The 57671-nt window shown below is 36.2% G+C and carries 50 protein-coding genes (1 of these 50 running past the window's edge); 44 read left to right on the top strand and 6 right to left on the bottom strand.

All coding sequences use genetic code 11. The features are described 5' to 3' along the window. The 7 genes from GKP30_RS12790 to GKP30_RS12760 form a co-directional block, all read left to right on the top strand. A protein-coding gene (locus GKP30_RS12790) for an ABC transporter ATP-binding protein (protein WP_216829842.1) crosses the window boundary here: on the top strand, positions 1-86 show its end. It extends 616 nt beyond the left edge of the window; only the last 86 of its 702 coding nucleotides appear in the window; its start codon lies off the left edge, out of view; it ends in the stop codon at positions 84-86. 116 nt (positions 87-202) lie between these two features. Continuing rightward, positions 203-634: a MaoC/PaaZ C-terminal domain-containing protein gene (locus tag GKP30_RS12785; RefSeq protein WP_216829841.1), complete on the top strand. Its 432-nt coding sequence runs from the start codon at positions 203-205 to the stop codon at positions 632-634. A gap of 343 nt (positions 635-977) precedes the next feature. Continuing rightward, positions 978-2264 carry an ABC transporter substrate-binding protein gene (locus GKP30_RS12780; protein WP_216829840.1) on the top strand — a complete coding sequence of 429 codons (1287 nt, stop codon included), beginning with the start codon at positions 978-980 and terminating at the stop codon, positions 2262-2264. A 52-nt stretch (positions 2265-2316) separates the two neighbouring features. Then, positions 2317-3600 carry an ABC transporter substrate-binding protein gene (locus tag GKP30_RS12775; protein WP_216829839.1) on the top strand — a complete coding sequence of 428 codons (1284 nt, stop codon included), beginning with the start codon at positions 2317-2319 and terminating at the stop codon, positions 3598-3600. A 206-nt stretch (positions 3601-3806) separates the two neighbouring features. Next, positions 3807-5432 (top strand): acyl-CoA synthetase, encoded by a 1626-nt coding sequence (locus GKP30_RS12770; protein WP_216829838.1) that lies wholly within the window; start codon positions 3807-3809, stop codon positions 5430-5432. Between the two features lie 180 nt (positions 5433-5612). Next, positions 5613-6668: a zinc-dependent alcohol dehydrogenase gene (locus GKP30_RS12765; protein WP_216829837.1), complete on the top strand. Its 1056-nt coding sequence runs from the start codon at positions 5613-5615 to the stop codon at positions 6666-6668. Between the two features lie 58 nt (positions 6669-6726). Then, on the top strand, positions 6727-7485 hold the full coding sequence (locus GKP30_RS12760; RefSeq protein WP_216829836.1) for an SDR family NAD(P)-dependent oxidoreductase: 759 nt from the start codon (positions 6727-6729) through the stop codon (positions 7483-7485). A gap of 339 nt (positions 7486-7824) precedes the next feature. On the opposite strand, the gene GKP30_RS12755 is transcribed toward GKP30_RS12760, so the two are convergent. Together GKP30_RS12755 and GKP30_RS12750 are read right to left on the bottom strand one after the other, a co-directional pair. After that, entirely contained in the window at positions 7825-9306 is a 1482-nt protein-coding gene (locus tag GKP30_RS12755; RefSeq protein ID WP_216829835.1) for a S8 family serine peptidase, read from the bottom strand. Between the two features lie 746 nt (positions 9307-10052). Continuing rightward, positions 10053-10793, bottom strand: a complete 741-nt coding sequence (locus tag GKP30_RS12750) for a hypothetical protein (protein WP_216829834.1) — start codon at positions 10791-10793, stop codon at positions 10053-10055. Between the two features lie 362 nt (positions 10794-11155). Here GKP30_RS12750 and GKP30_RS12745 point away from each other — a divergent pair, with 362 nt between their 5' ends. The 3 genes from GKP30_RS12745 to GKP30_RS12735 all read left to right on the top strand — a co-directional run bounded on the left by GKP30_RS12745 (position 11156) and on the right by GKP30_RS12735 (position 14676). Next, on the top strand, positions 11156-13192 hold the full coding sequence (locus GKP30_RS12745) for a molybdopterin oxidoreductase family protein (protein WP_236035075.1): 2037 nt from the start codon (positions 11156-11158) through the stop codon (positions 13190-13192). 163 nt (positions 13193-13355) lie between these two features. Next, positions 13356-13610: a hypothetical protein gene (locus tag GKP30_RS12740; protein WP_216829833.1), complete on the top strand. Its 255-nt coding sequence runs from the start codon at positions 13356-13358 to the stop codon at positions 13608-13610. A gap of 136 nt (positions 13611-13746) precedes the next feature. Continuing rightward, positions 13747-14676, top strand: coding sequence for a glycerophosphodiester phosphodiesterase (locus GKP30_RS12735; protein ID WP_216829832.1), 930 nt, complete (start codon positions 13747-13749; stop codon positions 14674-14676). A gap of 100 nt (positions 14677-14776) precedes the next feature. Here the strand turns inward: GKP30_RS12735 and GKP30_RS12730 are convergent, their stop codons facing one another. Beyond that, positions 14777-15352 carry a GNAT family N-acetyltransferase gene (locus tag GKP30_RS12730; protein WP_328703155.1) on the bottom strand — a complete coding sequence of 192 codons (576 nt, stop codon included), beginning with the start codon at positions 15350-15352 and terminating at the stop codon, positions 14777-14779. Positions 15353-15584: 232 nt separating this feature from the next. Between GKP30_RS12730 and GKP30_RS12725 the strand changes: the two genes are divergently transcribed. Continuing rightward, a complete protein-coding gene (locus GKP30_RS12725) occupies positions 15585-16739 on the top strand; it encodes an acyl-CoA dehydrogenase family protein (RefSeq protein WP_216829830.1) in 1155 nt (384 codons plus the stop codon). 48 nt (positions 16740-16787) lie between these two features. After that, positions 16788-17219: a PaaI family thioesterase gene (locus GKP30_RS12720; protein WP_216829829.1), complete on the top strand. Its 432-nt coding sequence runs from the start codon at positions 16788-16790 to the stop codon at positions 17217-17219. A gap of 84 nt (positions 17220-17303) precedes the next feature. On the opposite strand, the gene GKP30_RS12715 is transcribed toward GKP30_RS12720, so the two are convergent. Beyond that, positions 17304-18233, bottom strand: a complete 930-nt coding sequence (locus GKP30_RS12715; protein WP_216829828.1) for an alpha/beta hydrolase — start codon at positions 18231-18233, stop codon at positions 17304-17306. Between the two features lie 263 nt (positions 18234-18496). Here GKP30_RS12715 and GKP30_RS12710 point away from each other — a divergent pair, with 263 nt between their 5' ends. From GKP30_RS12710 to GKP30_RS12700, 3 genes are all read left to right on the top strand, one after another. Beyond that, on the top strand, positions 18497-19504 hold the full coding sequence (locus tag GKP30_RS12710; protein WP_216829827.1) for an NADP-dependent oxidoreductase: 1008 nt from the start codon (positions 18497-18499) through the stop codon (positions 19502-19504). Positions 19505-19582: 78 nt separating this feature from the next. Beyond that, positions 19583-20572 carry an NAD(P)H-dependent flavin oxidoreductase gene (locus GKP30_RS12705; protein WP_216829826.1) on the top strand — a complete coding sequence of 330 codons (990 nt, stop codon included), beginning with the start codon at positions 19583-19585 and terminating at the stop codon, positions 20570-20572. Between the two features lie 423 nt (positions 20573-20995). Next, positions 20996-22570 (top strand): class I adenylate-forming enzyme family protein, encoded by a 1575-nt coding sequence (locus GKP30_RS12700; RefSeq protein ID WP_216829825.1) that lies wholly within the window; start codon positions 20996-20998, stop codon positions 22568-22570. A 135-nt stretch (positions 22571-22705) separates the two neighbouring features. Here the strand turns inward: GKP30_RS12700 and GKP30_RS12695 are convergent, their stop codons facing one another. Further along, positions 22706-24853, bottom strand: a complete 2148-nt coding sequence (locus GKP30_RS12695; RefSeq protein ID WP_216829824.1) for a sigma 54-interacting transcriptional regulator — start codon at positions 24851-24853, stop codon at positions 22706-22708. Between the two features lie 248 nt (positions 24854-25101). Between GKP30_RS12695 and GKP30_RS12690 the strand changes: the two genes are divergently transcribed. The 16 genes from GKP30_RS12690 to tatC all read left to right on the top strand — a co-directional run bounded on the left by GKP30_RS12690 (position 25102) and on the right by tatC (position 41002). Further along, positions 25102-25887, top strand: a complete 786-nt coding sequence (locus tag GKP30_RS12690; RefSeq protein ID WP_216829823.1) for an enoyl-CoA hydratase/isomerase family protein — start codon at positions 25102-25104, stop codon at positions 25885-25887. A 41-nt stretch (positions 25888-25928) separates the two neighbouring features. Further along, a complete protein-coding gene (locus GKP30_RS12685) occupies positions 25929-26147 on the top strand; it encodes a biotin/lipoyl-binding carrier protein (RefSeq protein ID WP_216829822.1) in 219 nt (72 codons plus the stop codon). Positions 26148-26168: 21 nt separating this feature from the next. Continuing rightward, entirely contained in the window at positions 26169-27533 is a 1365-nt protein-coding gene (locus tag GKP30_RS12680; RefSeq protein WP_216829821.1) for an acyclic terpene utilization AtuA family protein, read from the top strand. Between the two features lie 3 nt (positions 27534-27536). Further along, on the top strand, positions 27537-27881 hold the full coding sequence (locus GKP30_RS12675) for an AtuA-related protein (protein WP_216829820.1): 345 nt from the start codon (positions 27537-27539) through the stop codon (positions 27879-27881). A 10-nt stretch (positions 27882-27891) separates the two neighbouring features. Beyond that, a complete protein-coding gene (locus tag GKP30_RS12670; RefSeq protein ID WP_216829819.1) occupies positions 27892-29040 on the top strand; it encodes an acyl-CoA dehydrogenase family protein in 1149 nt (382 codons plus the stop codon). A 17-nt stretch (positions 29041-29057) separates the two neighbouring features. Continuing rightward, positions 29058-30209 (top strand): acyl-CoA dehydrogenase family protein, encoded by a 1152-nt coding sequence (locus GKP30_RS12665; RefSeq protein ID WP_216829818.1) that lies wholly within the window; start codon positions 29058-29060, stop codon positions 30207-30209. A 68-nt stretch (positions 30210-30277) separates the two neighbouring features. Further along, complete coding sequence (locus GKP30_RS12660; RefSeq protein WP_328703154.1) at positions 30278-31807, top strand: acyl-CoA carboxylase subunit beta; 1530 nt, start codon at positions 30278-30280, stop codon at positions 31805-31807. A gap of 145 nt (positions 31808-31952) precedes the next feature. Continuing rightward, positions 31953-33470, top strand: coding sequence for an acyl-CoA synthetase (locus GKP30_RS12655; protein WP_216829816.1), 1518 nt, complete (start codon positions 31953-31955; stop codon positions 33468-33470). Positions 33471-33500: 30 nt separating this feature from the next. Then, complete coding sequence (locus GKP30_RS12650; protein WP_216829815.1) at positions 33501-33938, top strand: MaoC/PaaZ C-terminal domain-containing protein; 438 nt, start codon at positions 33501-33503, stop codon at positions 33936-33938. A 14-nt stretch (positions 33939-33952) separates the two neighbouring features. After that, positions 33953-35500, top strand: coding sequence for an AMP-binding protein (locus GKP30_RS12645; RefSeq protein ID WP_216829814.1), 1548 nt, complete (start codon positions 33953-33955; stop codon positions 35498-35500). A gap of 220 nt (positions 35501-35720) precedes the next feature. Further along, positions 35721-36503 carry a DUF169 domain-containing protein gene (locus GKP30_RS12640; RefSeq protein WP_216829813.1) on the top strand — a complete coding sequence of 261 codons (783 nt, stop codon included), beginning with the start codon at positions 35721-35723 and terminating at the stop codon, positions 36501-36503. Positions 36504-36835: 332 nt separating this feature from the next. Then, on the top strand, positions 36836-37147 hold the full coding sequence (locus GKP30_RS12635) for a TIGR04104 family putative zinc finger protein (RefSeq protein ID WP_216829812.1): 312 nt from the start codon (positions 36836-36838) through the stop codon (positions 37145-37147). 389 nt (positions 37148-37536) lie between these two features. Then, a complete protein-coding gene (locus GKP30_RS12630; RefSeq protein ID WP_328703153.1) occupies positions 37537-39174 on the top strand; it encodes a flavin monoamine oxidase family protein in 1638 nt (545 codons plus the stop codon). Positions 39175-39237: 63 nt separating this feature from the next. Then, positions 39238-39810, top strand: a complete 573-nt coding sequence (locus GKP30_RS12625; protein ID WP_236035071.1) for a RidA family protein — start codon at positions 39238-39240, stop codon at positions 39808-39810. A 27-nt stretch (positions 39811-39837) separates the two neighbouring features. Then, positions 39838-40029, top strand: coding sequence for a twin-arginine translocase TatA/TatE family subunit (locus GKP30_RS12620; RefSeq protein ID WP_216829811.1), 192 nt, complete (start codon positions 39838-39840; stop codon positions 40027-40029). Positions 40030-40291: 262 nt separating this feature from the next. Next, positions 40292-41002, top strand: coding sequence for a twin-arginine translocase subunit TatC (gene tatC, locus GKP30_RS12615; RefSeq protein WP_236035070.1), 711 nt, complete (start codon positions 40292-40294; stop codon positions 41000-41002). An 82-nt stretch (positions 41003-41084) separates the two neighbouring features. Here tatC and GKP30_RS12610 read toward each other — a convergent pair whose 3' ends face one another. Continuing rightward, the gene (locus tag GKP30_RS12610; RefSeq protein ID WP_216829810.1) at positions 41085-41519 is read right to left on the bottom strand and encodes an Rrf2 family transcriptional regulator; all 435 of its coding nucleotides are present in this window, start codon (positions 41517-41519) and stop codon (positions 41085-41087) included. A 190-nt stretch (positions 41520-41709) separates the two neighbouring features. On the opposite strand from GKP30_RS12610, the gene hmpA reads away from it, so the two are divergent. The 13 genes from hmpA to GKP30_RS12545 all read left to right on the top strand — a co-directional run bounded on the left by hmpA (position 41710) and on the right by GKP30_RS12545 (position 57511). Continuing rightward, positions 41710-42942 carry an NO-inducible flavohemoprotein gene (gene hmpA, locus GKP30_RS12605; protein WP_216829809.1) on the top strand — a complete coding sequence of 411 codons (1233 nt, stop codon included), beginning with the start codon at positions 41710-41712 and terminating at the stop codon, positions 42940-42942. A gap of 98 nt (positions 42943-43040) precedes the next feature. Continuing rightward, on the top strand, positions 43041-44183 hold the full coding sequence (locus GKP30_RS12600) for an MFS transporter (protein ID WP_216829808.1): 1143 nt from the start codon (positions 43041-43043) through the stop codon (positions 44181-44183). A gap of 118 nt (positions 44184-44301) precedes the next feature. Then, positions 44302-45510, top strand: coding sequence for an L-2-hydroxyglutarate oxidase (lhgO, locus tag GKP30_RS12595; protein ID WP_216829888.1), 1209 nt, complete (start codon positions 44302-44304; stop codon positions 45508-45510). 163 nt (positions 45511-45673) lie between these two features. After that, the gene (locus GKP30_RS12590) at positions 45674-46450 is read left to right on the top strand and encodes a VOC family protein (protein WP_216829807.1); all 777 of its coding nucleotides are present in this window, start codon (positions 45674-45676) and stop codon (positions 46448-46450) included. Positions 46451-46901: 451 nt separating this feature from the next. Further along, positions 46902-47360 carry an effector binding domain-containing protein gene (locus tag GKP30_RS12585; RefSeq protein WP_216829806.1) on the top strand — a complete coding sequence of 153 codons (459 nt, stop codon included), beginning with the start codon at positions 46902-46904 and terminating at the stop codon, positions 47358-47360. 429 nt (positions 47361-47789) lie between these two features. Continuing rightward, positions 47790-48911, top strand: coding sequence for an amidohydrolase (locus GKP30_RS12580; RefSeq protein WP_216829805.1), 1122 nt, complete (start codon positions 47790-47792; stop codon positions 48909-48911). A gap of 292 nt (positions 48912-49203) precedes the next feature. Next, positions 49204-49767: a GNAT family N-acetyltransferase gene (locus GKP30_RS12575; protein WP_216829804.1), complete on the top strand. Its 564-nt coding sequence runs from the start codon at positions 49204-49206 to the stop codon at positions 49765-49767. A gap of 261 nt (positions 49768-50028) precedes the next feature. Continuing rightward, positions 50029-52755 carry a cytochrome P450 gene (locus tag GKP30_RS12570; RefSeq protein ID WP_216829803.1) on the top strand — a complete coding sequence of 909 codons (2727 nt, stop codon included), beginning with the start codon at positions 50029-50031 and terminating at the stop codon, positions 52753-52755. 258 nt (positions 52756-53013) lie between these two features. After that, positions 53014-53490, top strand: coding sequence for a glutathione peroxidase (locus tag GKP30_RS12565; protein WP_216829802.1), 477 nt, complete (start codon positions 53014-53016; stop codon positions 53488-53490). A gap of 50 nt (positions 53491-53540) precedes the next feature. Then, positions 53541-53975, top strand: a complete 435-nt coding sequence (locus GKP30_RS12560) for a MarR family winged helix-turn-helix transcriptional regulator (protein ID WP_216829801.1) — start codon at positions 53541-53543, stop codon at positions 53973-53975. 277 nt (positions 53976-54252) lie between these two features. Continuing rightward, a complete protein-coding gene (locus tag GKP30_RS12555; RefSeq protein WP_216829800.1) occupies positions 54253-55446 on the top strand; it encodes a DUF418 domain-containing protein in 1194 nt (397 codons plus the stop codon). Between the two features lie 271 nt (positions 55447-55717). Beyond that, positions 55718-56803 carry a hypothetical protein gene (locus GKP30_RS12550; protein ID WP_216829799.1) on the top strand — a complete coding sequence of 362 codons (1086 nt, stop codon included), beginning with the start codon at positions 55718-55720 and terminating at the stop codon, positions 56801-56803. A gap of 276 nt (positions 56804-57079) precedes the next feature. Beyond that, the gene (locus GKP30_RS12545) at positions 57080-57511 is read left to right on the top strand and encodes a DUF5392 family protein (RefSeq protein WP_216829798.1); all 432 of its coding nucleotides are present in this window, start codon (positions 57080-57082) and stop codon (positions 57509-57511) included. Positions 57512-57671 lie beyond the last annotated feature (160 nt).

The raw sequence follows: 57671 nt of genomic DNA, 5'->3' as shown, positions 1-57671 counted from the left end.
TGGAAAATGGACACGTCGCATTAGAAGGTGATTCGAAGGAATTAAAAACTAATGACGAAGTTCGGAAGTTGTATCTGGGTGGTTAAAAAAATTCATACTAGTAAACATCGATTAACTATAGAAAATTAACAAAACTATCATGTTTAGTTAATTTTCTATTAGATCTTATTAGAAGGAAACTATTGTAAAAGGAATGAGCTTGATGAAATTTGATGAAATTGAAAATGGGATAACATATCAAACAGCCTCTTATGAAGTTACAAAAGAAGATGTTTTTACGTTTGCCTCTCAATATGATCCGCAGTTTATGCATGTTGACGAAGAAAAAGCAAAACAAAGTATGTTTGGTGGAATTATAGCATCTGGTTTACATACTTTGAGTATCACCTGGAAACTGTGGGTGGATATGGATATCATCGGTGACGATATTATAGGTGGTGCGGGAATGAATTATGTTAAATTTGCAAAACCCGTATATCCTGAAGACCACCTATCAGTTGAAGTAAAGATGATTGATAAAAAAGAGCATCCTAAATATTCAGATCGAGGTTTTGTTACAACGTTGTTAAGGACTTTTAATCAAGACGAAGAACTCGTGTTGGAAATTGAAATGGTTGGTTTAGTAAAAAGATAACCAACTGTATGAAAAAATGCAAATTTCACTAATGAACTGTTAATATCTCATACACTTTCTTTGACTTTCTAACTAGTAGTAATAACCTTATATTCGTAATCGGCTAAAGAACTGTAGCCCAAAGGACGAATTATATATTGGCACATTTTTTGCAATAGAAGTTATTGTAGGTTGTTAGAAAAATAGCTGTTTAATTCTGATTATACTAGCAGTTTACTTTTTGAATTGTTTAGTAAACGCTTACAAAGTGTTTATTGAAAAGGAGGGGGAGCAAATTCACAAATCACAATGTTGCTAGAGAAGGTTTGAAAAAAATTGTGAACGTAAATAAGGAGGGTTAACTTTGAAAAAAATTATTATTTTTTGTGTTGGCATGTTTTTTTTCTTATTACTAGCAGCGTGTTCAGAGTCATCTAGTTCACCTGCACCATCAAATTCAGACCAAAATGAAGAAGCGAATGAGTCTCAAGACGAACAAGGTGAATTAAATCTCTCACAAGGGGTGACGGATGATGAAATTTTAATTGGACATCTCGGTCCACAGACAGGGCCAGCAGGATTTTATGATTATGTACGACAAGGAATTGATTTGTACTTTAATTACATTAATGAAAATGGCGGAGTTGATGGTCGTCAGTTAAAGTTAGTTGCCTATGATGACCAGTATCAACCAGCAAAAACAGTACAAATGGCTAGTAGGATCGTCGAGCAAGATCAAGTATTTGCAATACTAGGCCAAATTTGTTCCCCGTGTATTGCAGCTGTAAAAGATTACTATGAAGAAGTAGGTGTCCCAGTTCTATTAATGCAAGCAGGTGCGAAGGAATTTGTTGAGCCTCCAATTGCTAACTTTTTTGGAGCGGGTTTAGTAAACTACCGGTATGAAGCAAAAGTGTTATTAGATTACGCAATCAATGAATTAGATGCAGAAAAAATTGCAGTTGTATATCAAAATGATGATTTTGGAAAAGAAGGATTAGCAGGTGTATTAGAAGGTATTGAAAATTATAGTAATGCTGAAATCGTTACTGAAATTACTTATGTAAGTGGTGATTCAGATCTTAGTTCTCAAGCACAGAAGTTAAAGGAATCAGGGGCAGATGCAGTAATTGTTTATGGACTATCTAATCCTCTTGCTAGTTTAAAACGAGAAATGCACCGAATCGGTTTAACGGACATGGCTTTTCTTACTTCTGCTGTCTCAAATTCACCTGAACAGTTTAAACTTGCAGGAGAGGATGTTTGGAATGGTACGTATGGTGCTCAATTCTTACCATTACCAGATTTCAATTCTGATGATGAGCAAATGAAACTTTTTCTAGAAAGATATTCAGCTAAGTATTCCGATAACTCACCATTGAATACCGTTCATGTCGGATGGACACTAGGAGAATTCTTACATGAAGCATTAAAACGAACAGGTTCCGAACTGAATTGGGAAAACTTTACCGAAGCTCTGTATACATTTGATAATTGGGACGGTTCTTTTTATGAAGGTGTATCGTTTAGCCCAGATAATCACTACGGAGTTACCTCTCTATACATCTCTCAAGCTCAAAATGGTGAACTTGTAAGAATTACAGATTCTATTGCGTTTGACCCAGTTACAGGTGAAATTACTTATAAATAAAACATTTCAACAAAAAAAATTTTTTATTACTGAATATAGAAGGGAGAATAAAATGTTAAAGAAAAAATCTCTTATTTTACTATTTTCGCTAATATTTGTTCTATTACTCGTAGCGTGTCAGGAACCATCAAGTTCTCCTGCACCTGCAGATGAGGATCAAGGTGAAGAAAGTCAGGATCAAACCCAAGAGGAATCAGGTGAAAAAAATTATGCACAAGGGGTAACAGATGACGAGATACTTATTGGTGCAATTGGTCCGCAAACAGGTCCTGTCGCTGAATACGATAAGGTGCGTCAAGGTCTGCAAGCTTACATTAACTATGTAAATGACAATGGTGGGGTTAATGGAAGAACATTTAAATTAATACCATATGATGATCAATACCAGCCAGCTAAAACTGTTCAGGCTGCTCAACGTTTAATTGAGCAAGATCAAGTATTTGCAATTGCCATTCCTTTAGGTACAGCAAATGTAGGGGCTATTCAAGACACGTTAACCAACTCAGGAATTCCAGTAACTGGGATCCAAACGGGTGCTGATAAATTTGTAAACCCTCCAATAAAAAATATTTTCGCAGATACCTTGAACTATACAGTAGAAGCTAAGATCCTATTAGACTATGCAGTTAATGAGCTAGGGGCAAAGAAAATAGCGCTTGCCTACCAAAATGACGACTTTGGCATGCAAGGATCAGGAACTATTAAAGAAGAAATCGGGAAATATGATGCTGAAATTGTTAAAGAAGTTAAATTTCTAGCTTCCGATAGTGACCTAAGTTCACAAGCCCAACACCTTGCTAACTCTGATGCTGATGTAATTTTTATGGTTTCTACACCTATGCCAGCGGCTTCTTTACGAATTGAGATGGATAAAATCGGGGCAACCGATATTCCTTATATTGTTACAAATACTGGAGGTGGAGATAAAAATCAATTTAACATCGCAGGTAAGGACATTTGGGAAGGAACAATAAGTACATCAAAATTTGCTTCTTTAGAAAGTTTACCAGAGATTGAAGAGTACTATGAATATATTACAAAAGACTTTGGCGAAGCAGCGATTGGCGCCTTATCTCAACAAGGGTGGGGACATGGGCAAGTGCTTATCGAAACGTTTAAACGAGCAGGCGATAATTTAACATGGGAAAACTTTATTGCTCAAATGGAAACATTCGATAATTGGGATGGTTCGATTTATGCAGAAGTAACGTACACTCCTGAGCATCGTTATGGAACAACAACACTTTATATTATTCAGGCAAAAGATGGTGAACTTGTCCCTGTGTCTGAAGCTATCTATTATGATCCTGAAACAAAAGAAATTGTCTATGAGTAAGAAGTGTTGACTACAACTCTTTTATTAAAATATTCATTTTAACTCTCGGTGGAATGGGTATTTTACCAAAGGATTAGGCATTTTCGAGAGCATTATTGATAATGCCTAATTTTATTACTCTCTTAATAATAATTAATTATGTAGTTAGAGACAGGTCTTAAAGTAGATAAATTTAAAAATAATTCAAATACAAGAGGTGTTGAAAGGTGAAATATCAAGAACTCGTTGAGAATTTTTCATGGGAAAAAGTAGTTGAAACATTTGATTGGAATTATAATGAAAAGTTTAACCTGGCACACGAATGTTGTGACCGTTGGGCAGATGACCCAAGCCGTATTGCAATTAAATGGGAAGATGAGTTAGGGAATAAGGATACTTGGACCTACCAAAGAATGAAAGAACAGTCTAACCGGATGGCCAATGCACTACGTTCACTAGGTGTAAATAAAGGAGATCGTGTAGCAGGACTTCTTGGTAAAGATATGGAGTTAATTATTACCGTTTTAGCCACTTGGAAGATTGGAGCTGTCTATGTACCATTATTTACAGCTTTTGGGCCTGAAGCTATCACCTATCGATTAAAAGATGCTGGATGTAAAATTTTAGTTACAAATGAGGAACAGGCTAACAAGATCGCTGGACTAGATGTTCCTAGCGAAATTATTTTGACGGATGGCCTATCTAGTAATGGATTGGCATTTTGGGATTTCATTCAATCCTTTTCTCCTGACCATGAAACAGAACCAACAGATGTGATGGATCCATGTGTTATCCAATATACATCAGGTTCAACAGGAATGCCAAAAGGTGCATTATGGGCTCATAAACTTCTTATTAGCTCCTATCCATATGTAAGGTACGCAATAGGCGTAGAGCCTGGAGATCAATTTTTCGGTGGGGCGGATCTCGGTTGGGCATTTGGTCTCGTAAATTGTACATTTGTTCCTCTAAGCTTTGGCACGACTATTCTAGTATATAAAGGTCCGTTCAAAGTAGAGAAAACGTACCAATTACTAGAAGAATACGAAATTACGAATTTTGCTTATGCACCTACTGCATACAGAATGATGATGGCGTCAGGCCCTGAACTTGTAAAACAGCATACGTTCCAAGTGAAAAAGTTTAGTAGTGCTGGTGAACCGCTTAATGCAGAAGTTGTCCGGTTCTTTAAAGAAAATTTTGGTCGGGAAATCTATGATCACTACGGAGCAACTGAAACAGGTATGATCGTAAACAACTTTAACGTAACAGATATGGAAGTAAAACCTGGTTCAATGGGGCTGCCTACTCCGGGCTATAACATTGCATTAGTAAATGACGAAGGTAACCCTGTAGTAAAAGGTGATGCTGGTCAAATCGTGATAGATACGACAGCTTTTCCTTATTTCTTCCTAGGCTATTGGCAAGATCCAAAGAAAACGGCGGAAAAAATCCAAGGAAACTGGTTTTATTCAGGTGATCTTGCGCTTGAGGATGAAGATGGGTACTTTTGGTTCCAAGGTCGATCTGATGACATCATTTCTAGTGCGGGATACCGGATTGGTCCATTCGAAGTAGAAAGTTGTTTAATAGAGCATCCAGCGGTAGCAGAAGCTGCAGTCGTAGGTAAGCCAGATGCTGCTAAAGGTGAAATTGTAAAGGCGTATGTAGTTTTAAATCCATCCTATCCATCTTCAGACGAGTTAGAAAAAGAATTAAGTACCTTTGTTAAGAGTAAATTATCCAAACATCAATACCCAAGAGAAGTGGAATTTGTAGAGAGTCTGCCTAAAACACAAAGCGGTAAAATTCAGCGGTTTCTTTTAAGAAAAAGCATGCAAGTCAGTGAATAGTATACTGGATACTCGTTACCCTTAAATTTTTTTAATAGTTAATTAAGTCGGATTTCGATCTAATAAGAATCATATTCGATTGAGAAAGTTAATAGCCCCTGTTTGTTTCTCTATACTTAACGAACAGGGGCTATTCTTTTTAAATAACAAAAGCTGTTGGCTTTAGAAAGGATGGAGTTAATGGAAATACCACAAAAAATGAAAGCTGCTCGGTTTTATAATGTTAATGAACCGCTGAAGATTGAAGAAGTTCCTGTACCTCAACTTAAGGATGACGAAGTTTTAGTTCAATTGAAGGCTGTTGGACTTTGTGGTTCTGATATTCACATCGCTTATGAAGGAGTAACAGCAACAGATTATCAACCAATTATTTTAGGTCATGAACCATCTGGTATCGTTGTTCAAACAGGAGCAAATGTACAAGGATGGGAAATAGGGACACGAGTATCTGTTTTCCCAATTATTTATTGTGGGTCTTGCCCAAATTGTATTTCAGGGCATAGTGAGATTTGTTATGAGTTAAAAGTGCTTGGCGTTCATCGAGATGGCGGACTTGCTGAATACATGGCTATTCCTGCAAAAAATTTAGTGAAGTTGCCGAACAATATTCCATTTACAATCGGTGCGATTATTACCGACGCTGTCGCAACACCTTTTCATGCGTTAATCGACCGAGCTCAACTACGTGCAGGTGAGTCGGTTGCAATCTTTGGTGCAGGAGGCTTAGGATTACATGCTGTCCAAATCGCGAGAATGGCTGGGGCGAAACAGATTATTGTTGTTGATGTTAAAGATGAACAATTAGAACGAGCAAAACAATTGGGGGCCGACATTTCTATCAATTCAAAGTATGAATCTCCAGTGGAAGTGATTAAGAAGAGTACGAATGGGTATGGAGTCGACGTTGCTGCAGAATTTGTGGGTCTACAAGAGACCATTAAACAAGCCGCTGCTTCTGCTGGGGTTGGCGGACGTGTCGTCGTATCTGGGATAGGACCTGAGCCGATTCAATTAATGGCCACTGAAAAATTTGTACGAAAACAGTTATCATTACATGGTTCGTTCGGTTTAACCAAACAAACCGTTGAACAACTAGCCGCCCTAGCAGGAAACGGCAGAATGAATTTGGAAGATTCCATTACTCACACATTTCCACTATATGAAGTGAATACTGCACTTCACTATTTACACGAGAAGATCGAAAATCCAACACGAATTGTCATTACGTTTGAGTAAGGTATTTTCAAGTTAATATAGTTTTTATTTTTAAGAATTCACAGGGGGGAATAAAAAAATGAGTAATTGGGATTTTTCAGGAAAGACAGTCGTGATAACGGGAGGTAGTCGAGGAATTGGGGCGCAACTCGCACATGATTTCGCAGAATATGGAGCAAATATTGTAATCGTTGGAAGAAACCTAGAAAAGGCGGAGGAAGTGGTACAAGAAATAAGTAAACATCAAGGTCGACATTTAGCAGTTTCATGTGATGTTTCAAAGATAGAAGATATCAACCGTCTATTTGACACAGTAGAAAAAGAATATAAATCACTAGACGTCTTAATAAACGGTGCGGGTGTTAATGTCACCAAACCTGCGGTGGAGGTAACAGAAAACGAATGGGATTATATACTTGACATTAATTTAAAAGGACTGTTTTTCTGTTGTCAACGTGCAGCGAAAACGATGATGTCACAAAATAAAGGGAAAATTATCAATATTTCGTCTACTGGTGGAATTAAACCTCTGCAAGTTGTAGCACCGTATATGTCAAGTAAGGCTGCCGTAATCCATTTGACTAAAGGTTTGGCCTTAGAATGGAGTAGATATAATATATTTGTTAATGCTATTGCACCAGGGTTAATTCCAACTGAAATTAATGCTGAAGATTTTAAAAATACGAAGTGGGTTGAAAAGTCAATCAAAGGGATTCCTTTAAGAAGACTAGGGCATCCCGAAGATCTATCTAGCATATCCTTATACTTAGCATCAGAACAATCAAATTATGTAACAGGACAGACATTTGTTATTGACGGAGGTTTTTCAATAAAATAATTATCTTGTGCTTACTATAAGTAGAACACTAAATAAACCAAACTTCAAAAATCATAGTCTTAAAACCTCTTCATTTAATGTATTCATTGATTGAGGGGGTTCTCTTTGTATTTATAAGTACATTCACAAAGAAAAAGTTAAAGCTATTAAGATGGATTGGAATGTCTATGGTATTAAACCTTAAACTTTACTTGTACCTTTTATAAACATTCCTACATTAACTTTTAGCCATAAAAATCCCCTCCAAGCGACACAGAGACGGTTACTTTAGATGATGGTCTCTTTTTTGTGTGTCTACTTGAAAGGGAGAATACCCCAAAGAACTATTTGATTGTAGAATTATTTTCTAATATTTAATAACGCTCGCTCCGCATTTACAATACCGTGACCATAAAGCTCGTCATATCCATTTTTCCCAGCATCTCTTGCTGTTTGTTGAAGACGAGTTTGTACTTGGCTCGGAGAAGGTTTCTTACCTGTTAATGCCAATTCCTGTGCGATATATGCTGCTGCTACACCTGAAACTTGAGGAGCGGCCATGGAAGTACCACCTTTCCAACCATATCCTTTTCCAAATAGTGCTTCAGCTTCTGGTCCTCTACCGCCATAATTTAAATAAGTTGGAACAGCACTTAAAACTAAATATTTACTCTCACTAACGCCTTCAGGTCCCAGATCTCCACCAGGTGCACCCAAGTCGATCGCGCCGTTTCCATAGTTGGAATAAAACGCTAAACGATCTTCCGTTCCAAAGCCGCCACCAGTAGCGGAAACTGTAATCACTCCAGGCATTTGTGCTGGTACGAAGAATACAGCACCACGAGCTTCCCAACCGTCAGTTCGAGTGCTATTTTGCCATTCTGCAACTTTTGCGGGGCTCTTTAAATCTTGTGCAGAGTTACCAGCAGAAGCCACCACTGTCACTCCTTTATTTACTGCGTAACGAATTGCACGGTTATAAGCAACGTAATCAGCAGCACTGTTTCCGCCTTGGATTCTTTCACCAGTGTTAGGATCTGTATAGAACCATTGACCGAGTAAACGTGTCCCACCTAAACTCATATTTATTACATCTACACCATCGTTAGCAGCTGCAATAATTGCATCAGTGATCCAAATTTGCTGTGCACCACCTGTTGCACCAAAAACTCGATAAGAACGTAAAGATACTCCTGGAGCTACACCTTTCATATTACCTTCTGCTCCAATTGTTCCAGCTACGTGTGTCCCATGACTGTTAAAATCCCAAGAATTTGTAGTACCCGGAACAAAAGTTTTGGAGTTCTTTTCGTCAACAACATCAGCTAGATCTGGATGATCGAAGTCGAAGCCACTATCAATGACAGCAACTACAACATCTTTTCTAGTATCTTTGAACATATCGTGACTAGCACCGTTATTTGTTACTTGCTCGATATCCCATTGATAGCCAGACTCCCAAATATTATCAATTGTTTTTGAAGCAACTACTTCTTCACTAGCAACTTCAAATTCAGGTAAATCAAGAGTAACCTCTTGTGAAGGACCAATTGATAGCACATGACGATTTTTCATCATTTCATTTAGGAAAGAAGCAGGTGTATCCGTTGATACTTCGATTATCCCGATTTGAGGAACCTCATATGTTACCTCTCCACCAGCATTTGAAACGATTTGATCTACATTATTTGGTAGACTCTCAGATTTGAAAACGACTAGTAAACGCTCGGAATTTGAGGTTACTTCAGTTTCACTGTTTGCCAATGCACTAAAGCTAAATGATGATAGCACTAATACAAGAGTCAGGAAACCTATGATAGATTTTTTAAGTGTGTTTTGCATAATAAACTCCTCTCATTACGATTTTTATAAAAAATATCAAAAAAACCTCCTTTTTCTTATCTATGTGTCAATAATAGGTTAATTGGAAATTTAATTCGAATTATAAAAGACTCAATTTTCAGAATAATTAAATAGATAAACATTCCTATTTCCTTTGTTAAGGTAATTCTTTAAATAGGTAAATTTTACAAAAAGGTAGTAAGTAAATCGTAAAATTAGTCGGCTTTTTGTTTGGCAATATAGCAAAATACTATTTATCTTTGGTTAGTGATAGTGAAGTTCGAGTATATAAGGCCCTAAGAACTATGGATAAAGGATTACAAAATGGGCTAATAAGATATTAAAGTGAAGGAAAAGTAGGTTTTTATAAATAAAACTTAATTAGTAAGTGTATGTCTTTTTCCTTATCATTACGAATTTCAATAAACCTCCAAAATTAGTTATTTAACTTATTACTTCCTTCTTTTTCAAATTTCTCTACCTATTCATAAAAAGTAACTTTAGCTATCTGATTCTTAGTAATCAATTCTTTAACTGTATAGTTCTCATTCTTATAAGCCATTACCACTTCATATTTAAACTCAACAGGAAATATATTTATTGGACAAAAAAAGCCCCCCTCAAGACAAAACAGATTTTTATTTTTAATCTGTCTACCTTAAAGGGAGCATATCAAAAGTCTGGGGTCTGGCACTTTGCTATAGATTAAAAGGAATAAGTCTCGTTCTATAATAGTATAAGGCGTCTCATTTACTGTTTTGGGTCATATATTCTAGAACTCCCCCTAGCTGGTTTGTTTTAATAAGGAGTTTTTCGTTATCAAATAAAATAAATGTAGGATATTCAGTAATACTTAGTAGTTGAGCTTTCCGTTCACTGGGCCTTTCTTTGAAGCCAACGCTATTGATCTGGCTTTTATTTAAATCAATTGCTTCCCAAACTTCGTCTTGAATTTGTAAGTTTATTTTCTCATTATTAAATCCCTCTCCTACATAGACTTGTAGGTGGAAGTCACCATGATTTCTTGCGTAATCGAGTGCAAGGTACTCATCGTCAGTCATGTTAACTAATTGAATTTGACTTACAGAATATGCTGGGATATAGTCGATGATTAACTTCGATGATCCTTCCTCGGTTAGAACGTCAGTCCACTGCGATTGAAATGCTTCTTTCGTCCACACATTAAACATATAATCGTGCATCTTTGCCTCTTCTTTTGTAATTTCTGTCCCTTTTTCATCTAAGAATAGTGTGTCTTCCTCTAGATGTATAAGATAAACTTCCCATTCTTCTGGAAATGCAAAATGATCACGCTCTTCTTGAGTCGAATTATCATTAACGATAGCGAGTAGCACCTCTTCATGTCCACTTACATCAAAATAAGGTAGAAAACTAGCTTGAAAGTCTGGAGTGCTAAGATCTACTTTGGCCGAGCAGGCTATTAAAAACATAGTAGATAGAAATAGGTAAACTAATATATTTTTCAATAAGATCCCCCCCTTATTAACAAACCAATAAACTGTTATTCCATACTTAATTATATCCTATTATTGGCATTAATCTATGTGAAAAACTGGTCATTAGCTAAAACTGTGAATACATTAATATATATTTATCCCAAGCATTAGTTTTAAAAATAATCTGCACTTTTTCCATGTGAATTAGATGCGATAGGTGAAGAAAAATGGTACTCTACTATTATGTCTATATTATGACTGAATACTTTTTTATTATAAAGCGTGATTTTGGGATGAGTGCAAAATCAACTTTATCAACAGTATTCTTTAACAAAGCTTATTATAAAATTACCACAGTAAAAATAGATTACTATGATGAAAGGATTATTATTATGTCATATATAAAAGAGAAAAATGGTGTTTTTCCAGCTGTTTGTCCACTTGATTGTCCTGACCAATGCGGCTTACTGTTACATAAAATGGACGGAAAAATTATAAAAGTAGCAGGTGATCCCGATCATCCAGTGACACAAGGAAACATTTGTAATAAAGTTCGTCATATGACCGATCGAATTTATGATCCGAAACGTTTACAGTACCCATTAAAGCGGATTGGTCGTAAAGGTGAAGGGAAGTTTCAACGGATTAGCTGGGCTGAGGCAATTGAGACTATTAAGGATCGTTGGATGCATCTCATTGATAATGAGGGTGTAGAAAGTATTCTTCCTTATGGTTTTTACGGGAATATGGGGAGAATTAGTGCAGAAGGAATGGATCGACGCTTTTTTAACCGACTAGGTGTTAGTATTCAAGATCAAACAATTTGTTCTGCAGCTGGATCAAAAGGATATAGTTATACGATGGGTGGAAGCTTTGGAACGGATCCAGAAGAGACCGTTCATGCTAAATTATTTGTTTTCTGGGGTGTGAACGCAGTAAGTACTAATATGCATCAGGTTGCACTTGCACAGAAAGCAAGAAAAAATGGAGCGAAAATCATAGTTATTGATGTGCACAAAAATCAAACTGGTCGCCTAGCTGATTGGTTTATTCCGATTTTACCAGGAACAGATGGTGCGCTTGCGCTAGGGATTATGCATATTTTATTTGCAGAGAAAATGACAGATTATAATTTTTTACAGAAATATACAGTTGGTCATGAGCAATTGAGAGAACATGTTGTTCATTATGACCCGCTTACGGTGTCAGAAATTACAGGTGTTCCAATTGAAGATATTTATAAACTCGCAAGAATGTATGGTGAAATATCACCATCGTTTATTCGCATAGGTAACGGTCTCCAGCATCATGATAACGGTGGGATGGCTGTTCGAACCATCGCATGTCTCCCTGCCTTAACAGGGCAATGGATTGTAAAGGGTGGGGGTGCGATTAAAGGAAATGGCGGGTTTCTAAGTCATAATGTAAGAGCACTTCAACGACCTAGCTTAAGAAAGAATAAAAACGCGCGAGTAATTAATATGAATTTAATTGGGCAAGCGTTACTAGAAACAAAAGAACCAGTTCGTTCAATGTATGTATACAACAGTAACCCAGCCGTTGTAACACCAGAAGGCAATAAAGTTCGTCAAGGATTGGCAAGAGAAGATTTATTTTTAGTTGTCCATGATTTATTTTTAACCGAGACAGCCATGTTTGCTGATATCGTGTTACCAGCGACGTCTTCTTTTGAAAATACTGACTTTTATACGTCATATTGGCATCATTACATGCAAATCCAACAGCCTGTTATCGAGCCGTACGGTGAAAGTAAATCAAATCCTGATGTTTTCCGAATGCTCGCAAAAACTTTTGGTTTTGAAGAAGAGGCATTTGAACATACTGATGAACAATTAATTCGCCAGTCTATTGACGACGTAGATAACCCGTATCTTAACGATGCTAACTATGAAATACTAGTTAAAGATAAATTTTTAAAGGCTGACAGAAGTATCAATCTTTTAGATAATCTTCCTACACCAAGTGGGAAAATTGAACTTTATTCTAAGCAGATGGAAAGAGATGGTCTTCCTGGCTTACCAACATATACGCCGATTGTTAACGAAGGGGATTTACCATTTTTATTTATTCCAGCACCAAATCACAACTTTTTAAATTCAACGTTTTCTAATAATGAAAAGCATATTTCGCTAGAAAAGTTTCCACGCTTGCACATTAATAGCGCTGATGCAAAAAAGCGCTCAATCGAGGACGGTGACACGGTCCGAGTATGGAATGAACGTGGTGAATGTGAACTGATCGCAGCAGTTGGAGAAAATGTATTGCCAGGAGTTGCAGTCAGTCAGGGCTTATGGGCTGATCTGTCAGGAAAGAAATATTTCGTCAATTCGCTTGTCCCTGACCGTGTAGCAGATATGGGCGGAGGCGCTACGTTCTTTTCTGGAAGAGTAGATATAGAAAAAGTCTAATTTGCAAGATAAAGATCTATTGTTGTAAAAAACGACAGGTGCAACTAAAGGGTATCTAATTTAATTAGATGCTCTTTTTCTTTTCCTTTTATAAGGATAAAACTCACTTTTTAACCTGACACTAACAATATAAAATGGTTTGAATGAAAGGAGAATACTGAAATTGAATAAAGAAGAACTAGAAGATGTGATGATGGAAAAAATTTTGAACGTTAAAAAAGGGAAATCGGAAAGTGAAATATTCAATATTAGTAGACCGCCCGAAGATTTTGGTGATGCTGTAGAACTCTTTTACAACGATCAAGAAAAAAGCTTTAAAGCAGTAGTATATGACCCACAGACGAATACGGTTTTTAGTGAAGAAGATCTCAAAACCGAAACAGAGGTTAGTTCTTTTATTATAAAGACAGTGAACTGAAGGCCTTAAGATAAATATTCATGTAGCCTAAAGGAATATGAAATAAATTTTATCTTAAAAAATAGTTTAAAGGAGATGTCACTATAAGAGGAGAATTTATTAATGACATTATTAAATATTGAAGGGAAGAAATAGCATGGCTATGCTAGCAACAAAGCAAAAGAAAAAACGGGGATGGCTACGTGTTTTATTCATTACTCTATTAGTTATTATCGGAACATGGATCATCATTCACTTTTTACCTGTACAAGAGAGAGAAGCAAAACCGTTTTTTAATAATGATCGTCCAATGGTCATTGCTCATCAGGGTGGGGAACATTTAGCCCCGTCTAACACTTTAGTAGCATTTGATAATGCTAGAGAGCTTGGTGTAGATGTTATCGAGTTTGATGTACATATTACAAAGGATGAGAAGCTTGTAGCGATACACGATTCGACTGTTGACCGAACAACTGATGGGGTTGGAGCCGTTTCAGAACTAACATTAGAAGAAATTCAAGCTCTCGATGCTGGTCATTATTTTAAAGACTTGGAAGGCAGGTATAGTTTTAGAGGACAAGGTATTATAATTCCGACAGTTGAAGAAATTTTTCAGAACTTTTCTAAAATGAAAATGGTTATTGAATTAAAAGCCACTAATCCTCCAACTACTCATGAAGTGATGGCTGAAATACTATGGGACCTTCTCCAACAGTATGAAATTGAAGACCGCGTATTAATTGCATCATTTGACCAATCGATTATTGAAATGTTTGACGAGTTGACAGGTGGGAGAGTTGCGATTAGTGGTGGCCGTGAAGAGATTACTAATTTTGTCATTTTTAATAAATTATTTTTAAACGGGCTTTATTCACCGAATGTTGATGCAGTGCAAATCCCAATGAGAGAAAGCATTTTTGACCTTACGAAATCGCGATTAATTAAATCTGCCCAAAAAAAAGGGATGGATGTCCATTATTGGACGATAAATGATGAAGAGACGATGAGGTTTTTGTTAGATCAAGGGGCAGATGGAATCATTACGGACCGGCCTGATTTAATGCTAAAGATACTAGAAAATCATTAAAATCAGCAACCAAATATTTGAGCCCTTTGTAATTACTAAACTTAAAATGCCTGGCTTCTATAGAGTCCAGGCATTTTGCTTGTAAACTAAATTATTCAACTTACACTTCCATTTTATAATAATCTGATTTCAATAATGAGAATACGACAGTATCGTGGAAACGACTGCCATCAAAATCAGTTTGTCTTAAGGTACCTTCTCTTTTAAATCCATACTTTAATAGCAACTTTTCTGACCCTTGGTTTTCAGCAAAAATATCACCAACTATCCGATTTAGTTCTAGTGTATTAAAGCCAAAAGATAATATTTGCTGTAATATTTCTGACATGACACCGCTTTTTTGGAAATCCTTTCGAATGACAACTCCCATTTCAGTCTTCTTATGCCACAGGTTTAACTTATGAAAGCGAAACATTCCGATTACTTCATCATTTTCTTTCTGTACAACTACCCAAGGAATTTCCTTTTCTGCTTCAAAATTGTTGAGGCTAGTTTCAATGTTAGTTTGAAGTTCTTCCATTGTCTTTACGGGATGTGGGGTAATATACTTCATCGTATCCTCATTACTCATAAATACGAATAAGCTAGAAACATCATCTTTTGTCATACCTCTTAGTAAAAAATGTTTTGTTTCTAAAGTAGGAATTTCAACTAGTACTCTTTTAATAGTACACACCTCTTTCTATGATCCACACTTATACAATTGTAATATATTAATAATTATTATAATCCATAATTAATAGGATATATAAGATATATGATAATTTAAAGCCCAAAACATATTGGTATTCAAAAAATAAATTATTGTTAAATTATCTGAAAATTGTTATGATTATTTTATGGAAAATGTGTAAGTGCTTACAAAATAAATTAAGATATTGGTATTAATATGATAGGAGTGTGATTTCTTGAGACGACCTTTTTTAAATGAAGATCATGAGATGTATAGAAAGTCACTTAGAAAATATATTGAAAAAGAAGTTCTACCATATTACGAGCAATGGGAAGAAGATAAACAAGTACCACATTCATACTGGAGACAGCTTGGAGAGCAGGGGTTTATATGCCCATGGGTTGATGAAAAATACGGGGGAATCAATGCTGATTTTGGATATTCTGTGGTTCTTGCTGAGGAACTGGAAAAGGTATGTACAGGCATTAGTGGACCATCACTACATGCTGATATTATCGTACCATATATCGATACATTTGGTTCTGAAGAACAGAAACAGAAGTGGTTACCACGATGTGTAACAGGTGAAATTATCTCATCGGTAGCGATGACTGAACCAGGTACGGGGTCTGATCTCGCTGCAATAAAAACAACAGCAGTTAGAGACGGAGATCATTACATTATTAATGGGGAAAAGACGTTTATATCGAATGGATATACTACAAATTTTGTCGTCTTAGTTTGTAAGACAGATATAAATGCTAATCCCGCACATAAAGGAATTAGCCTCATAATCATCGATGCAGTTGACCAAGAGGTTCCAGGGTTTAAAAAAGGGAAAAAACTAAGAAAGGTTGGCCAGAACGCAGCTGATACAGCAGAGTTAATCTTTGAAGATGTAAGAGTTCCTGTAGATAACCTACTTGGTGAAGAAGGGAAAGGGTTTTATTATTTAATGGAAAAACTGCAACAAGAACGTCTGATGGTTGCGATAGGTTCCATGACAGCTGCAGAAAGAATGTTAGAAATTACAATAGACTATGTAAAACAACGAAAGGCATTTGGTAAATCGATTAGTCAATTTCAAAATACACAATTTAAAATAGCTGAAATGGCGACTGAAATCGAAATCGGTCGTACATTTGTCGATAACTTAATCGTAAAGCATATGGCAGGAGAAAATGTGGTAAACGAAGTTTCAATGGCAAAATGGTGGGTAACTGAAATGGCTAAAAAAGTGGCTGCTAATTGTATGCAGCTTCATGGTGGTTATGGATATATGGAAGAATACGAGATTGCAAGAAGGTATCGTGATATACCAATTTCAAGCATTTATGCAGGTACAAATGAAATTATGAAAATTATTATTGCCAAAAACCTGGGGTTATAAAAAAGTTCTTAATCAAATCAAATTAATTAAGAAAATTAGGGGGTTAATATGATAGAAAAAATAAGAGACGGAAAAGAACATAAAGAAAAACCAAAGTCACCACTAGGAGAAGTTCTTGGGTTTCATGTTGTTGAAAATAAAGATGGTGTTGCTATTGTTGAATATGAAGCTGATAGTTGTCATACTAACCCAGTAGGTACATTACACGGAGGAGTTCTTTGTGTCATTGCAGATGAAGCAATGGGAGCTGCTTATGCAAGTACCCTGAAGGAAGGGGAGTCATTAACAACGATAGAGTTGAAAGTAAATTACTTAAAGCCGGTATGGAAGGGCAAATTAACAGCAGTAGCTAAAGTTACTAAAAACGGAAATACAATAGGTCTAGTTGAAGCAGAGGTTACTGATGAAAAAGGAAGTTTAGTAGCTAAGGTTGTAAGTACTTTTATGAGATTAAAAGGTGAAATGGCAAAAGGAAGGTAGAGTTTTATTTGAAAGAAAATGAAAAACGACTCTCACTTGGAAAAGTCGTCTTGTCATTTTTAAATTTAAGATAACATTAAATCTCTATCCTTTAAAGGACTTTTTTAGCCAATTCCCAACTTGTTCAACGGCTTTTTGGCCTTGGCGCATAATCCCTGCCATCCAAAAGAAGCCGTGAATCATACCATCATATCTCGTTACTTCGGCAGGAACTCCAGCTTCATTTAGTCTAGCTGCATAGGTTTCACCTTCATCACGTAATGGATCAAATTCGGCTGTAATCACTAATGCAGGGGGTAAGTTAGTAAAGTCTGTAGCTAGAAGTGGTGAAGCGTAAGGTAATGATTTTTGGTCTTCGTTAATATAGTGATTTGCAAACCAATCCATAGCACCTTTAGTTAGAAAGTACCCTTCCCCGTTTTCACGGTGTGAAGGTGTATCTTTAGCAAAATCAGTTGCAGGATAGATGAGAACTTGATAAGCAATGTTTGGACCTCCACGATCTTTTGCCATTAATGAAACGACTGCAGCTAGGTTTCCGCCAGCACTATCACCTCCGATGGCAATATGATCTGGATCACCATTGAACTTAGAAATGTTTTCATATACCCATTTCGTTGCTGCATAGCAATCTTCTGGGGCAATAGGGAAGCGGTGCTCTGGTGCAAGGCGATAGTCTACTGAAACGACGATAGCTTCTGCTCGATTAGTTATAGCTCGAAGTGGGGTATCTACAACATCTAAATCTCCAATAACCCAACCGCCTCCATGGAAATAGATGAAGACTGGGAAAGGACCCGTGCCTTCTGGAGTATAAATACGGATGTTGATTTCAGTATCGTCAACCGAAACGGTTGTATTTTGGACCTTGGCAACTTCTTCGGCAACTCCACCTAAATACTTAAATTTATCTGTGCTTGCACGATTTTGCTCAACTGTTAGCTCATTAACAGCAGGAGCTTCTGCTTGAGTAAGTTGGTCTAGGAAAGATTTGGCTTGTGGATCTAATGTCATCTGGCATTCCTCCAATATTATTTTTTGTAAGCGCTTATCAATGTTTATGTAAAAGTATTGTAGTTCTAGTAGTGTTATTAAAGAAAAATAGAATAAAAGATTCGAATATTCTTCTCAAATAACACTTACTATTTTTATTGAACCACATTTTTTTAGAAAATTCTAAAAAAAAATTGCGGATTTCAAGGATTTCACAAAGAATTAAAGAATTATTAAAAGAGGAGAGGTAATGCAAAATTATTATTTCAAAATGAGGTGGAAAAGTGGCAAGTAAAAACAGACAAATTTTATTAGCAAAAAGACCAAAAGGATTACCAGATGAATCGACCTATCATTTTGTTGAGACGGATATTCCATCAATAAATGATAATGAGGTTCTTGTACAAGCACAGTATTTATCAGTAGACCCTTATATGCGAGGGAAAATGAGTGATGCGAAATCCTATACTGCACCATTTGAACTTGACCAGCCATTACAGGGGGGAGTTGTCGGAACAGTTATTAAATCAAACCATCCAAAATTTAATCAGGGAGATACAGTAACAGGCCTTCTTGATTGGGCAGATTACACAGCTGTGGATGGAAAATTAATAAGAAAAATCGATCCAAATCAAGCCCCAATTACAACAGCCCTATATGTTAATGGGATGCCTGGGTTAACCGCATACTTTGGACTACTAGATATTGGTCAACCAAAAGCAGGTGAGACGGTAGTCGTTTCGGGTGCAGCTGGAGCCGTTGGTATGATTGTTGGACAAATTGCTAAGATCAAGGGATGTCGTGTTGTCGGTATTGCAGGCTCTGAAGAAAAGAACGCTTACTTAATGAATGAGCTAGGCTTTGATGCTGCCATCAACTATAAAACGACAGAAAATATTCGCCAAGCATTAAAGGAAGCCTGCCCAAATGGGGTTGATGTGTACTTTGATAATGTCGGTGGTGAAATTTCCGATGCTGTTTTTTCACTGTTGAATTTTCATGCTCGGGTCGCGCTTTGTGGTCAAATTGCTCACTATAATGATACGAAAGTAGAGATGGGTCCAAGATTTTTAGCGACTTTTCTAAAGCGCAGTGTATTATTAAAAGGGTTTATCGTTACCAATTATGCAGATCGTTATGAAGAAGGTATCTGCGATCTAGCTACTTGGCTAAGAGAGGGGAAAATTAAGTATAAAGAAAATATCGTCGAAGGCTTAGAAAACGCTCCTGATGCATTCCTTGGTTTGTTTAGAGGTGATAACCTAGGAAAACAACTTGTGAAAATTCAATAAAGACTAAATGTCTTTTATTTTACTACAACGAAAAATAATATAATTTTATAAATTAAATATAAAGTGAGGATGATGTATATGTCTAATCAAATTCCTGTAAATATTTCTGAACAACTAGAATTACCTGTAATTTCGGCACCGATGTTTTTAGTCTCTAGTCCCCAAATGGTTGTAGAAGGTTGTAAGGCTGGGATTGTTGGCACATTCCCGCTATTGAATGCGCGTACAGGTGAAATCTTAGAGCAATGGATGGGAGAAATTAATGAAGAGCTTGAAAAAGCAAGGAAAGAGGAACCGAATCGAAAAATTGCGCCTTGGGGAGTTAACCTTATAATTCATCGTTCAAATAAGCGTTTTGAATCAGACTTAGAGCTAGTAAGAAAATATCAACCGCCAGTTGTTATTACGTCATTAGGTAACCCATCAGAAGTGGTGAAGGTAGTTCATGAATATGGTGGACTTGTGTTCTCTGATGTTATTTCAACTAAACACGCAAAGAAAGCAGCAACTTGTGGAGTTGATGGTCTTATTCTTGTTTGTAACGGAGCAGGTGGTCATGGTGGAACCATTAATCCAGTTGCATTTATTGCAGAAGTGAAGCAATTCTGGAATGGAATCACCATTTTAGCTGGATGCCTATCAAGTGGAAGAGATGTCCTAGCAGCGCAAGTTCTTGGAGCTGACTTTGCTTATATGGGCACTCGTTTTATTGCAACTACAGAAGCGATGGCAAGTGAAGAGTATAAATCAATGCTTGTAGAATCAGATGTGGACGACATCATCTATACAGACGCAATTAGTGGTGTTAATGCAAACTTTCTTGCTCCGAGTCTTCAAAAAGCAGGTTTTGACTTAGCTAATTTACAAAAACCAGATGAAATCAATGTAGCACACGCTGATCACCATGAGAACGAAGCGAAAGCATGGAAAGATGTTTGGTCTGCAGGCCAAGGGGTCGGTGCTGTAAAGAAAGTTCAGCCAATTTCAGAAGTTGTTCGCGAATTAAAAGAAGAGTATCAACAAGCTGTTCAACTAGTTAGTAATAATTCTTCGACTTCAAAAGTTTAAAATTATGAATATAAGAGAGTAGGGTTGTTGTTGAACTCTACTCTCTTATTTAGGTTTGAGCCTAATGAGACGGATGTTTTATTATTCTTACAACTGTTTAGTTATATGAACTATTGTTCCATTTTCCGTATACTTGTATACTACTATCCTCTTATTGTTATTGTAAATCTCTGTATTAATGTTTGGCATATTAATTGCATCTAAGGTAGTAAGTGTATGAGGATAAAGGAGGTGGTTGTAATTTTGCCTAATTAATTGTAAGCGTTTACACTTTGTGTTTATTTACTAAATTTATGTAATTGCTTATATGAATTCAATAAGAAAAGTATTCTCTCATTTAGTTAATCCGAAAAACAACGATTTTGAACTCTGTGTTTTAATGCAATCAAAATCTATAAATTAATTTTTATTGGAGGTGCATTTATGAAAGATTGGATTGTTCATCAAGCACTTACTAAGGCGGTGGAGAAGTGTCCAGATAAGCCGTTCTTACTTCTTAATGATCGAAGTGTCACTTACAGAGAACTAGATGAAATCTCTGATCGACTAGCAACTGCATTACTCAATGAAGGATTTAAAAAAGGAGACAACATTGCTATACTTGCGTTAAACCAATTTGAATGGCTCTATACGTATTTTGCTACAGCAAAGATTGGTGTTGGGTTGGTAGCATTAAATGTTAGGTATCGTGAATCGGAATTTGAGTACATGTTAAATAACGCTAATGTTAAAGGCATTGTCTCTATTTCAAACCTCCAAGGCTTTGATTATGCAAATTTCTTTAATAACTTTAAAGAAAAAGTTCCAACCGTAGAAAAGTACATTTTTATAGGTGATGGCTGTTTTGATGGTAGTTTATCGTTCGAGGAGCTCATGTCAGTTCCGATTAATTGGCAGTTAGTAGATCGTTCAAAACAAAATATTACTGACGAAGATACGGTTGTAATCATCTATACATCAGGTACAACTGGAAGACCAAAAGGAACAATGATTACAAACCGTAGTATTTTAGAGGCAGCACAAGCCCAAGTAGATCACCTGTCTCTAAATGAAGACGACTGTATGATCGGTAATTTACCACTAAACCATGTAGGGGGAATAACGTGTACAATACATACCACTTTACTAAGTTTTGGTAGTGTGGTTTTAATACCTCTGTTCATTCCAGAAATGGTACTCCAAGCTATTCATCAATATAAACCAACGATATTTGGCGGAGTCCCTACAATGTATGTCATGCTTTGTAATAATAAAGAAATTACTAATTTTGATTTAAGTTCTATTAAGTATGGTATTGTAGGGGGATCTAATGTTGATCCTGATCTATGTGAAGAGATAAAAATTCATTTTTCACAAGCTCAACTTATTAATTTATATGGACTAAGTGAAACCTCGGGGGCTTGTATTTTAAGTAAGTTAACCGATTCAATGGAAAAGGTTCAACAGAGTATCGGTGTTCCTATTGGAGATTTTAAAGTAAAAGTGATTGATAATGAAGGAAATGATCTGCCAGCAGGTGAGGTTGGCGAATTACTTATCAAAGGAAATTCAACAGCTAAAGGATATTTTGGGTTAGAAGAGGAAACGAAAAAAGCGTTTAGTGATGACAGTTGGTTATCTACTGGTGATGTAGGATATGTGGATGATGAAGGATACATCTACTTTAAAGGTAGAAAAAAAGAGATGTATATTCAAGGTGGATATAATGTTTATCCTGTTGAAGTAGAAAATATTATATCATCTCACCCGAAAGTGTCTGTTGTTGCAGGGATTGGCGTACCCGATACGTTTTTAGGGGAAGTCGGGAGGTACTATATTATACCAAAACAGGGAACAAACATTAGGGAAGAGGAAATAATAGAATACTGCAAACAATATCTAGCTGATTACAAAGTGCCTAAACAAATTGTATTTGAAAAAGAGTTGCCACTTACTCCAGCAGGAAAAGTTCAAAAATCCATCCTAAAGTCTCTTTATCTAGAAAATAGTACAAATTGATAGTGGTAGATTAATAAAAACCATTTGCTAGGTTAAAGGCAAAACCTAGCAGTCCAACAATTCTTTTGATCGTGGAGAAGCGTGTGAAATATAAATTTCACACGCGTTTCATTACCTCAACGTTAATAGATTCACCTAGAAAGAAGCGGTTTTATAATTCAATTCTTCCTTAATATTATATTTTTTAATTTTTTGGTAAAGTGTTGTTCTGCTTACTCCTAACACTTTTGCAGCTTTTGTTCGATTTCCTTCACATTGTAACAGCGCTTGAATGATGACTTCTTTTTCGGTTTGATTAATAGAGTGTTGGCGGTTAATTTGTAAACCTTCCTCATCATTTGTTGCTTCTATAGGTCTCATAATAGACTCATTCTTACTTTCTTCAATTAGTTCTACAGGGAGATGGTTTACTTCAATCTGAGTTTTTTGGCAGAAATGATAAGCACGTTCAAGAACATTTTCTAATTGTCGAATATTGCCTGGCCATTGGTAGTTTTGAAAAACCTGTATTACTTCTGGAGAAACACTGATCAACTCTTTATTCGTTTTTAAATTTATCTTTTTAATAAAGTGCTTACATAGTAGTGGGATATCATCTAGGCGTTCTCGTAACGACGGTATACGTAAGTGAATAACATGAATTCGATAAAAAAGATCCTCTCTAAATTTCCCTTCCTTTACAAGGGCAGCAAGATCTTTATTCGTTGCAGAGATAATACGCACATCTACTTTTGTAGTTTTCGTTGCCCCTACTCTTTCAAACTCTTGTTCCTGAAGTACTCTTAACAGTTTAACTTGTAAAGCTAAAGGCATATCACCAATCTCATCTAAAAAGAGAGTTCCATTGTGTGCTAATTCAAATTTTCCTGGTTTTCCACCTTTTTTAGCACCCGTAAAAGCACCTTCCACATAACCGAAAAATTCTGATTCTAGTAATTCTTCTGGTATGGCAGCGCAATTGACTTTAATAAAGGCACCCTCTCTTCCTGAAGCAGTATGAATTCCTTCGGCGATTAATTCTTTTCCTGTTCCACTTTCCCCAGTTATTAGGATTGTAGAAAAAGATTTCGCAGCAATGGCAGCTTCCTGTTTAAACTTTTCCATAGCGTCATTATTTGAAATCACATGAGCAAAAGGATCGTTTTCCTTTGAAATTCTAATTAATTCTCCACGGTAGTATGAAATTTCATTTTCTAATTGTTCCATGTGTAGTAGCATATCTTTCCATGCGTCTAATTGGCGGAAAATAATTTTAAAGATAGCACCAAGCTTTTGTCCATTTTGATGGATAGGCATTTGCGCTACAATACAGTTTTTATCATTTATATTGATGAGTTCGCCGTCAATTTTTTTATTGAGATCTATGCTGTGATGTGAGGGGATTTGTGGTGCAACTTCTGTAATGGGGAGTCCGAGAATGTCAGTTTGTTTTTCAATCTGGAAAAAGTCTAAAAAGCCATGATTAGACATAGTAATACAACCATTATTATCAGTAACGACGACACCGTCATACGCAAGTTCAAGGGCACTATCTAGTATTTTTTTTAATCTATTTGTCGTTTCTAGTTCGTTTGCAATACTTTCATAGGATGTAACGTCTCTTAAAACGACCATAGCACCAGATACTTGATTAAACTCACGAATCGGGATAAATGAGGCGATTACAGTTAATTCCCGATACCATATTCTTTTTGCTTCTTGTATTTCTCCCGTTTTTAACGTTTCGATTAACCACTTCTTAAACGGAGGCAGTACTCTGTCAATAGTTGTACCCAATAAGGTGTTTTTATTAAGACCTAACAATGATAAGGCTGTTTCATTAAAAGTCGTAATTTTAAGATTAGGGTCTACAGAAATAACTGCGTCTTGAAGATTTTCTATGAGAGACCTCATTCTATTCAACGTATCTTCGAGAGCTGTCATATGTGAGGTAACGAGGTCGGATTTAGACATGATTCCATAGATTTCTCCGTTATCATCGAGTACGACAGCTTGACTAACATTTCCTGCTATCATAACTTCTCTAGCTTTGGTAAGATGCTGTTCCTTATGGATTGTGATAACGCTTTCATTAATGAGCGGTTGAATGGAGTCATTCATCGAAAAGTCTTGTAACAATGCACGGTGAATGGAATGCTTATGTACGATGCCTACAAGTTTCTTGTTTTGGGTTATACAACCGATATCTACTCGATAGTGAAGAAATGCTGCTATTGTTTCACGGATGGTACTATTGGGAGACAAATTAATATAATCAACGGTTGTAAAATTTTTAACGATCAATAAGATCACCTTCAAAATCAGAAAATTTTGTATTATCTATATATTTAAAATTATATCAATGCTGGATAAAAAATACAATGATCTCTCGTTAATTTATGTGAACAGTTGTTAACTTATGTTTACATACCTTGACAGTTGTACAGCAATTTGTTCAATTTTTCTACTAAAATACTAACGTTTTAATTTGGCATGATACTTGCATTGTTAAAGATAAATACCAATTAATCTTAACACGAAGAGGTGTGTCTATGAGATATGAAACGATTTTGTATGAAGTAACAGATAACTTCGTAAAGATTACATTAAATCTACCTGAAATGAGAAACCCGTTAACTGAAAAATCGGCTCAAGAATTATTAACGGCCATTAAAGAAGCAGACCACGACCCTAATATAAGAGCGATTGTTCTTACAGGTGCGGGGAAAGCATTTTCAGCAGGGGGAAATCTTAATGAGTTTAAGAAAAACCTTGAGAAATCAGCACCAGAGCTCTATTTTGAAGGAAAAGCAAGTACAGAACTCTTTAAAGTGGGAGCTGAAATCCAAACTCCACTGATTGCTTCTGTTAATGGACCCGCATTAGGTGGAGGGACTGGTTTAGTTGCAATGTGTCACCTAGCAATTGCGTCTACCGAAGCTAAGCTAGGTTTAACAGAGTTAAAGCTAGGATTAGTTCCTTTTGTCATTATGCCTTGGGTACGCAGGGCTGTTGGAGATCGTAAAATGATGGAATTAATGTTAACAGCAGAAATTATTTCAGCAGAGCAAGCGAAGGATTTAAATTTAGTTCACCGAGTAGTGGACCATGATGCCCTTGATGCTGAAACAATGAAATTAGCAAAGCAAGTCGCATCGTTTAGCCCGTTAGCTGTTCAATTAAGCTTAGATGCTTTCTATACGACAGAACAAATGGATTTAATGAAGTCATTTGATTATTTAACAAACCTGCGCCTCGTTTCATTTATGAGTGAGGACTTACGTGAAGGTGCGACAGCATTTTTAGAGAAGCGACGTCCTAACTGGACTGGAAAATAAAATCAATAATTAATTAAGCTGTTATAAAAGGAGATGTAGTGATGATAGAGATTCAAGCTTCAATGAGTGGAAATGTTTGGAAGGTAGAAGTGAAAGAAAATGATGTCGTTAAAGAAGGGGATGTTCTAGTGATATTAGAATCAATGAAAATGGAAATTCCCATAGAAGCTACTCATGACGGGGTCGTAGCTTCCATAAAAGTGGCAGAAGGTGACTTTGTTCAAGAAGATGATGTGATAGCGACGATTAATAATTCTTAATTAATGTGGGGTGAAAGTAGAATGAAAACGGTACGCATAGGAGCTGCCCAAGGTTTTTATGGAGATACGATTGAACCTGCTATAGCAACTGCAAAAAAAGGAGACGTTCAATACATTTGCTTTGATGCGTTAGCAGAACTAACAATGGCCATTTTGGTGAAAGACAAGAAAAAGAATGAAAATGCAGGTTATACAAAGGATATTTCGTTACAAATGAAAGCGCTTCTTCCATACGTAAAGGAAAAAGGAATTAAGCTTTTAACGAACGCAGGCGGAATTAACCCCGTCGGAGCCCAGCAGGAAGTCCTTAAAGTTGCGAGAGAATTAGGGATTAAAAATTTAAAAGTTGCTGTCGTAACTGGTGATAACGTGCTTGATCGCGTTGAGGAATTCCAAGAAAAAGGAGTTGCCCTTACTCATCTAGAAACGGGTGAAACGATTGAAAAAGTGAAAAGTAAGCTCGAATTTGCAAACGCTTACATAGGTGCACAGCCGATCGTTGAAGCCCTAAGGTTAGGTGCGGATATCGTAATCACAGGAAGAACGACAGACACAGCACAATTTTTAGCGCCGTTGATTTATGAGTTTAATTGGAGTGAAGACGATTGGGATCGACTAGCTAGTGGTGTATTTATGGGTCATCTACTCGAATGTTCAGCACAATCAACAGGTGGAAATTTCAGTGGAAAATGGTGGGAGATCGAGGGATTTGATCAAATAGGTTATCCGATTGCTGAAGTTTCAGAGGATGGTGAGTTTGTTGTAAGTAAGGTAGAGGACCGTGGAGGACTAGTAACTGTCGATACTGTAAAAGAACAGATGTTATATGAGATCCACGACCCTTCAGCCTATATTACACCTGATGTTGTCGTTGATTTAACAAATGTAAAACTAGAAAATATCGGGCCTAATGAAGTTAAAGTGACTGGAACGAAAGGAAAACCTAAACCAAATACACTAAAAGCTGTTATGGGGTATGAGAATGGGTATGTTGGTCAAGTGATTGTTGGTTTCACCTGGCCAGATGCAATGTTAAAAGCTAAAAAGGTTGATGAAATCATTCGAACACAAATGGAACGAATGCAATGGAACTACGATGAGGTAAGAACTGATTTTCTAGGATACAACTCATTGCATGGTCCATTAGCACATGATCATGCTGATGAACTAAATGAAGTATTTCTAAGAATGGCAGTTAGAGCCAAAACGAAACCAGAAGCAGCTCGCTTTAGTCGGTTATTTCCACCGCTTGCATTAAATGGTCCACCGACGATGAGTGGCTTTACTGGAAATGCAGCTCCGAGGGCTCTAATCGGCATGTGGTCAGCATTAATACCACGTGAAATGGTAGAGGAGCATCTTAAGGTAGAAATTGAGGAGGTGTAAAGAATGGTCAAAGTAAAACTAAAGGAAATTGCACAATCTAGGTCAGGTGATAAAGGAAATACAGTCAATGTTGCCTTATTTGCACCTAATCAAGAAATCTATGACATTTTTCTTGCTGAAGTAACCCCAGAAAAAGTTAAGGAACATTTTACAGGCCTAGTGGAAGGGGAAGTTGTTCGATTTGATCTACCAAATATTTTTGCTTTGAACTTTGTCTGTAAAGAAGCGTTAAACGGAGGAGGATCTTCCTCTATCCGATTAGATAACTTAGGAAAGTGCTTTGGTTCCAATTTATTGCGGATGGAAATTGAAGTTGATGAACAAATCTTGTTAGAAACTATTAAATGAGGTGAACAATATGCCATATGAGCCATATTTTACGGAAGAACATGATGAGCTACGCAAAACGGTACGTAAGTTTGTGGAAAAAGAAATTGCACCGTTTGTAGATGAATGGGAAGAGGCAGGAGAATTTCCAAGAGAGTTATTTACTAGAATGGGAGAACTCGGTTACCTAGGTTTACACTACCCTGAAGAAGTTGGTGGGCAAGGAGGAGACTATTTCACTTCTATTGTGTTAGCTGAAGAAATGAATAAATGCGGTTGCGGTGGTGTACCAATGGCTATAGCTGTACAAACAGATATGGCAACCCCGCCAATATATAAATTTGGTACAAAAGATCAGCATGAACGCTTTCTAACTCCAGCTATTAGAGGAGAAAAAATCGCCGCAATCGGAATTACAGAGCCTGATCACGGTTCAGACGTGCAAGGCATTCGAACGAGAGCAAGACGTGATGGGGACGAATGGGTAATCAATGGCACAAAAACTTATATTACAAATGGAACGAGAGCTGATTTTGTCACTCTAGTAACGAGAACTTCAGATGACCCTGGACCAAAAGGAATTAGTCTCTTTTTAGTTGAAACTGACCGTCCTGGTTTTTCAGTTAGTAAAAAGCTAGATAAAGTTGGAATGAGATCTTCTGATACAGCAGAACTAATCTTTGATAATGTGCGGGTTCCGCATAAAAATCTGCTAGGAGAAGAAGGGAAGGGCTTCTACCAAATCATGTGGCAATTACAAGGCGAGCGAATGGTCGGTGCAGCAGGAGCTATTGGTGGAGCAGAATACGCTTATGAACATGCTCTTCAATATGCCAAATCTAGAAAAGCATTTGACCAACCGATAGGCAACTTCCAAGTGATTGCTCATTTATTAGCGGAGATGAAAACCGAAATTGAAATTTGCCGAGAGTTAACGTATTCAACTGCTTATCGCTTTTCTAAAGGAGAGGTTCCTGCTAAGGAAATTTCAATGACAAAACTTGCAGCAGTTCAGATGGCTCATTGGGTATCTGACCGAGCTCTACAAATACATGGTGGAAATGGTTATATGAACGAGTATCCAATTGAACGAAACTGGAGAGATAGTCGTTTGCCACGTATCGGTGGAGGAGCAGATGAAATCATGAAGGAAATTATCGCTAAACAAATCGGCTTATGAGAAAGGGAGGGACAATAATGTCTCATTGGATATTTACTGAAGAACATGAAATGTTTCGAAAAGCAGTAAGTAAATTTGTTGAAAAAGAAGTGAAACCTAATGTGGAACAGTGGGAAAAAGACGGAGAAGTGCCGAGAAGCTTGTATCAACGTATGGGTGAACTTGGCTACTTAGGAATTAAGTTTCCAGAACAATACGGTGGCAGTGGATTGGATATTATTACTGAAGCCGTCTTAATTGAAGAGCTTGCTAAATGTGGTTCTGGTGGTGTTGGTGCAGCAATAGGAGCACATACAGGCATAGCGATGACGAATATTTGGAAATATGGAAATGATGAGCAAAAGCAAAAATACCTTGTACCTGGTATTAAGGGAGATACAATTTCAGCATTAGCCATTACGGAATCAGGTGGTGGTTCGGACGTATCTGCAATTAAGACGACTGCAAAAAAAGATGGGGATGGATATGTTTTAAACGGTTCGAAGACGTTTATCACAAACGGAGTCAATGCCGATTATGTCATTGTTGCAGCCAAAACTCGGGAAGTACCAGTTCATAAAAATATAAGTCTATTTATTATTGAAACTAATTCTGAAGGTTATTCAGTCGGGAAAAAATTAAAAAAATTAGGTTGGAGATCATCAGATACTGGAGAACTTTTCTTTGATAACGTCCGTGTACCAAAGGAAAACTTAATCGGTGAAGAAAACAAAGGCTTTCAATATATCATGCAAAATTTTCAGTTTGAAAGAATTAGTATGGCGCTAGGAAGTGTAGGTCTTGGAGAACTGGCTTTGGAAGATACGAAGAAATATAGCAAAGAAAGAATTCAATTCGGCCAACCACTATCTAATTTTCAAGTACTTCGCCATAAAATGGTTGATATGGCTGTTGATATTGAAAAAGCTAGAAGCATATCGTACCGCGCCCTGTATTTGTACGATAAAGGTGAAGATTGTGTAACAGAAGCTACAATGGCAAAGGCATTTGCTGCTGAAATGATACGGAGAGTAACGGATCAAGCAGTTCAAATTCATGGTGGAAACGGTTATATGATGGAGTATGCTGTTCAACGCTACTGGCGCGATGCTAGAATTCAATCCATCGGCGGTGGGACGACTCAAATTATGAATGAAATTTTAACGAAACGATTAGGGATCCTATCTTAGTCATCTTTCTATCTATAATAATAGCTACTTAATTTATATTTAATCTAAAAACAAGGATGGTGTTTGCTGTGGAACGTGAACGTAAAGTACTTGCAGAAAAAGAACGAATTGAAAAAGGTGGACCTGACCATGAAAAGATAAAGAAACTTGGAAAATTATTTGTTCGCGATCGTTTGAAGCTTTACTTCGATGATGAGCAACCATTCTATGAAACAGGACTTTTTGCTAACAATCTAAATGAACGACTTCCAGCTGACGGTGTAGTTGCTGGAACTGGAAAAATTGACGACCGCATCGCCTATTTTATTGCCAGTGATTTTACAGTTAAAGCAGGATCAATGGGGAAATATCATAGTGAAAAAGTTCTAAGAATCCAAGAGTCTGCTATTCGAGGAAAGCGCCCGCTAATTTATCTCATTGATTCCTCAGGTGGTCGTATTGATGAGGCTGGTGGTTATCACGTTGAAAAATATTCTGGCGGAAAAATATTTTATAACCATAGTGTACTATCGGGTCGAGTACCACAAATAGCTGTTCTTTATGGTCCATGTTTTGCTGGAACGGCTTATATGCCAGTGTTTTCTGATTTTGTTGTCATGGTTGATAAAATTTCTGGAATGGCGATCGCCTCTCCACGAATGGTACAAATGGCAACGGGCCAAAAAGTAGATGTTGAGGAGCTCGGTGGTGCGACAATGCATACTTCAAAGAGTGGTTCAGCAGACTTTATTGCCAAGTCCGAAGAAGAGGCAGCGCAGATCGTAAAAAAACTGCTAACTTACTTACCTGATAACTTTGAAGCTAAGTTACCAGAATTTCCATCAGTAGAGCCTACTCGTGATGCGAAGGAAATTGATAATATCATTCCGCAAGAGCCTAACCGTGCATATGATGTTCGCAAATTAATTGAGTCAATTGTAGATGGTGATAGTTTCTTAGAAATTAAAGCGAACTTTGCTAAAGAGTTAGTAACTGGCTTTGCGAGATTGAATGGAAAGACTGTTGGAATTGTAGCGAACCAACCAATGCAAAAAGGTGGGGCGATCTTCCCAGAGTCTGCAGATAAGGGTGCTAAATTTGTCTGGACTTGTGACGCTTACAACATTCCATTGCTTTACTTATGTGATACGCCAGGATTTATGGTTGGGACAAAAGTGGAACAAGAAGGAATTCTGCGTAAAGGTCGTAACTTTATTTTTGCAAGTTCATGTGCCAATGTTCCAAAAATTTGTGTCATAGTCAGAAAAGCTTATGGCGCAGGGATTTATGCGATGGCAGGTCCTGCATATGAGCCAGATACAACAATTGCACTTCCTTCGGCCGAAATTGCAATTATGGGTCCTGAGGCAGCTATTAATGCCGTATATTACAATAAAATTCGTGCTGTTGAAGATCCACAAGAACGAGAAGAATTAGTTAAAAAATTACGTGACGAATATCGTGCTGGGTACGATACGTTCAAACTTGCAGGCGAACTAGTCGTTGATGATTTAATTGTTCCTAGTGAACTTAGAAAAGAGCTTATCAGTCGTTATGAAACATTTGAAAATAAAGATTTCCCACTACCAGCAAGAAAGCACTCTACGATTCTTAGTTAATAGATAGGTTTTGTACTTGTTAAAATAACCAAAAAATAACTATAAAATTGGTGACGTTGGGTTCATCTAACTAATTAGAGTTCCAAGCGATGAGCCCATCCAAAACCATGTATACACAACCTAAAATAAAAGGGAGTTGATCAAAATGACAAAAGGAATAGGAAATTGGCTAAAAAAGTTTAGCGAGTTTGATCCAGATAAACTCGCTCTCGTTTTCAAAGATAAACGGTTTACGTATAAAGAGTTCAATGAAAGAGTAAATCAATTAGCCCATGCTTTTGTTTCTTTAGGAGTTAGAAAAGGCGACCGAGTCGATGCTTTATTACTAAATACGAATGAAGCGTTAGAATCGATGTTTGCTTGTGCAAAAATTGGCGCCATTTTTGTACCGATCAATTTCCGCTTGAGTGTAGATGAAGTCCTGTATATTGTGAACGACTCGGGGGCGAATCATTTTATTTATGATGAGCGATTAAGACCTGTAGTTGATGCGCTCAGGCAAAAAGAGTCGAAGCTAATAGATTATATTCATGTAGGAAGAAATCCACATGAAGAAGATTATGAATATGAGCAGTTAATTGAAGGCTCTTCTACTGAAGAACCAGCTTATGATATTAGTTTAGATGATATACATCTAATGATGTATACATCAGGTACAACTGGGCGTCCAAAAGGGGCGATGCTGAGTCACGGTAATACTCAATGGAATGCGATTAACTGCATTAACTTTATGCCGACCCATAGTACAGACATTACCTTAACCGTAGCTCCATTATTTCATATCGGTGGAATGAGTGTTTTTACTACACCACTTTTCTATAAAGGTGGAACAGTTATTTTAGATGATAATTTTGACCCGAAGAGTGTTATGCAAAAAATTCAAGAAGAGAAAATTACTGGTCTCTTCTTCGTCCCTGCGATGTGGCAAGCTTTAACAACAGTTGATAACTTCGATGATTACGATATTTCGTCTCTACGGTTTTGTGTATCTGGAGGAGCTCCTTGTCCAATTACGATCATTGAATATTTTCAGGCTCGAGGCATTCCATTCTATGAGGGCTTCGGTTTAACGGAAACTGCACCATTTGTTAGTTTACTAGATGCTAAAAACTCCATTCGTAAAAATGGTTCGGTTGGAAAAGCACCTGTTCATACGGATGTTAGAATTGTCGACCCGAATGATCGTGATGTTCCAGCTGGAGAAGTTGGTGAACTGATCGTGAAAGGACCGAATGTGATGGTTGGTTATTGGAACAAACCTGAAGCAACTAAGGAAGCGATAAAAGACGGTTGGTTTTACACAGGAGATCTAGCAAAATTTGATGCTGAAGGATTTATTTATATTGTCGACCGTAAAAAAGACATGATAATTACAGGTGGCGAAAATGTGTATCCGATTGAAGTAGAGCAAGTTCTTTATCGTCACCCCAATATAAGAGAGGCTGCAATTATCGGTTACCCAGATGAAAAGTGGGGTGAGTCTATCAAAGCAGTTATCTCACTAAAAGACACGAGTAGTCCATTTACAATAGAGGACATTCAACAATTTTTAGACGGAAAGATTGCTAGATATAAAGTGCCAAAGAAAATAGAAGTTGTTGATGCGTTACCTAGAAATGCAACAGGTAAAATCTTAAAAACAGTTTTAAGAAAAGAAGCTTAAGTACATTTTGAGAAGGGAGGTAAGGGTGAAATGTTCGATAAATTTTTTGAAGATTTTGAAATAGGGCAAAAGTGGAAATCGCGAGCGAGAACAATTACGGAAACAGATATTGTGATGTTCTCTGCTTTTAGCGGTGATTGGTATCCTCTTCACACAGATATTGAGTATGCAAAAACAACTTTGTTTAAACAGCGCATCGCACACGGAATGTTGGTTTTATCAGTTGGGACAGGGCTTACAAGAATGGAGCCTGAAATTATCGTCGCCAATTATGGTGTAGATAAGCTGCGTTTTATTCAACCAGTATTTATTAATGATACGATCCATGTCGAACTTGAAGTGCTAGACCTTCAAGATAAAGGCAATGGAACTGGCGTTGTTACTACCAAACAACAGATTGTTAAACAAAATGGAGAGCCAGCAATTGTTGGAATTTCCAAAGCATTAATAAATAAGAAAGCACAATAAAGGGAGGAATTTGAATGCAAAGTATCGTAAACCGTGTAGCCATTGGCGATATTCTTCGCCGAAATGCTGCGAGATTTCCTGATAAGGTAGCTATTATTGATGGAGACAAAAGGATCACGTATCGAGAATTAGATCAGTTATCGAATCAATTTGCTAACTATTTATTAAGTTCAGGTTATACCAAAGGGGATACAATTTTAACGATTTGCATGAACTCCTGGGAATATGTTGTTATTTACAATGGAATTGCTAAAGCGGGTCTAATTTGGGTTCCAATTAATCCTGGTATTTCTATTAATGAGAAGCTTTATATCTTAGATCAAGTCGAAGCTAAGTTAATCATGGGTGATGCTCCTTTAATTCAAAACGATATAGAAACATTTAAAAAGAGTTGCCAAAATATTCTTGCAGTCCGTGGAAGTTTAGGAGATACAAATACATTCTTACTTGCACTTGAAGACCAATCTGAAGTTGAGCCAGAAGTTGAAATTGAAGATCGAGATGTTGCACAAATTATGTTTACGAGTGGTACAACAGGTAATCCAAAAGGAGTAATGACAAGTCATTTAGCTGTATATATCGCAAGCTTAGGTAATATCATAGAAAGCAACTTTCAAGAAGACGAAACGACTTTGACGATGATGCCACTGTTCCATTGTGCCCAACATACATTTACCGTGTCTGCCCTTCATCGTGGAGCAACCTCTGTTGTAATTAGTGGTTTTGAACCAGAAGCATTAATGAAAACTATTGAAGAGCACCAAATTACAAATATGTTTGCTCTACCGATTATGTACAAAGCATTACTATATCATCCGAATCGCCCGAAATATGACTTAAGTTCTTTAAGAAGATGTACTTATGCGATGGCCCCAATGGACCGTCATACATTAGAAAAGTGTATTCACGAATTTAAAGCTGAATTTGCTTTAGGAACTGGACAAACAGAAATTTATCCAGCAACTATGACATTTAGACCCGAAGAACAATTACGTCGTTTCGGATCCTATTGGGGAACATCTAATCTAATTAATGATACGGCTATTATGGATGATGATGGAAATATTTTGGAGAAAGGTCAAGTAGGTGAAATCGTACATCGCGGCCCTAACGTTATGAACGGCTACTTTAAAAATGAAGAAGAGACAGCGAAAAGCAGAGCGTTTGGCTGGCATCATACTGGAGATTTAGGGTATTGGGATGAAGATGGTCAACTAGTCTTTGTTGATCGTAAAAAAGATATTATTAAAACAGGTGGAGAAAATGTCGCTTCGATTAAAGTCGAAGGGATACTTCTTACGCATAAAGATGTTGCTAACGCTGTAGCTGTTGGTTTACCACATGAACGCTGGTCAGAAGCGGTTACTGCATTTGTTGTGTTAAACCCAGACAGTCAAGCAACAGAAGAAGATATTATTAACCATTGTAAGGAACACCTAGGAGGGTTCCAGGTGCCTAAATCAGTAGTGATATTAGAGCAATTACCGATGACCGCAACGGGCAAAATTCAAAAACATGTATTACGACGACAATATACTAACCATTATCAAATTACGAACTAAGTAATAAAATGTAAGCGTTATCATCTTGGTAGAGAGGATGATAAAATAGGAACCATTTACATGTAAATTTTAATTACAGGTAAATGGTTCTGCTTTTTTAAGTGATCTAGAAGGGTTACTAGTAGAGTAAAAGTCGATAGGGAGCGTTAAAAATAAGGCTCTGTTAACTATGTTGTTAACAAATAACTTATAGGTTTAAGGGTGAGGAAGAGGGGTACAAATGGATAATATTCATGAAGAATATGATTGGAAGTATATAGTCGATGAATTATATCAATATTTACGCTTAAAAACTATTCCTATCGGGATGAAGCTATTTGAGAAAAGAGAAGAAATGGAGGCGATAAAAAAAATCCGTCGTCCTAATAATATTCATACAGCAGATCAGATTGTTGCTCAAGCTGCACGCTTAGGTTGGACAGTAGGTATTACTGCGGAAGACCTCGTTGGACCACAGTGTCAAGTTGTACTTGGGTTACACCCTCGTAATGAACAATGGCTCTCTGGTAAAGATATGGCGGGAGTTTGGTTTGAAAATGAGGCGGATTCTTTACGTCATCAACAAGAGATGGATGTCGTTGAGCATGGACGGTATGAGGCAATGGCTGTTTCACCATTAGCAGTAGGTCGGTTAACCCCTCCTGATATATGCATGATATATGCAACACCTGGACAGATGATCCTTTTTATCAATGGTTTACAATGGAAAAATTACGAGAAGTTTGATTGGAGTGTCGTTGGGGAATCTTCTTGTGCAGATTCATGGGGACGTGCTCTTGCTACACGAAAGCCAAGCTTATCTATTCCTTGTTATGCAGAGAGAAGGTATGGGGGAGTTTTCGATGAAGAGCTATTGATCGCACTACCACCAGCTGATCTTGTGAAAGCTTTAGAAGGTTTAAAGCGTCTCCATCAAAATGGTCTTCGCTATCCAATTCCCCAATACGGGATTCAAATGGATGCGCGCTCTGGTCTTCAAGTTAGCTATGGAAAAGGAAAATAACATAAGTGACCTATTCATCGATCTTTTAATATATAAGGGTAGGATGTTAACCACTTGTAAAAATGACTATTCTTTTGTCGTTAAGCAAGTGGTTTTTATTTGTTTTGGAAAGTAAGTAATTTTTTCGTTTATATTGAAATCATAGTTTTACTTATATTGTCACTATATGTATCTTTAAAATATAGTACAATATAAGAGAGCAACTAAGCTTATTTTTCTTTCGTGATTAAGCATGTTTGCTTTTTAGTTATAAAGTTTAGCTTTTAATGGTAAGATATTTGTAGTAATAATGCGCAATCAATAGATAACAGCTAGTGTAAGGAGGCACAACAATGGCTCAACAAAAATGTAGTAGTTGTGGTCACGATATTACGAGAAAAGAAATTACAAAATCTCTACTAAAGGGTTACAGTCCAATTACTTGCAGTAAATGTGGAAAAGTACATTTAGTCCAGCAAATTTCAAAACTTATTATAGCTATGTTAGTTACATTTCCAATTGTATTCTTTGTATTATTATTATCAACAGCAATTGGTTTATCAGGACCCCAAACGTTTGTAGTAGGTGCAATACTACTTGCTATTACTTTATTTTCTTCACCTTTTATTGCAAGATGCGAACCTGCAGAAAATCAGCAGATGTAGATAATTTAGAACAAATAGCAATATAAGAATTAAAACTCAAAAAAACGATCCTAGATACTGGGGTCGTTTTTTTTTGCTTAAAATAACTTCATTATAAAATTGCCAAATCCTTAAATGTTATCTAAATGGATATAAAGGTTTAGTAGAAAAGGGTGTAGTTTGTCATTAAATGTAAAAGACTTCACACAGTCCTAAATAAAATTACACAGAATTTCTTGTTAATTCGACATAAAACTTAGATAATCAGTGTTCTATTTTAAAAACCCAACAGTTTCAACACTACTATTTTACTATTCAAAATATTCTGTTAAATTTCCTGTCAAAGTTGTTATTTTATGTCGAGAATGCTTGTACTATTTAGTTATGAAAACAAAGGAGGTATTTAGAGAGTGGGGAAACCAAATAAAAATATGACAAGAAGAGATTTTCTAAATCAAGTAGGAAAAGTAGGTGGCGCTGTAGCTGTATTTGGTGCAATGGATACTTTAGGGTTATTCGGAACACCTACATATGCTATGAAAAGTGATTTCAACCTACCAAAAAAGGGTGACTTACCTAATGGAAAGAAAAATGGTAAGACGGTTATTATTTTAGGGGCTGGGATAGCAGGTCTTTGTGCAGCTTATGAAATGTCAAAGGCAGGTTATGATTGTAAAATCCTAGAAGCACGTGATCGTGTTGGTGGTAGAAATTGGACCGTACGCTCTGGTACAACTGAAACCGAAATTGGCGGTGTTAGGCAAACTGCTCAATTTGCCAGAGGGGAATACTTTAATGCTGGGCCAGCAAGGATCCCGCAGCATCATATTACAATGGACTATTGCCGTGAACTAGGTGTACCGCTTGAAATATTTACAAATACTAACGAACACGCCTACTATTACCGTGAAAATGTCGGTGCTCTAGCCAATACGAAAATTAGAAAGCAAATGATTAAAGCAGATATTAGAGGGCAAGTTTCTGAATTATTAGCAAAGGCAGTTTATCAGACCGCGTTAGATAGCGAGCTATCTAACGAAGATAAAGAAAGATTACTAACTTACCTTCGTGGTGAGGGTGGATTAAATGCGAACTATCAATATACAGGATCAAGTGCTCGTGGATATGATATTTTTCCAGCAGCAGGGTTAGAGCCAGGAAAAGTTGGTGAACCATATACTTTAACTCAATTACTTGCGTCTAATATGCCTAATAGTATTAGTGGTGAATATTCTTTTAATCAACAGCCAAACATGTTCCAGCCTGTTGGGGGAATGGATGCGATACCGAAAGCGTTTGAAGCACAGCTTCCAGGTAAAATCACCTTTGGTGCTGAAGTGAAAGAAATTCGTCAATCAACAGATGGTGTAAAAATTTTGTTTACTGGAAAAGGAAAAGGGAATGGCGCAGGAAGCGGTAACTTAAGAGAAGTTACGGGAGACTATTGCATTTGTACAATACCTCTACCAGTATTATCAAAAATACCTGCTGATTTTTCTTCAGAAATGCAACGTGCCATAGGAAGTATTAGTTATGCGACGACAGGTAAAATTGGTCTGCAATACAAACGTCGCTTCTGGGAGGAAGATGAGCGTGTGTATGGTGGGATGACAACAACGAACCTTGATATTAATCAAATTTGGTATCCTTCATCAGGGTATGGAACACAAAGAGGAACTGTTGTTGGTTACTATAATTTTGGTAATGATGCTGTTGCTCTTGGGGATATGTCAATAGCCCAGCGCCAAGCACATGCTTTAGCACAAGGAGCAAAAATTCATGGCGACAATTATAAGAAAGAGTTAGAAACTAGCTTTTCTCTAGCATGGCATAAAATAGAGTATAGCGAAGGTGGATGGGCAAACTACACTGCCTCACAAAGGCAGAATGAGTACGTTACTTTAAATAAACCAGATGGGCGAATTTATCTAGCAGGAGAACATTTAAGTTATATGACAGGATGGATGTCAGGGGCCATTGAATCCGCATTAATTGCTGTAGGTGGTATCCATGAACAAGTAATGAAAAGTCCAAGCATTGCATCATAGATAACTAGTTGACCTAATAACAACGAAAATATTAAAAAAGTATAGAAAATATAGGAGGAATACATGATGAAAAAATTATCTAAAAAAATTGTAGCATCTGCAATAGTTGTGACAAGCTTGTTAGCAGGGGTAACGTTTACGGCAGCAAATGGTGATATGGTCAAGCTGATGAGAGGAAACGATGTCGTATTTTTCGGAAGCCCGACTTCTTCCATATCTAGCTCAGTGGCGATACCACATAATTATAACAAACTTTATTTCAGTGGCACGGTTCCAGTTGTAAAAGATAAAAATGGTTCAACCATTTATGAAAGATACGGGAATACAGAAGAACAAGCGATTACAATCTTAGAGCGATTTAAACAAGATTTAGAAGCAAAAGGATTATCGATGTCAGACATCACTTATTTACGTGTCTATGTGGTTCCAGATCCAGAACATCCAGAAAACCCTGGTGAAATCGACTATCAAGGCTGGTTTAATGCTTATGCAAAGTATTTTAATACGGAAGAAAATCCAGTTAAAACGGCTAGGTCTACTGTTGGAGTAGAAGGTTTAGTTAACTCTGATTGGTTAATAGAAATTGAAGCAGAAGTTGCCTATAAAAATGTTAATCCAGGAAAAGGAAATAAATAAGAATATTGATTAGTAGGAGGTGAGGAAATGCTACAAAATATTGGAGTTCCAGGGTTAATTTTAGTATTAATTATTGCACTAGTTATTTTTGGCCCTTCAAAACTTCCTGAGATTGGAAGGGCTGCTGGTAGAACGTTAAGTGAATTTAAAAGTGCTACAAAAGATTTAGTGAATGGGGGTGAGGGAGAAGAAGAAAAGTCTAAAGAAGTGAAAAGCTAAGAATTAAATAAGAAGGTGTAAACCAGATGTTTACATCTTCTTTTTTAAAAACGCTCTTTTCTCAATGATTGTTGCTTTTGGACCGTAAGCCATACGGAGCTTGGCTCTTCACGCATAGCGTGAAGCTTTTGAAAATAAATAGCCATTCTGACTAATGAATTTGTTTAGAAAAGGCTGTTTATTTCAAAAAACGGTCCAAAAATAACAAAGTAAATGAAAACAGCCTTATAAAAAGGATGTGGTCAAAATATCTGTTAAAGAAATGAACTTGGTAGAACATTTAGAGGAACTTAGAAAGAGGCTTATATTTGTTTTAAGTTTTTTTCTGTTATCATTTATTGTCTCGTTTATTTTCGTCGAGGATATTTATAATTGGATTATAGTGGCAGCAGATCAAAAGTTAACAATATTAGGTCCGAGTGATATTTTGTGGATTTATTTTGTAATCGCTGGGTCCTGTGGGATCATCCTAACAACTCCAATTGCTCTATATCAAATATGGAAGTTCGTTGAGCCAGCGGTGAATAAGAATGAGCGGAAAGCGGTCTTTATCTTTTTACCTTTACTAATGCTTTGTTTTACAGTTGGTATCCTGTTTGGTTATCTTGTATTATTTCCAAGTGTCCTGGCATTTTTACAAACGCTAGCTGCAGACCAACTCAATACAATGTATACTGCAGAAAAATACTTTAAGTTTTTATTACACTTAACACTACCTATAGGATTTCTTTTCGAAATGCCAATCATTATTATGTTCTTAACGCAGTTAGGCATCATTAATCCACTTATGCTTGCTAAGACGAGAAAGATAGGGTATTTAATGTTAACAATAATATCGACACTCGTTACCCCACCAGACTTTGTATCAGCGCTTATCGTTATGGCTCCGCTCATTTTACTGTATGAAATAAGTATTAGTATATCAAAAGTAATGTATCGAAAAAGATTAAAGGTTCTTAAAGAAGCGAGTTAAAATTCATATGAAGATTGAAGTAACAAATTCGATAAGAAATAAAAGGTCAGGCTCCTAGTAAGGTAATCCTGACCTTTAGTATCTATGCTTTGGATAGTAACGTTCTCAAGTAATCTTTATTCACTAGCATATCCTCAAGGGTATACTTATCAAGCACTTGTAAGTATGCTTTCATCGCCTCATTGAGTACATGCTTTAAACGGCACCCAGAACTTATGATACATTGATTGCGATCTATATCAAAACATTCGACTACTTCTAAGTCTTCGGTTTGCCTTACAACAGCTCCAATGTTAATGTCCTTAGGTAATTTTGCGAGCTTTATGCCACCATTCCGTCCTCTTATCGTTTCGATTAATCCGAGCTTGCCTAGCTCATAAACAATTTTACTTAAATGATTATTCGATATTCCATAAGTGGAGGAAATTTCCTTAATACTTGCGAGTTTATCCGCAGGTTGAGTACCTAAATATAGAAGAACACGAAGAGAGTAATCTGTATAAGTTGTTAACTGCATATGAACTCCTCCGTTCAATAAACAAGTAATATATTTATATTTTACCATAGTACCATAAAAGAGTATTTTATTTAAATTATGACTATTTGATGAAAAGATGTATTTAAAATATTGCTTTAAATACTATCTCATGTTTAAATTAAAGATGTATTTTAAATATATGTTTTAATTTTTGGGGAGATGATCGGATATGACAGCTACAAAAACACTTAGTCAAGAAACGATTGATATTATTAAATCAACAGTGCCAGTGCTTGCCGAGCATGGGGAAGCAATTACCAAACGTTTTTACCAAATGATGTTTGAAAATCATCCGGAATTATTACACATCTTCAACCACGCAAATCAAAAGCAAGGGAAGCAGCCTAAGGCATTAGCGAACTCGGTTTATGCAGCTGCTGCTCACATTGATAACCTAGAAGCTATAATTCCTGTAGTAAAACAAATTGCTCATAAACATAGAAGTTTAAATGTTAAAGCCGAGCACTATCCAATTGTAGGAAAGCATTTATTATTGGCAATCAAAGACGTATTAGGGGATGCGGCTACAGATGAGATAATAAATGCATGGGCAGATGCTTATGGAGTAATAGCTGATGTGTTTATTTCTGTGGAAAAGGAAATGTACGAAGAAGCAGAACGTAAAGAGGGTGGCTGGAAAGAATTCCGTCCATTTTCAGTCGCTAAAAAAGAGCGTGAAAGTGATGTCATTACATCATTTTACTTAAAGCCTGTTGATGGCGGGGGAATTTCTGATTTCCTACCTGGTCAGTATATTTCAATTAAAGCGATTATTGACGGTGAAGAATACAACCATATTAGACAGTACAGTTTATCCGATATTACAGGAAAAGGATATTATCGTATTAGTGTAAAGCGGGAAGACACTCGTGAAGATATTCCAGCAGGTATTGTGTCAACATACTTGCATAACAAAGTGAATGTTGGAGATGTTCTCGAAGTAACAGCCCCAGCAGGTGATTTTGTACTTAATACAGAAATAGCCCGTCCTATCGTAATAATTAGTGGTGGTGTAGGGCAGACACCAATGATTAGTATGTTAAAAACATTAGCGCAAATGCCAGAAAAACAAGTCACCTATATTCATGCAGCGATAAATGGTAACCATCATGCGTTGAAAGAAGAAGTGGCAACAGTCGTCTCAGAAAGTAACAACATTAATTATTATGTCGCTTATGAGCAGCCAACAGAACAAGATCGAACAGCTCAGACCTATCAAAAAGAAGGGTTTATCAATCTTGATTGGTTAAAATCAGTTGTCCCGAGTAACGATGCAGAGTTTTACTTCTGTGGTCCAGTACCATTTATGAAAGTGATCAATCAATCACTAAAAGAATGGGGAGTACCAGAGGAACAGATCCATTTTGAATTTTTTGGTCCAGCTGGGGATCTAGAAAAGTAAAAATAAAACAAATAAACGAGGGGAAGTTAATAAAACTTCCTCTTTTATTTACGTTTGATTTTGTTACATAATATTTCTTACTATTGTAGGTGGAACGAATGGTTTTAGTTTATATTATTATTGCTGTTGCCTTTATCGATACCTTTTCTCAACTTCCAATAATCGCCCCTTTTGCAATTGATATAGGAGCTAGTCCTTTTTTAGTGGGTGTTATTATTGGAATGTATTCATTTGCAAATATGGTTGGTAATGTTTTGTCAGGTATTTGGATTGATCGGATTGGCCCTAAGCGAATTTTATTTATAGGAATGCTAGCAGTTGGGGGTGTTGTATTTTTTTATTCTCTCGCTAGTAATCCATATGAATTACTGGTGATTCGTTTTCTTCACGGTATTGCTGGAGGTTTAATTGTCCCTGCAGCGTTTACTTATTTAGGTACAAGAGGAAGACGAGATGCAAATGGAAGAACGATGGCCTTTTCAGGTGCAGGTGTTGGTATAGCTGCGATAACAGGACCAGCACTAGGAGCCATTATAAGTGGACGATTTGGTTATACCTTTTTATTCTATTTAATTTCAGGATTAATGATTGGGTTTGGTATTCTGGCTGCTATCTCCTTAAAAGAAAAAACAAAATTAAAGTTTGCAACAGTAGATAAAGAAACCAAAAAAGATAGTAAATTTCCTAAAATAACTGTCCTCATGCCTGCTTATTTATCAATTTTCTTATTACTTTTTACATTAGGCTTACTTACATATTCATTACCTTTAAAAGTATCCGAACTGAATATAAAAATGGAAATGACAGGAATACTCCTAAGTGTTTTCGGTTTGGTAGCAATATTAATTTTTATCCTTCCAACTAATAAATTTTTTGACCAGTGGAAAAAAACTCGTTTAATGGTAAGTGGATTAATTGTTATTTCAATTGCGCTTCTTTGTTTAACACTAGCTGATACATTAACCGAGATGTTTGTTGCTATGGCTATTTATGGAATTGGCTTTGCGCAGATTTTTCCGTCAGCAAGTGCAACAGTCATTGAGTGTTCAAGTGAAAGTCAAAGAGGTAAAGCGTTTGGGCTGTTTTATGCATTTTTTTCATTAGGGGTTATTTGTGGGTCTTTTTTGGCAGGTTTATTTCCTCTGACGCCTAGCTATCAATTTTTTATGGGTGGATGTTTGGTTTTGATAGCAGTATTATTGTATGCACTTATTACCTACGCTTTAGAAAGAAAACGGTAATTATCGTTAGAAAGTTTGAAATTATAAAACAACTATAGTTGGACTTCTGATAAACTTAACATCAAATAGAAGATCACAATAATTAAGCTTGCAAAGAGTTAGTGGGGGAATAAACATGATGTATGATTTTGCTATTATCGGTGGGGGAATTGTCGGTTTATCAGTTGGAAAAGCATTACTTGAAAAGTACCCAACGGCAAAAATAGTTATTTTAGAAAAAGAAAAAGAATGGGCTTCACATCAAACAGGTCATAATAGCGGTGTTATTCATTCAGGTCTATATTATAAACCTGGTAGTTATAAAGCTAAGTTTGCCCGACTAGGTAATCAGTCAATGGTTGAGTTTTGCCAACAGCATCAGATTGAACATGAAATTTGTGGGAAAGTCGTCGTTGCAACAAATGAGGATGAAATTCCACTATTAGAAAACTTATACAAGCGAGGTGTTGAAAATCAATTGGCGATCCAAAAACTTAGTGTTGAGGAGCTAAGAGAAATTGAACCTCATGTCAATGGAAAAGCTGCAATCCATGTTCCGATGGCAGGAATCGTTAACTATAAGCAGGTTAGTACAACATTTGTAAAAATAATTCGTGAAAACGGAGGGGAGTTAAGATTAAATACAAAGGTAGAAAAAATAGAAGAACATGGTACAAACGTTGAAATTGGTACGAACAACAGAACGTACAAAGCTAAACTTATGATTAATTGTGCAGGGTTACATAGTGATCGGATTGCAAATCTTGCTGGTTATGTAATGGATATGAAAATTGTACCTTTTCGTGGTGAATATTACGAGATAAAGCCTGAAAAAAGGAATTTAGTAAAGCATCTCATATACCCTGTACCTAATCCATCTTTTCCCTTTTTAGGGGTACACTATACAAGAATGATAGGTGGAGGAGTTGAAGCAGGTCCAAATGCAGTGCTTAGCTTAAAAAGAGAAGGCTATAGAAAGACAGATTTTCACTTTGGTGATTTTCTCGAGATTATGAAATATCAAGGGTTTTGGAAATTAGCTCGTAAAAATGTCAAAGAAGGATTCGAAGAAATCGCTCGTTCAATGAATAAGAAGAAGTTTGTAGAAAGTCTACAGCAACTGATCCCAGAAATTACAGCTAACGACCTTGTATCTGCTCCAGCTGGTGTTAGGGCACAGGCGTTGAAGATGGATGGTAGTTTAGTAGATGACTTTTATATAATCGTTGGCAAACGGAGTGTTCATGTATGCAATGCCCCTTCACCCGCTGCGACAGCCTCTTTGCAGATAGGGAAGGAAATCGTACGGAGACTCTCGGTAAAAGAGCATTTAAGTACGTTTTATTAATCCTTTAAGTATGTATTTACTTTTATGATAGAAGTAATACGAATTACCTTCTCGAAAAAAGAGAACTTTTAACCTAGAAGAAAGTCAAAACTAATAGAAGGAAAAGAACGTTTTAAGGTGAAATATAAGGGATATGAATTGTAAATTGGAGGAGTAAAAATTAATGAGTCATTTCATTGAAAATTCCATTAATAGTGTCTTTGTTCATGTGAGTAATCTTCAACGTTCAGCAGAATGGTATAGTAATTTACTTGGGTTAAACGTATTAGAAGAACGTTTCAATGGTGGTCCTGTTTATTGGATGGAGTTGAACAATTTCACAGGCTTAATTTTGGATGATAATAGCGTAAATATTGCCAGAGGTGAATGGAGCAAAGAAAATGCTCCATTATATATGTACAGTACTAAAAGTATTCCCAAGGCCTATAAGTATCTTAAACAAAAGGGAGTCAACATTACGCTAGAAATTGAAACCCCTCACGATGGATTAACTTTCTTTAATTTTGAAGACCTAGATGGAAATGTTTTTATGGTTTGTAGTTGTGATGATAATAATAGGCCATTGGAAAAAGTATCCCATACACCTATTCATAACAGGATCCCAGCCGTTTTTGTAAACGTTTCCGATATGCAAAAAGCAGTCAAATGGCATTTTGAAGTTTTAGGTATTGAACCACGATTAATCAACTCAAATGAAACCATTGTTGAAATTCAAAGTGAAAAAGGTGCCAATATCTTACTTGATAATAATCGTTATCTAAATGGTGATAATTATAAGGTTTCTTTTATGTTTGAAACAGACAATATTAATGATGCGTATACGTTTGTTAAGAGCAATCATATCGAGATATTCACAGAAAAAGAAGGGCACGGGGGACGTTCCTTTTTCACTATTCGCGATCCTGATGGCCATGTAATTATGATATGTGAGCCTCATTAACCGAGCGAGTGATCGCTTGGAAAAAATATTTCTCCGATAGAATAAGTTTGTTTAAAGAGTTGTACGCGCAAAATTCTAAATATTGTAATTAGTTATTATTTTCATGGAATGGGTGAATCCTACTTGAAGATTGTAAAAAAAGTTGATCGAATCCTTCTAGGAATACGTATACATTGCCCAACAATAGAAGACTATCAAAAAGAAATACCAAACGCAGTAAAGCAACTTATGCTTCCATAAAGTATGAAGGGGAAGCAAAAAAGATCCATCAAACTTATAAATCCTACATCAAAAAATCGCAAAAGAGAACTTAAGTAGGAAAATTCGAGAGTGGACAATAGAAGAATATGATGAAACAAAACAAGTATCTCCATTTATTAATGTGAAACTATATGATCCTATTGATGATATTAAATGTTAAGAATTAGGGTAATAATTGAAGGGAGAAAAAATGACAGTGAAAATAGTAGAGCATAACGAATTGAAACTGATTGGTATACCATGTATAAGTTTAAAAGCTATGCCCAGTAAATATGAAAATGCAAAAGAAGGTTTATTATCAGTAGCTAAACATTTACCACAGGTCATAAACGAACAAGTTCATTATGGAATTTGGCCTCAAAGTGATGTGCAGAAAAATCCTGAAACTCATGTGTATATTCTTTGTGTTGAAGTTTCTTCATTTGAAGGAATTCCAGAATGGTTTTTTAAGACGACAATAGACCCACAGAAATGTGTAGTGGCTATTGATAATAGTGAGAAGTGTTATGACAATGCTGGAGAAAAAATTGGGCAATTTCTTAAAGAAAATGGACTAAAAACTTCATCAGAAAATCGTAAATACACAATATGTGAAAGATATGATTACGAAGGTGAAGGGTATAGTAGATACTCTCTACCAATTATTTGATTTCTACATAATATGTAAAATATCACTTCGCTACCAAATAGATAGCAAGTGATAGCACTGCGATAGAAGAGCTCTCATTTGAATGAGAGCTCTTTCTTTTCTCCTGAAGACTAACCTTTTTAATTTAGTTTTGGTAAAGAGTATAGACTTCACTCAACACCAAACTTTGACGGCTCGGATAACTTAGACTCATATCAAAACTTTCCAATACAACTATTCAATAAGAATATAGGTTGTTATTATATGGAAAACTGTATCGAGGATAATGAAAAGTAGTTATTTTTAAACTTTAATAATTTCAAGTTAGATATTTATTCAAATTTAGGCTAACAAGTAATTTCCATTACATATTTGTTAAGGTCAACGACTATTATTAAATCAATTAAAAGAAAGCTAATTCATCTACTTAACAAATAAGGAGGGTATGAATTGATTTTAATTAAAGGTGCAACGGTCTATCCAATTACTTCAAAGAAAATAGAAAATGGTGACTTACTTGTAAAAGAAGGTAAAATAGCCGCAGTTGGAACCGATATAGAGCAGACTTCTTCTATGACAGTTATCAATGGGAAGGGCCTTCATTTGCTCCCAGGTTTTATTGATGCCCATACACATCTTGGTCTTTATGATGAAGGAACTGGGTGGGCAGGGAATGATGCGAATGAAACAATAGAGGCTACTACACCGCATATTCGTGCAATCGATGGAGTGTATCCTCTTGATATTGGATTTAAAGATGCAGTCAAATATGGGGTAACGACGGTTCACGTGATGCCAGGAAGTGCGAATGTAATTGGTGGGACAACTTCCGTCATTAAAACGTATGGTAAGAGCATAAAAAAGATGTTGATTAAAGAAATTGCAGGTTTAAAGATAGCGTTAGGTGAGAACCCGAAACGGATTCATAGTCGCTCAACAAACAACGACTCAATTACGAGGATGGGCATTATGGGGATGCTTCGAGAAGCATTTATTTTTGCCAATAATAGTGATGATCCTGAAAGCCTTAGAATTGCTCCACTGCTTGCTGCATTAAACAGGGAGATTCCCGTAAGGATTCATGCTCACCGTGCAGATGACATTTTATCTGCTGTACGTTTTGCAGAGGAATTTAACTTAGATTTACGAATAGAACATTGTACTGAAGGACATTTGATAGCCGAAGAGTTGAGTGGTCGAAATTTACATGTAACGGTTGGGCCAACATTGACGAGGCGCTCAAAGATTGAATTGAAAAATAAAACATGGGAGACTTATCGAATATTAACAGACTATGGGATTAACGTATCAATAACGACTGACCATCCATATACACCAATTCAATATTTAAATATTTGTGCATCGCTAGCGGTACGTGAAGGACTAGATGAACAAAAAGCATTGGAAGGAATTACAATAAACCCAGCACTTAATCTTGGTGTTGACCATAAGGTTGGGAGCCTTGAAGTTGGTAAGGATGCGGATTTAGTTCTCTGGAATGAGCAACCATTCCACTATCTTGCAACACCCATTATGACAATGATTAATGGGGAAATTATTTACAAAAAATAAATAAAAAAATCGGTTCCCTTTTTTGAATAAATCGATTATTATATAGAAGGTGATCGAGTAAATATGAATATTAGGAAGTATTTCAGTCATATCACAAGCATTATCAGTAATAATAATTAAATAAACAGAAATTCGGCGTTTTTTCACTGATTATAAGGAAATGGGAAGGCAATTGGTGCGCCACCAGTTCAAACTGGTTCTAGTGGGTTCGATTCCCACCCCGAATTTTTAAACAACTTCGAGGGTGGGTCTTACACTACAGGACTGCCCTCTATACTAAGGAGGGATTCAAATGCTAAGAAAACGTGAACTGTCGGACTGTCATGAGTTATATGATTTAATGATTGACCCTGCTGTTTTTCCTTTTGTTCGCCACAAGGCAAACTCATATGAAGAGTATTTATTTATTACGAAACAAACTATTGAGGCTGAGGAACGTGGTGAAATCATCTCACGTACGATTACTGATGAGTGGGGTAATCCGATAGGAACCATCAATTTATTTGATGTTCAAGATGGTACTGGTTTTCTTGGTACTTGGATCGGTAAACCTTACTTTGGAAAAGGTTATAATCAGTTAGCAAAAGATGCTTTCTTTAGTGAACTCTTTTTTGAACTTAATATTCAAACGGTGTTTATGAGAATTCGGAAAGAAAATATTCGTTCTCTTAAAGCTGCACATAAATTGCCATATAATATACTTGCAAATGAAATAAGAACGGATGTCTATCAATATATTAATGCTCATGGTCCTACTTATGATTTATTCCAAATTGAAAAGGACCAATATCACTTGTACAAAATTAGAGAACAAAATCACCAAATTAACGAAGAAAGCCAACTAAAAGAAGCGTAAAAAACGAGCACATTCGCTCGTTTTTTTATTTGCAAACAACAGGAAAAGTTATTCAAATATAATTACATTTATTTGAAAATTCAAAAAATGAGCTCGACTATTTGGAGAAAGATGGTAAAATATAATTGTAGTGATATTGTGAAAAGTATGGAAGTATAACTATGTTTATTTCTCTATTACCTATATAACAGTATTTGGAATCATCTTCTGTACCGAGTGATAATTAAGACAAGATTAGTATTTTTGAGAGGAGATATTTTCTTGGAAAAATCAATGCTGATCCCGCAACCTAAAACATTTGGTCCACTTGGTAACTTACCATTAATAGATAAAGAGGTTCCTACATTATCTTTTTGTAAATTAGCAGAAGAGCATGGACCAATTTATCGCTTTGAAGCTTTTGGCTATTCCACTATCGTTCTTTCGGGTTATGAACTAGTAGCTGAAGTCTGTAATGACACTCGCTTTGACAAAAGTATTGCGAGTTTAGTTCCTGTGCGTCCGATTGGGGGAGATGGGTTATTTACTAGTCGAACGAAAAATCCAAACTGGCAAAAGGCACATAATATTTTACTTCCATCTTTTAGTCAACAAGCGATGAAAGGATATCATTCAATGATGATAGACATTGCATCGCAGCTCGTGAATAAATGGGCACGTCTAAACCCAAATGAAAGTATTGATATACCAGATGACATGACTAGATTAACGCTTGATACCATCGGTTTATGCGGATTTAATTATCGTTTTAATAGCTTTTACAAAGAAACTTCTCATCCGTTTATTTTAAATATGGTTCGGTCGTTGGAAGAAGCAATGTACAGAGGAACTAGACTACCGATACAAAACAAACTAGCCGTACTTAAAAAACGTCAATTTGCACGCGATACGCAGGAAATGTTCTCTCTAGTAGATCAAATTATTGCCGAACGTAAAGAACAAGGAGATAGGGGAGAAACGGATTTACTTGCTAGAATGCTAAATGCCAAAGACCCACAAACGGGTGAGCAATTAGATGATGAAAATATACGCTATCAAATTATAACATTCTTGATTGCAGGACACGAGACAACAAGTGGATTATTGTCATTTGCATTATATTTTTTATTGAAGCATCCTGAAGCTCTAAAAAAGGCGTATAGTGAAGTTGACCGAGTTATTATAAATGGTATCCCTACGTATCAACAAGTGCTAGAGCTCAAATATATAAAAATGGTACTAAATGAATCTCTCCGCTTATATCCAACAGCCCCAGAGTTTTCCCTGTTTGCGAAAGAGGATATGGTAATTGGAGGGAAGTATCCAATTAAAAGGAAATCAGATGTAACCATTCTCTTACCGCAGCTGCACAGGGACAAAGAAGCGTGGGGAGAGGATGTTGAACAGTTTCGTCCAGAGCGGTTTGAGGATCAAAGTAAAATACCTGATGGTGCATATAAGCCTTTCGGTAATGGGCAGCGTGCATGTATTGGGATGCAGTTCGCTTTACATGAAGCTACTTTAGTTTTAGGGATGATTCTTAAACATTTTGAATTAATTGATTATACAAACTATCAATTAAAAATCAAACAAACTTTAACTTTAAAGCCAGATGGTTTTAACATTCGTGTTCGATTACGAGATGAAACATCGTTCCAAGTAAGTCCTAGTAGTTTTCAAATAACTAATGAAGGACTCCAGATGAATAGTCAATTGAAGCCAGATTTAAGGGGTAGAGACAAAAATGAGTCAATACTTATATTATACGGCTCTAATATGGGAACAGCAGAAGACATTGCCCAAGGCTTAGCAAAGCAAGCACTTAATTTAGGAATTCGAAGTGAGGTAGTCGCACTGGATGAACGTGTTGGTGATTTACCAAAAGAGGGTTTAGTACTAATCGTTACTTCTTCATATAATGGGAAACCACCGAGAAATGCACGTCAGTTTGTCCAATGGCTAGAGTTCCTTGAGCAAGGTAGGTTAAAAGGAGTTCAGTTTGCGGTCTTAGGTTGCGGTGATATGAACTGGGCTAATACGTACCAAGCTGTACCAAGGTGGATTGACGAGCAACTTTCTATAAAAGGGGCGAAGAGGTTTTCACTGCGTGGAGAGGTTGATGGAAGTGGAGACTATGAAAAGCAATTAGAAGATTGGATGGAACAAGTGTGGTCAGATGTCCTTATTGCTTTAGGGAAAGACAAAAATGGTAGTAAAGAAGAAGATGCAAGTAAGATTAGTATTGAATTTGTAAATAGCTTCGTACATATCCCACTTGCTCAGTCATACGAAGCTGTTCATGGTACGATTTTAAAAGTATATGAAGAGGAAACGAGCGATTTCACTAAAATTAATCGGGTTGTCGAAATAACATTGCCCGCTGGGGTTAATTATGAGGCGGGTGATCGTGTTGGTATTTTTCCTACAAATAAAAAACAAGACGTTAATCGTCTTTTAAAACGGTACGGCTGGAAACCAAGTGATCATGTAATTTTATCAGGTGATCCACAGGCTAACGCCCACCTCCCAATGGACCAGCCAGTTAGTCTTAATACTTTACTTCGTCATAGTATAAATTTAGTGGAAGTAGCGACTCCAGACCAAATTCACGAACTCGCCACTTATACTGTATGTCCTCCACACAAAGTAGAGCTTAATGCTTGCCTAGAAAAGTCAGTGTACGAGGAACAAATTGTAAAAAAACAAATTACCCTGCTCGATTTATTAGAAAAATACGAAGCTTGTGAACTACCATTTAACCGTTTACTAGAAATTGCGTCTCCGTTACAACCAAGACTCTTTCCGATCACGAGTTATTCAGTATTAAAACAAAAGCAAATTATATCAATCACATATGCTCCATTCTGTAGTAATAACAGTGATGACTGTAATTCTTCATCGGAGTTTTGGGGGTTATGGGAGACAGGAGAAGAGGTTATTCTTTATATCGATAAACAAAAATCGAATTTACAAATTTCAAATAGCTCTATTACAAACTTTAGGTATTAGGACATTATTTGAGTTTGTTTTAAGAATTGAGGGTGCAAGAAAAGTATAGATTTTGGGTTAGGTAGTCTGTTTACGAGGACAAACATTGTAAAGAGAATATGATTTAGCATACCAATTAAACTAGTAATTGGTATGCTATTTTTAGTTTGTACCATACTAACAGGCAAAATTTTTGCCATACGCAATTTAATCGTGTACGATTTAATTGTGTGCGATTAATTATAAAATAAAAGAATAAAATCTCAAGGAGGAAATTAAATGTCTTCTGTTTATGATTTTCAAGTTAAAATGACAAATGGTGAACAAAAGTTGTTAAAAGACTACGAGGGCAAGCCGTTAATTATTGTTAATACAGCAAGTAAATGCGGCTTAACACCACAATTTACAGGACTCCAGGACTTGTATACAAAGTATAATGAAAAAGGGTTAGAAATTTTAGGTTTCCCTTGTGATCAATTTAACAATCAAGAGTATGATAACATAGAAGAGACAATGAACTTTTGCCAAGTCAACTACGGTGTAACTTTTCCTATGTTTGCCAAAATTGATGTCAACGGCGAAAGTGCAGATCCTCTGTTTGTGTTTTTAAAGGAGCAGAAAAAAGGTCTATTCTCGAATGCTATTAAGTGGAACTTTACGAAGTTTCTCATTGACAGCAATGGTCAGGTAATCGAGCGCTATTCACCAACGACTAAACCGAGTAAGATTGAAGAAGATTTACAGAAATTATTATAGTACTGTATTCTATCGCGGGAATGACTTACAGTAATTAACAGGTGATTTGTATGGACGACTTTTTAACGTTAGATAAACAATTATGTTTTGCTATCTATGAAACAGCTGGTAAATTTTCGAAGTTGTATACGACTATTTTACAGCCTTTTGGGTTAACGTACCCACAATATTTGGTTTTATTGGCTCTTTGGGAAAAAGATAAAGTGACGATGAAAGAGCTAGGTGAAAAAATTCGCCTTGGAACAGGGACGTTAACTCCAATGATTTCAAGAATGGAAGCCAACGGGTGGGTTCAAAAGAAACGCTCAACTGTGGATGAACGAAATGTTTATATCACCTTGCAGCAAAAAGGTATAGATGAGAAAGGAAATATTACTACAAAAGTTAGTGAAGCCATCCAAACTTGTAATATCGAGAGAGAAGAATACGAACGCTTGATGCAACAGTTAACAATACTACAAAAGAAATTAACTAAATTATTATAAGAAACCTAACCAAGCGATGCTAATAAATTATCGCTTGGTTTTTTATTGCAAAAACAAAAGGAAAAAACTAGATGAATAAGGGGTGGTGTAAAAGCTAAAAGGAAATTATTTGTATTTACGTCCTATTATGAGAGCGAATATGGTAAACTTTAACATGGCATGGGAATGTGAAGAGGTTAAAAAGTATAGGGACAATAAAAACTTACGATGGCTAATTGCAGGTGCAAAATATATAGTTGATATATTGTCTAATTAAGATAGTATGAAGGAGAAAAAAATGGAAGCTAAACCTACAAGTACTAACGAAAGAATTATAACGATCGATATAATCCGCGGTATTGCGTTAATGGCGATTTTAATGGCAAATATGGTTGCCTTTAAAACACCAGTTTTTCAGGAAGCAAACTTTGTTTTAGATGGGGAGTTATTAATCGGTGGGGGAATTAATCAAATCATTGATTATTTATTACATCTTTTCATTCATGGAAAGTTTTATCCGATGTTTTCACTTTTATTTGGACTAGGTTTTTTTCTTTTTTATGAGCGCATGAAACAAAAGGAATTAAACGGTAATCGGTATTTTACTAAAAGGGCGTTATTTTTACTTGTAATGGGATTTTTACATGTGACATTTATATGGTCTGGGGATATTCTTCATACATATGCAATTGCTGGTTTGTTTTTAATGTTATTTATAAATAAAAGTCCAAAAACGATCTTAATATGGGCAATTGTCTTCGTTTTTGTTTCCATGGTGATCATGTTTATTTCACTTCTTGGATACGGTGCACTAATGCAGTTTGACTCTGAGTTACAAGTTGAGCGACAACAACTATTCGATCAAGCCATGCTTGTCTTTTCTACAGGAACCTATGCTGAAATTCTTCAGTTTCGTATTTTGAATGAAGTTTCGCTTATGATCCTAAACTTGATTTTTACACTACCAAATGTTCTAGGCCTATTTCTCATCGGACTTTACATGGGGAAAAAAGGTATGTTTCATCATATTGAAAGATCTGTTCCGCTTTGGAAAAAAGTTCGACTGCATTCTTTCTGGAGTGGAGGAATATTAGCCATTTTATTCGTCTTTCTGCTTTATAATGGTACACCGTATTGGTTGTCTTATACTTTAGCCTATACGGTTAATATTATTGGTGGTCCACTTCTTATGCTCTGGTATGTATCATCCATGATATTAGCGTTTCAAAACAAAGATCGTATCAAGAGGTTCCTTCCTATTGCTGCATTTGGAAGAATGGCTCTTACCAATTACATCGTTCAATCAATTATTTGTATTTTTATCTTATATGGATTTGGATTTGGGTTATTTGGTTCCGTAGGTACTGGGGCTGGAGTGGCAATTGCTGCAATGATTATTATTTTCCAAGTTATTGTTAGCCATTTTTGGTTAAAAAGATTTTCACAAGGGCCACTTGAAGCATTATGGAGAAGATGGACTTATTCTAATTAACATGTGTAAGCAGGGGCTTTAGTAGAGGCTCCTGTTTTTTTAGATTATTGAAGATGTTAAAAAAAGATCTTGTTGAATATAAATCCTTATATAATTTATTTATTATTGATAATAATTTCCTATTTTTATTTTTTTTCGTATTTATAGATAATTCCTATGATATACTTTTAGACATCTTTGTTTTACCCAAATATATCCATAATCGTTCATTTTAACTAGGACATGATATAAAAAATTAAAAACAGCAAATATAGGAAAGGAGTGAGGACTGATGAACTTAGAAATAGTAAAAAATGAGGTGCTCTCTGCTTCTAATGGTTATGTAAGTCTTAATGATTTAGAGCTTGAGTGTTTAAAAGATATTTTGACGTCTAATGAAAAGATCGTTACGTCTTTTGTAGGAGTATCAAGGGAGATCGATGGGATATTTATTATTACCGATAAACGTGTTGTATTCATTGCAAGACCAGGAAGTATGAAGGACTTCCAGTGCCTCAATTATGAACATACAGAGTTATCCGATGTAAGAAAATATGAGGATCAAGAAAATGCAGGCAGGTTTCTTATATGTATGATTACGGATGATGGAAATATATTTGATTTGGACCAACTTACTAAAGAAAGGGCAGATCTACTATACAGAATGTTTTTAGACTTTTTAGGTGAACAACATGTTGAGCCAAAAAAGAGAACATTTTTTAGAAGATCTCTGACAGTGATAGGAGTTTTGTTTACTGCAGGGTTTCTTTTATTAGTTTTAGGTTCAATTTTATTTGATTTATTTATTGAGGAAGAAGTAAACTATAGTGACAGTGATGTAGTAATTGATGTTCAAAACAATGGAATAACTGATACTGAAAATTTTGAGACTGTGCCAGTATCTAACATGAATAACAAACTAACTATTAACTATACAGAAAAAGGGCCAATAGATATTGGTGGTGTGTTCGATTTTGAATATGTAACCCATTTCTTTAGTGATGAAGTAAACCCTCCAAACTATGAAGGATTTACTGTGTATGCTATGGATGATGAGCTATTTACTTTTTTAGTTGTTGAAGCTCTAGTAACAAATAATTCAAGTCAGGCTATAAATATATCTTTAGGAAGCCCTTTGAATATGCCTCTTATCCTAAATGAAGTTCATGATTACCTTCCGATGGTAGATTACTTAATTAACGATAACAGTGAATTTGCTTTTTACGAAGAAGTAAAAAAAGATACGACTGTCACAGCATATTATATGTACAGATTTCCAAAAAAATATATGGAGTCAGATGAAAGTATTATTTTAAACTTAGAAAAAATAAATGAAGATTATTCACTAGATTATATTACGAGTATAAGACTTCGATAATGTTTTTTTCTACTAAAAAAAATCAACTACCCTTATAGTAATAAGGGTAGTTTTTTATTTATTTACTGTATTGGCAGTGCTGATGTCATTTAGGTGCATTTTTAGGTAGGTTATTCTCACAATCTTAACAACGTCAATTCATATTCAGTTCACATAACCGTTCTATAATAGGATAAACGTTAATTAATAACGTAAAATAAGAGGTAGATGATTTATAGCAGAGCTATGATGATAAGCTTACTAAAGACACAGTATTATATAGAGGAGTGAGACTATATGTTACCTATGAGAATGGACGATGTCTCTAGTTACAGCAAAAGAGAATTTGAAAAGTTACAACATAAAATTGCACCTTTGGTCAAAAAAAGCACGGTATTCTCGATAATTTCAATTACAATGATTTCTTTTTCTTTAATTAATTTATACCACCTCCTGTTTGGTGACATAAATAATATAGTTTTTACATTTATTTTCTCTCTTTTAGGTGCTGTTGGGGTCGCTTTATATAAGGAAGTAAAATTCCAAAATAAAGAAATCTATAAAACAAGCATAGAGTATATTAATGATAAAATTCAAAAAAGTGAGGTTGTCCCCGAATATTCTAAGGAAAAATTCATCGAAAAAGTACGCGTTGAACCAATGAATGCTTTTCAAGTCTTTTCCGACTTCTTATCTCAAGAAGAACGTATTAAGAAAATGGGGAATTAAAGATATTGAAAACTGAAACTAAGACCAGGAAAAACCGAATATACAGGAGGAGATAGTAAGGAACCCAGAAATAATCTGGGCTATTTTTGTTCGCCCAGCATGGGCGAACTCTAACGGGTGAAAGTCCCGAGTACAACCTTGTAGCGGTAAGTACATAGCC

The sequence above is a fragment of the Alkalihalobacterium elongatum genome, from assembly GCF_019024285.1.
Taxonomy (GTDB): domain Bacteria; phylum Bacillota; class Bacilli; order Bacillales; family Bacillaceae_F; genus Alkalihalobacterium; species Alkalihalobacterium elongatum.
Note: the sequence above shows the minus strand (reverse complement) of the source record. Positions and strands in the feature narration are given on the sequence as shown.

What these genes read in the sequence shown, in the direction of transcription:
- lhgO (WP_216829888.1), top strand. Translation starts at nt 44,302, where the DNA reads ATGTATGATTTTGCTATTATCGGTGGGGGAATTGTCGGTTTATCAGTT.
- GKP30_RS12685 (WP_216829822.1), top strand. Translation starts at nt 25,929, where the DNA reads ATGATAGAGATTCAAGCTTCAATGAGTGGAAATGTTTGGAAGGTAGAA.
- GKP30_RS12760 (WP_216829836.1), top strand. Translation starts at nt 6,727, where the DNA reads ATGAGTAATTGGGATTTTTCAGGAAAGACAGTCGTGATAACGGGAGGT.
- GKP30_RS12620 (WP_216829811.1), top strand. Translation starts at nt 39,838, where the DNA reads ATGCTACAAAATATTGGAGTTCCAGGGTTAATTTTAGTATTAATTATT.
- GKP30_RS12545 (WP_216829798.1), top strand. Translation starts at nt 57,080, where the DNA reads ATGTTACCTATGAGAATGGACGATGTCTCTAGTTACAGCAAAAGAGAA.
- GKP30_RS12550 (WP_216829799.1), top strand. Translation starts at nt 55,718, where the DNA reads ATGAACTTAGAAATAGTAAAAAATGAGGTGCTCTCTGCTTCTAATGGT.
- GKP30_RS12565 (WP_216829802.1), top strand. Translation starts at nt 53,014, where the DNA reads ATGTCTTCTGTTTATGATTTTCAAGTTAAAATGACAAATGGTGAACAA.
- GKP30_RS12625 (WP_236035071.1), top strand. Translation starts at nt 39,238, where the DNA reads ATGATGAAAAAATTATCTAAAAAAATTGTAGCATCTGCAATAGTTGTG.
- GKP30_RS12555 (WP_216829800.1), top strand. Translation starts at nt 54,253, where the DNA reads ATGGAAGCTAAACCTACAAGTACTAACGAAAGAATTATAACGATCGAT.
- GKP30_RS12665 (WP_216829818.1), top strand. Translation starts at nt 29,058, where the DNA reads ATGTCTCATTGGATATTTACTGAAGAACATGAAATGTTTCGAAAAGCA.
- GKP30_RS12585 (WP_216829806.1), top strand. Translation starts at nt 46,902, where the DNA reads ATGACAGTGAAAATAGTAGAGCATAACGAATTGAAACTGATTGGTATA.
- GKP30_RS12675 (WP_216829820.1), top strand. Translation starts at nt 27,537, where the DNA reads ATGGTCAAAGTAAAACTAAAGGAAATTGCACAATCTAGGTCAGGTGAT.
- GKP30_RS12650 (WP_216829815.1), top strand. Translation starts at nt 33,501, where the DNA reads ATGTTCGATAAATTTTTTGAAGATTTTGAAATAGGGCAAAAGTGGAAA.
- GKP30_RS12635 (WP_216829812.1), top strand. Translation starts at nt 36,836, where the DNA reads ATGGCTCAACAAAAATGTAGTAGTTGTGGTCACGATATTACGAGAAAA.
- GKP30_RS12655 (WP_216829816.1), top strand. Translation starts at nt 31,953, where the DNA reads ATGACAAAAGGAATAGGAAATTGGCTAAAAAAGTTTAGCGAGTTTGAT.
- GKP30_RS12645 (WP_216829814.1), top strand. Translation starts at nt 33,953, where the DNA reads ATGCAAAGTATCGTAAACCGTGTAGCCATTGGCGATATTCTTCGCCGA.
- GKP30_RS12575 (WP_216829804.1), top strand. Translation starts at nt 49,204, where the DNA reads ATGCTAAGAAAACGTGAACTGTCGGACTGTCATGAGTTATATGATTTA.
- GKP30_RS12690 (WP_216829823.1), top strand. Translation starts at nt 25,102, where the DNA reads ATGAGATATGAAACGATTTTGTATGAAGTAACAGATAACTTCGTAAAG.
- GKP30_RS12640 (WP_216829813.1), top strand. Translation starts at nt 35,721, where the DNA reads ATGGATAATATTCATGAAGAATATGATTGGAAGTATATAGTCGATGAA.
- GKP30_RS12715 (WP_216829828.1), bottom strand. Translation starts at nt 18,233, where the DNA reads ATGACATTAGATCCACAAGCCAAATCTTTCCTAGACCAACTTACTCAA.
- GKP30_RS12775 (WP_216829839.1), top strand. Translation starts at nt 2,317, where the DNA reads ATGTTAAAGAAAAAATCTCTTATTTTACTATTTTCGCTAATATTTGTT.
- GKP30_RS12745 (WP_236035075.1), top strand. Translation starts at nt 11,156, where the DNA reads ATGTCATATATAAAAGAGAAAAATGGTGTTTTTCCAGCTGTTTGTCCA.
- GKP30_RS12735 (WP_216829832.1), top strand. Translation starts at nt 13,747, where the DNA reads ATGGCTATGCTAGCAACAAAGCAAAAGAAAAAACGGGGATGGCTACGT.
- GKP30_RS12700 (WP_216829825.1), top strand. Translation starts at nt 20,996, where the DNA reads ATGAAAGATTGGATTGTTCATCAAGCACTTACTAAGGCGGTGGAGAAG.
- GKP30_RS12600 (WP_216829808.1), top strand. Translation starts at nt 43,041, where the DNA reads ATGGTTTTAGTTTATATTATTATTGCTGTTGCCTTTATCGATACCTTT.
- GKP30_RS12670 (WP_216829819.1), top strand. Translation starts at nt 27,892, where the DNA reads ATGCCATATGAGCCATATTTTACGGAAGAACATGATGAGCTACGCAAA.
- GKP30_RS12560 (WP_216829801.1), top strand. Translation starts at nt 53,541, where the DNA reads ATGGACGACTTTTTAACGTTAGATAAACAATTATGTTTTGCTATCTAT.
- GKP30_RS12785 (WP_216829841.1), top strand. Translation starts at nt 203, where the DNA reads ATGAAATTTGATGAAATTGAAAATGGGATAACATATCAAACAGCCTCT.
- GKP30_RS12680 (WP_216829821.1), top strand. Translation starts at nt 26,169, where the DNA reads ATGAAAACGGTACGCATAGGAGCTGCCCAAGGTTTTTATGGAGATACG.
- GKP30_RS12590 (WP_216829807.1), top strand. Translation starts at nt 45,674, where the DNA reads ATGAGTCATTTCATTGAAAATTCCATTAATAGTGTCTTTGTTCATGTG.
- GKP30_RS12610 (WP_216829810.1), bottom strand. Translation starts at nt 41,519, where the DNA reads ATGCAGTTAACAACTTATACAGATTACTCTCTTCGTGTTCTTCTATAT.
- GKP30_RS12765 (WP_216829837.1), top strand. Translation starts at nt 5,613, where the DNA reads ATGGAAATACCACAAAAAATGAAAGCTGCTCGGTTTTATAATGTTAAT.
- tatC (WP_236035070.1), top strand. Translation starts at nt 40,292, where the DNA reads ATGAACTTGGTAGAACATTTAGAGGAACTTAGAAAGAGGCTTATATTT.
- GKP30_RS12755 (WP_216829835.1), bottom strand. Translation starts at nt 9,306, where the DNA reads ATGCAAAACACACTTAAAAAATCTATCATAGGTTTCCTGACTCTTGTA.
- GKP30_RS12720 (WP_216829829.1), top strand. Translation starts at nt 16,788, where the DNA reads ATGATAGAAAAAATAAGAGACGGAAAAGAACATAAAGAAAAACCAAAG.
- GKP30_RS12705 (WP_216829826.1), top strand. Translation starts at nt 19,583, where the DNA reads ATGTCTAATCAAATTCCTGTAAATATTTCTGAACAACTAGAATTACCT.
- hmpA (WP_216829809.1), top strand. Translation starts at nt 41,710, where the DNA reads ATGACAGCTACAAAAACACTTAGTCAAGAAACGATTGATATTATTAAA.